Source organism: Streptococcus sp. E24BD (genome assembly GCF_041807825.1).
GTDB classification, from domain to species: Bacteria; Bacillota; Bacilli; order Lactobacillales; family Streptococcaceae; genus Streptococcus; species Streptococcus entericus.
Map to the genome: position 1 here is coordinate 1 of NZ_JBGTZB010000012.1, position 54,586 is coordinate 54,586.

At 42.5% G+C, this 54,586-nt stretch carries 45 protein-coding genes and 2 pseudogenes; 44 read left to right on the forward strand and 3 right to left on the reverse strand.

The features are described from left to right. A partial coding sequence (locus ACERC5_RS04245; RefSeq protein ID WP_373660216.1) for a helical hairpin domain-containing protein occupies nt 1–589 on the forward strand: 589 nt, incomplete at its 5' end. Between the two features lie 4 nt (nt 590–593). Here ACERC5_RS04245 and ACERC5_RS04250 read toward each other — a convergent pair. Then, nucleotides 594–1,364, reverse strand: coding sequence for a DeoR/GlpR family DNA-binding transcription regulator (locus tag ACERC5_RS04250; protein WP_373660217.1), 771 nt, complete (start codon nt 1,362–1,364; stop codon nt 594–596). Nucleotides 1,365–1,517: 153 nt separating this feature from the next. On the opposite strand from ACERC5_RS04250, the gene ACERC5_RS04255 reads away from it, so the two are divergent. The 11 genes from ACERC5_RS04255 (at nt 1,518) to ACERC5_RS04305 (ending at nt 16,670) form a co-directional block, all read left to right on the forward strand. Continuing rightward, nucleotides 1,518–2,945: a rhamnulokinase family protein gene (locus ACERC5_RS04255; RefSeq protein WP_373660218.1), complete on the forward strand. Its 1,428-nt coding sequence runs from the start codon at nt 1,518–1,520 to the stop codon at nt 2,943–2,945. Then, on the forward strand, nt 2,929–4,716 hold the full coding sequence (locus ACERC5_RS04260; RefSeq protein ID WP_373660219.1) for an L-fucose isomerase: 1,788 nt from the start codon (nt 2,929–2,931) through the stop codon (nt 4,714–4,716). The genes ACERC5_RS04255 and ACERC5_RS04260 overlap by 17 nt, the downstream gene beginning before the upstream one ends. Before the next feature lie 13 nt (nt 4,717–4,729). After that, the gene (locus tag ACERC5_RS04265; RefSeq protein WP_373660220.1) at nt 4,730–5,374 is read left to right on the forward strand and encodes an L-fuculose-phosphate aldolase; all 645 of its coding nucleotides are present in this window, start codon (nt 4,730–4,732) and stop codon (nt 5,372–5,374) included. A 34-nt stretch (nt 5,375–5,408) separates the two neighbouring features. Further along, a complete protein-coding gene (locus tag ACERC5_RS04270; protein WP_373660221.1) occupies nt 5,409–6,701 on the forward strand; it encodes an ABC transporter substrate-binding protein in 1,293 nt (430 codons plus the stop codon). Nucleotides 6,702–6,769: 68 nt separating this feature from the next. Further along, nucleotides 6,770–7,690 carry a carbohydrate ABC transporter permease gene (locus ACERC5_RS04275; RefSeq protein WP_373660222.1) on the forward strand — a complete coding sequence of 307 codons (921 nt, stop codon included), beginning with the start codon at nt 6,770–6,772 and terminating at the stop codon, nt 7,688–7,690. A 3-nt stretch (nt 7,691–7,693) separates the two neighbouring features. After that, nucleotides 7,694–8,533 carry a carbohydrate ABC transporter permease gene (locus ACERC5_RS04280; RefSeq protein ID WP_373660223.1) on the forward strand — a complete coding sequence of 280 codons (840 nt, stop codon included), beginning with the start codon at nt 7,694–7,696 and terminating at the stop codon, nt 8,531–8,533. Further along, nucleotides 8,533–9,864 (forward strand): alpha-L-fucosidase, encoded by a 1,332-nt coding sequence (locus ACERC5_RS04285; protein WP_373660224.1) that lies wholly within the window; start codon nt 8,533–8,535, stop codon nt 9,862–9,864. Before ACERC5_RS04280 ends, ACERC5_RS04285 begins: the two co-directional genes overlap by 1 nt. After that, entirely contained in the window at nt 9,854–11,716 is a 1,863-nt protein-coding gene (locus tag ACERC5_RS04290; RefSeq protein ID WP_373660225.1) for an alpha-N-acetylgalactosaminidase, read from the forward strand. The genes ACERC5_RS04285 and ACERC5_RS04290 overlap by 11 nt, the downstream gene beginning before the upstream one ends. Before the next feature lie 27 nt (nt 11,717–11,743). Then, a complete protein-coding gene (locus tag ACERC5_RS04295; RefSeq protein ID WP_373660226.1) occupies nt 11,744–12,874 on the forward strand; it encodes an ABC transporter ATP-binding protein in 1,131 nt (376 codons plus the stop codon). 232 nt (nt 12,875–13,106) lie between these two features. Beyond that, nucleotides 13,107–16,019, forward strand: coding sequence for a glycoside hydrolase family 98 domain-containing protein (locus ACERC5_RS04300; RefSeq protein ID WP_373660227.1), 2,913 nt, complete (start codon nt 13,107–13,109; stop codon nt 16,017–16,019). Between the two features lie 246 nt (nt 16,020–16,265). Further along, nucleotides 16,266–16,670 carry a sigma-70 family RNA polymerase sigma factor gene (locus ACERC5_RS04305; RefSeq protein ID WP_373660228.1) on the forward strand — a complete coding sequence of 135 codons (405 nt, stop codon included), beginning with the start codon at nt 16,266–16,268 and terminating at the stop codon, nt 16,668–16,670. A gap of 159 nt (nt 16,671–16,829) precedes the next feature. Here ACERC5_RS04305 and ACERC5_RS04310 read toward each other — a convergent pair. After that, nucleotides 16,830–17,108 (reverse strand): annotated as a pseudogene (locus tag ACERC5_RS04310) (IS3 family transposase); the annotation flags it as partial. A 23-nt stretch (nt 17,109–17,131) separates the two neighbouring features. Here ACERC5_RS04310 and ACERC5_RS04315 point away from each other — a divergent pair. The 32 genes and pseudogenes from ACERC5_RS04315 to ACERC5_RS04470 all read left to right on the forward strand — a co-directional run bounded on the left by ACERC5_RS04315 (nt 17,132) and on the right by ACERC5_RS04470 (nt 53,006). Further along, nucleotides 17,132–17,728: a hypothetical protein gene (locus ACERC5_RS04315; RefSeq protein WP_373660229.1), complete on the forward strand. Its 597-nt coding sequence runs from the start codon at nt 17,132–17,134 to the stop codon at nt 17,726–17,728. Further along, nucleotides 17,721–18,698 (forward strand): recombinase family protein, encoded by a 978-nt coding sequence (locus ACERC5_RS04320; protein ID WP_373660230.1) that lies wholly within the window; start codon nt 17,721–17,723, stop codon nt 18,696–18,698. Before ACERC5_RS04315 ends, ACERC5_RS04320 begins: the two co-directional genes overlap by 8 nt. Nucleotides 18,699–18,774: 76 nt before the next feature. Beyond that, the gene (locus ACERC5_RS04325) at nt 18,775–18,966 is read left to right on the forward strand and encodes a hypothetical protein (protein WP_373660231.1); all 192 of its coding nucleotides are present in this window, start codon (nt 18,775–18,777) and stop codon (nt 18,964–18,966) included. Between the two features lie 116 nt (nt 18,967–19,082). Further along, nucleotides 19,083–19,418 carry an 8-oxo-dGTP diphosphatase gene (locus ACERC5_RS04330; protein WP_373660249.1) on the forward strand — a complete coding sequence of 112 codons (336 nt, stop codon included), beginning with the start codon at nt 19,083–19,085 and terminating at the stop codon, nt 19,416–19,418. A 14-nt stretch (nt 19,419–19,432) separates the two neighbouring features. Then, complete coding sequence (locus ACERC5_RS04335; protein WP_373660232.1) at nt 19,433–20,608, forward strand: MalY/PatB family protein; 1,176 nt, start codon at nt 19,433–19,435, stop codon at nt 20,606–20,608. Then, complete coding sequence (locus ACERC5_RS04340; protein WP_373660233.1) at nt 20,608–21,669, forward strand: M24 family metallopeptidase; 1,062 nt, start codon at nt 20,608–20,610, stop codon at nt 21,667–21,669. The genes ACERC5_RS04335 and ACERC5_RS04340 overlap by 1 nt, the downstream gene beginning before the upstream one ends. 16 nt (nt 21,670–21,685) lie before the next feature. Beyond that, nucleotides 21,686–22,141 (forward strand): cytidine/deoxycytidylate deaminase family protein, encoded by a 456-nt coding sequence (locus tag ACERC5_RS04345; RefSeq protein ID WP_373658339.1) that lies wholly within the window; start codon nt 21,686–21,688, stop codon nt 22,139–22,141. Beyond that, on the forward strand, nt 22,142–22,666 hold the full coding sequence (locus ACERC5_RS04350) for a hypothetical protein (protein ID WP_373658340.1): 525 nt from the start codon (nt 22,142–22,144) through the stop codon (nt 22,664–22,666). 59 nt (nt 22,667–22,725) lie between these two features. Continuing rightward, a complete protein-coding gene (gene efp, locus ACERC5_RS04355) occupies nt 22,726–23,286 on the forward strand; it encodes an elongation factor P (RefSeq protein ID WP_018368912.1) in 561 nt (186 codons plus the stop codon). 54 nt (nt 23,287–23,340) lie between these two features. After that, entirely contained in the window at nt 23,341–23,730 is a 390-nt protein-coding gene (locus ACERC5_RS04360) for an Asp23/Gls24 family envelope stress response protein (protein ID WP_373658341.1), read from the forward strand. Continuing rightward, nucleotides 23,723–24,151: a transcription antitermination factor NusB gene (nusB, locus tag ACERC5_RS04365; RefSeq protein WP_373658342.1), complete on the forward strand. Its 429-nt coding sequence runs from the start codon at nt 23,723–23,725 to the stop codon at nt 24,149–24,151. Before ACERC5_RS04360 ends, nusB begins: the two co-directional genes overlap by 8 nt. A gap of 177 nt (nt 24,152–24,328) precedes the next feature. Further along, nucleotides 24,329–25,504: a pyridoxal phosphate-dependent aminotransferase gene (locus ACERC5_RS04370; RefSeq protein WP_373658343.1), complete on the forward strand. Its 1,176-nt coding sequence runs from the start codon at nt 24,329–24,331 to the stop codon at nt 25,502–25,504. Next, nucleotides 25,494–26,261, forward strand: coding sequence for a DNA repair protein RecO (gene recO, locus ACERC5_RS04375; protein ID WP_373658344.1), 768 nt, complete (start codon nt 25,494–25,496; stop codon nt 26,259–26,261). The genes ACERC5_RS04370 and recO overlap by 11 nt, the downstream gene beginning before the upstream one ends. Before the next feature lie 52 nt (nt 26,262–26,313). Then, entirely contained in the window at nt 26,314–27,318 is a 1,005-nt protein-coding gene (plsX, locus tag ACERC5_RS04380) for a phosphate acyltransferase PlsX (RefSeq protein ID WP_373660234.1), read from the forward strand. Between the two features lie 171 nt (nt 27,319–27,489). Then, the gene (gene purC / locus ACERC5_RS04385) at nt 27,490–28,209 is read left to right on the forward strand and encodes a phosphoribosylaminoimidazolesuccinocarboxamide synthase (RefSeq protein ID WP_373660235.1); all 720 of its coding nucleotides are present in this window, start codon (nt 27,490–27,492) and stop codon (nt 28,207–28,209) included. Beyond that, on the forward strand, nt 28,210–31,929 hold the full coding sequence (locus ACERC5_RS04390) for a phosphoribosylformylglycinamidine synthase (RefSeq protein ID WP_373660236.1): 3,720 nt from the start codon (nt 28,210–28,212) through the stop codon (nt 31,927–31,929). Between the two features lie 40 nt (nt 31,930–31,969). Continuing rightward, nucleotides 31,970–33,424 carry an amidophosphoribosyltransferase gene (purF, locus tag ACERC5_RS04395; protein ID WP_373660237.1) on the forward strand — a complete coding sequence of 485 codons (1,455 nt, stop codon included), beginning with the start codon at nt 31,970–31,972 and terminating at the stop codon, nt 33,422–33,424. Nucleotides 33,425–33,428: 4 nt separating this feature from the next. Then, nucleotides 33,429–33,914 (forward strand): hypothetical protein, encoded by a 486-nt coding sequence (locus ACERC5_RS04400; RefSeq protein WP_373660238.1) that lies wholly within the window; start codon nt 33,429–33,431, stop codon nt 33,912–33,914. A 35-nt stretch (nt 33,915–33,949) separates the two neighbouring features. Beyond that, the gene (gene purM / locus ACERC5_RS04405) at nt 33,950–34,975 is read left to right on the forward strand and encodes a phosphoribosylformylglycinamidine cyclo-ligase (protein ID WP_373660239.1); all 1,026 of its coding nucleotides are present in this window, start codon (nt 33,950–33,952) and stop codon (nt 34,973–34,975) included. After that, nucleotides 34,972–35,514, forward strand: a complete 543-nt coding sequence (gene purN / locus ACERC5_RS04410; RefSeq protein WP_373660240.1) for a phosphoribosylglycinamide formyltransferase — start codon at nt 34,972–34,974, stop codon at nt 35,512–35,514. Before purM ends, purN begins: the two co-directional genes overlap by 4 nt. A 117-nt stretch (nt 35,515–35,631) precedes the next feature. Then, nucleotides 35,632–36,051, forward strand: a complete 420-nt coding sequence (locus tag ACERC5_RS04415; RefSeq protein WP_373660241.1) for a hypothetical protein — start codon at nt 35,632–35,634, stop codon at nt 36,049–36,051. Between the two features lie 23 nt (nt 36,052–36,074). Continuing rightward, nucleotides 36,075–37,619: a bifunctional phosphoribosylaminoimidazolecarboxamide formyltransferase/IMP cyclohydrolase gene (gene purH, locus ACERC5_RS04420; protein ID WP_373660242.1), complete on the forward strand. Its 1,545-nt coding sequence runs from the start codon at nt 36,075–36,077 to the stop codon at nt 37,617–37,619. Nucleotides 37,620–37,689: 70 nt separating this feature from the next. Continuing rightward, a complete protein-coding gene (gene purD, locus ACERC5_RS04425; RefSeq protein WP_373660243.1) occupies nt 37,690–38,958 on the forward strand; it encodes a phosphoribosylamine--glycine ligase in 1,269 nt (422 codons plus the stop codon). 182 nt (nt 38,959–39,140) lie between these two features. Then, nucleotides 39,141–39,629, forward strand: a complete 489-nt coding sequence (gene purE, locus ACERC5_RS04430; RefSeq protein WP_373658355.1) for a 5-(carboxyamino)imidazole ribonucleotide mutase — start codon at nt 39,141–39,143, stop codon at nt 39,627–39,629. Continuing rightward, nucleotides 39,616–40,701, forward strand: coding sequence for a 5-(carboxyamino)imidazole ribonucleotide synthase (gene purK / locus ACERC5_RS04435; protein ID WP_373660244.1), 1,086 nt, complete (start codon nt 39,616–39,618; stop codon nt 40,699–40,701). Before purE ends, purK begins: the two co-directional genes overlap by 14 nt. Next, nucleotides 40,686–41,300, forward strand: a complete 615-nt coding sequence (locus tag ACERC5_RS04440) for a hypothetical protein (RefSeq protein ID WP_373658357.1) — start codon at nt 40,686–40,688, stop codon at nt 41,298–41,300. Before purK ends, ACERC5_RS04440 begins: the two co-directional genes overlap by 16 nt. A 14-nt stretch (nt 41,301–41,314) precedes the next feature. Beyond that, the gene (purB, locus tag ACERC5_RS04445; RefSeq protein ID WP_373660246.1) at nt 41,315–42,607 is read left to right on the forward strand and encodes an adenylosuccinate lyase; all 1,293 of its coding nucleotides are present in this window, start codon (nt 41,315–41,317) and stop codon (nt 42,605–42,607) included. A gap of 388 nt (nt 42,608–42,995) precedes the next feature. After that, a complete protein-coding gene (gene ccpA, locus ACERC5_RS04450; RefSeq protein ID WP_373658359.1) occupies nt 42,996–43,997 on the forward strand; it encodes a catabolite control protein A in 1,002 nt (333 codons plus the stop codon). Nucleotides 43,998–44,280: 283 nt separating this feature from the next. Then, nucleotides 44,281–49,353: pseudogene (locus ACERC5_RS04455) on the forward strand (endo-alpha-N-acetylgalactosaminidase family protein); the annotation flags it as partial. Nucleotides 49,354–51,124: 1,771 nt separating this feature from the next. Further along, entirely contained in the window at nt 51,125–51,301 is a 177-nt protein-coding gene (gene rpmF / locus ACERC5_RS04460) for a 50S ribosomal protein L32 (protein WP_018368706.1), read from the forward strand. 14 nt (nt 51,302–51,315) lie between these two features. Continuing rightward, the gene (gene rpmG, locus ACERC5_RS04465; protein ID WP_002262412.1) at nt 51,316–51,465 is read left to right on the forward strand and encodes a 50S ribosomal protein L33; all 150 of its coding nucleotides are present in this window, start codon (nt 51,316–51,318) and stop codon (nt 51,463–51,465) included. 152 nt (nt 51,466–51,617) lie between these two features. Beyond that, nucleotides 51,618–53,006, forward strand: a complete 1,389-nt coding sequence (locus ACERC5_RS04470; RefSeq protein WP_373660247.1) for a hypothetical protein — start codon at nt 51,618–51,620, stop codon at nt 53,004–53,006. Between the two features lie 27 nt (nt 53,007–53,033). Here the strand turns inward: ACERC5_RS04470 and ACERC5_RS04475 are convergent, their stop codons facing one another. Then, complete coding sequence (locus tag ACERC5_RS04475) at nt 53,034–54,488, reverse strand: tyrosine-type recombinase/integrase (protein ID WP_373660248.1); 1,455 nt, start codon at nt 54,486–54,488, stop codon at nt 53,034–53,036. Between the last annotated feature and the right edge of the window lie 98 nt (nt 54,489–54,586).

Here is a 54,586-nt window from a genome sequence, read left to right on the forward strand (position 1 = left end):
GCTGGTCTCTGATTTTGGCATGAGCAATTACCTGGACTTTCCCAGCTATGAGGAATTGGTGGAGATGTATCAGGCTAACTTGACCAACAATGATCGGCTCTATGATTCAAGAAACGACCGTCAGCTAACTCACGACAGCAAGCATATACCTAAACGCAGACGACCAACCACGACCAGCCTCAAAGAGAAAATAGCAGGGCTTAATCTTCTTATCGAGCTAGATATCACCAACCAATCTTACCAGGAAGTCAAAGATGAGTTAATCAATGAGATAGTCCAGCTGGATTTGACCATCACGGAGTTGCAGGACAAGGTCGCCAATCTTAACAAGATAGCAGAAGTTCTTCTTAATCTCAATAACTCCGACCCAGAAAATAGACGACTGGCTAGATACGACTATGCAAAGATGAATTTGACGTCAGCGATAAGAATAGAAAACGTTCAGCTGGAACTCTATGATTGCACCAAACAATTAGATGATTATATTTCAATTTATGAATATTCTATCCGTAATTTGGAAGAATTTCATAAACTTTTATTTGATTACAGTTCAGGAGTAGATAGTCTACATAGTATTGAATTAGATTAGATGGTTATTCTTTACCTAGCCACTCAATCCCTTCTCTGTTCGCGGCATCTAACAGTTGATGATCAGGCAATTTATCGGAGATGATTGTTTTGTATTGTCCTAAATTATTGATTTTGAAGAAACCAGATTGATAAAATTTAGAATGGTCAATCAAAAGAATAGTTTCCTTGGCTCTATCAATAATGCTTTTCTTAGCAAGGGCTTGACTAAAGGATACTTCATAAACAAACTCCTCATCAATTCCTCTAGCCGAACAGAAAGCTAAATCAATTCTAAAGTGATCGAGAATAGAATTTTCTATATTGTGATTAACAACAGAAGCAGAATGGTGTTTGACTTCTCCACCAGTAATGAAAATCTTCATTGTTGGGTTTGCAACAGTTGATAAAGCGTGAGCTGTGTTTAGACCGTTGGTAAATACAATCAGATTATCAATCTCTTTCAGATAGGCACAGAGTTCAAATACAGTTGTACTGGAATCAAGATATATACACATACCAGGTCCAATAAAATCTTTAGCCAAAGAAGCTATAACTTTCTTTTCTTGTCTATGCTCTGTTTCACGCATACTGTGAGAAAGCTCAACAGTATTAAAGCTGTTCAGAACAACTTCTCCGTGTCGCCGTTTTAGGAATCCTTGCTCTTCTAGTAAAAGAAGATCTCTTCTTAATGTGGACGTACTTGAGTAAGTTAATTGTTCTAGTTCTTTAACCGCGATTCTCCTTCTTTTCTGCAAGATAGAAGTAATTTCATTTAATCGTGTATCTCTAGACATGATATTCCTCCTCTTCTATCGTATCATTTTTTGAACAATTATGAATTAAAAAAACATGATTTTTGAATATTTGCCAATATTTTGTTCAAGTATTGAAAAAATAATTCAGAGCATATATAATCGAATTATGAAAACGGTTTATCGGAGGTTCTTATGAAGTCAGTTTTAGCCATAGATTTAGGTGCTACTTCTGGTAGAGCTATTCTATACTACATTTTAGATGATAAACTTCAGTCTGAGGAAATTAGTCGTTTTGAAAATCGGCCAATCAAAGAAAGAGGTTTTCTATGCTGGGATGTAGAATTACTGTTTTCATATATACTGGAAGCGATTCGACTAGCAAATCAGAAATCTGACTTGCAGTCAGTCGGCATTGATACATGGGGTGTTGATTTCGCCTTAATAGATGGCAAAGGGCAATTGATTTCTTCTCCAGTTCACTACAGAGATAGTCGAACGAAAGGAGTGTTAGAGGAAGTTGCACAATGTTCATCCCTTTCTGAACTGTATTATAAAACAGGTAACCAATTGATGGAAATCAACACCCTGTTTCAATTGCTGAGAACAAAGTCTAAAAGCCCGGATACATACTTTAAAGCTGAGACTTTGCTGATGATTCCAGATTTTCTTAATTACCGACTAACCGGAAAAAAGATTGTAGAGAGAAGTATTGCTTCTACCATGCAAATGGTTAATCCTTTTACCAAGATATGGAATCAAGAAATTTTAGAAATGTTTGAAATTCCTAAGCGTCTGCTTCCAGATATAGTTGATGAAGGAACCATTCTTGGAACTGTACTTGAAAAATATCATGTTGGTACTCCTAAAGTCATTACAGTTTGTGAGCATGATACAGCGAGTGCAATTGTTGCTATTCCAGCAGATGATGAACGAACACTATTCATTTCATCAGGAACATGGTCACTGATAGGGACAGAATTGCCCTTCCCGATAATTAACGAACATTCACTCAGTCATAATTTTACAAATGAAGCAGGGCATAGTGATACGACGACTTTCCTTAAGAACTGTACGGGTCTTTGGATAGTGGAGGAACTGAGAAGGAATTTTGAACTTTTAGACAAGCATTATAGTTTCGATGATATTACCGATATGGTTATGAGGGTAAGAGATACAGTTGCAATTATTGATACAGATAGTCCTGAATTTGCAGAACCTGGTCATATGATTGAGAAAATACAATCTTATGCTGAGAGAACTTCTCAATCAGTTCCTATCACAGTAGGAGAATTGTTCAAGGTTGCTTATACCAGCTTATCACACAAGTATAAGGAAGTGATTGACCAACTAGAGGTGATGTTGGGATATCAATTTGATCATATCCACCTTATTGGAGGAGGTTCAAAATCAAGATACTTCTCTCAACTAATAGCAGATGTCACTCAAAAAGTAGTAATAACAGGACTGAGTGAAGCAACCTCAATAGGAAATGCTCTGGTACAATTTGTAGCTTTAGGAGAGCTTGATTCTATCAAAGAAGCAAGAAATCTTGTAAAGAATTCTATTCAATTCGAACATTATTATCCAAATAAGGAGGCGGATGATGGCTCATTATCCTAAAATTGGTATTCGTCCAACCATTGATGGACGACAAGGTGGTGTACGTGAATCCTTAGAAGAAAAGACCATGCAAATGGCCTTGGCTGCAAAGGAACTCATTGAATCAAATCTCCGCTATGCCGATGGAACACCTGTTCAATGTGTAGTAGCAAGTCGAACAATAGGTGGACAAGGGGATGCGGGTGTTGTATACGATGAATTTTCAACGCAAAATGTGGTTGGAACCTTATCTGTAACACCTAGCTGGTGCTATGGTACTGAAACAATGGATATGGATCCAAAAACCATTAAAGCTATTTGGGGCTTTAATGGAACTGAGAGACCAGGTGCTGTTTATTTAGCGGCAGCAATGAGTGGTTATGCTCAAAAAGGTTATCCTGCCTTTAAAATCTACGGTCACGATGTTCAGGACCTTGATGATAATAGCATTCCAGCAGATGTGGCAGAAAAAATCTTACTTTTTGCCAAGGGAGTTGTTGCAGCAGGTCAAATGAAGGGCAAATCCTATGTGAATATCGGTGCCTCTTCGATGGGGATTGCAGGTTCACAGGTAACAACCTCTTTCTTTGAAGATTATCTGGGAATGATGGTTGAATTTGTTGATATGACTGAAATTCTTCGTCGTATCCAATTAGAAATCTACGATAAAGCAGAATATGAGAAAGTACTTGCTTGGATTAAAGAATACTGTAAAGAAGGTATTGATATTAACGAAGGCAAGGAATTCCCTGAAGTGATTACCAAGTCAAAAGTTATTCCAGCTGATAAAGATTGGGAGTTTATCGCTAAACAAACCTTGATTATCAGAGATATTTTGTTTGGTAATCCAGCTTTAGCAGATATTGGCTGGGAAGAAGAAGCACGTGGTCGCAATGCTATTTCGGGTGGTTTCCAAGGACAACGTCAATGGACAGATTGGTTGCCAAATGGTGACTTTGCAGAAGCGATTCTTGCTTCAACATTTGACTGGAATGGTCCAAGACCTGTAACAGCCTTTGCGACAGAAAATGATACTTTAAATGCTGCGGCTATGTTATTTGGAACGTTATTAACCAATAAAGCACCAATATTCTCTGATGTAAGGACTTATTGGAGCCCAGAAGCAGTTAAGAGAGTGACAGGCAAAGAACTCGAAGGTCGTGCTAAGGACGGTATTCTGCACTTGATTAACTCAGGAGCTTCAGCTTTAGATGGTAGTGCAGCTTCTCGTGATGAGAATGGTCAACCGACCATGAAGGAATTTTGGAATATGACACCAGAAGATGTAGAGGCCTGTTTGCAAGCGACAGACTGGTGTCGAGCCAATTACGAGTATTTCCGTGGTGGAGGTTACTCTTCTCACTTTAAGACAGAAGGTGAGTTACCAATCACCTTGATTCGAGTAAATCTAGTGAAAGGTGTCGGACCAAGTCTACAAATTGCAGAAGGTTATACTTGTCCGTTAGATGATGAGGTTCATCGTATCCTTGATGAGCGAACAGATAAGACATGGCCAACAACTTGGTTTGCTCCTAATCTTGGAGAGCCAGGATTTGAAACAGTATATGATGTGATGAACCATTGGGGTTCAAACCACGGAGCCTTTGTGCATGGGCATATTGGTGACCAGGTTATTACACTAGCAAGTATACTTCGTATTCCTGTAGCGTTACATAACGTTTCAAAAGAAAGGATTTTCCGCCCAAGTATCTTTGATGGTGTTGGCACAAAAGATTTAGAGGCGGCAGATTTCAAAATGTGTGAAGTTTTAGGCCCATTATATAGTAAATAAAGAGGTAATGAATATGTTGATGGAAAATGAACGAAAGGAAATTATTAAGTACGGTAAAAAATTAGTAACAGAAGGATTAACAAAAGGGACAGGTGGTAATCTCAGTGTCTTTGATAGAGATAAAAAGCTTATGGCGATTACACCATCGGGTATTGATTTTTTTGAAATCAAAGAAGAAGATATTGTCATTTTAGACTTTGATGGAAATGTGGTTGAAGGAGATAGACTACCGTCTAGTGAGTGGTTTATGCACCTCATTCAGTATCAAAAACGAGACGATATTGATGCTGTTATTCATGCTCATACCACTTATGGAACAGTTTTAGCCTGTTTACGTGAACCCCTGCCAGCAAGCCATTACATGATTGCGGTGGCAGGTAAAGACGTTAGAGTTGCAGATTATGCCACTTACGGTACGAAAGAATTGGCTGAAAATGCTGCTAAAGCAATGGAAAATCGCAGAGCGGTATTTCTTGCTAATCATGGGATTTTAGCAGGAGCTCAAGATTTGTTGAATGCTTTCAACATTATCGAGGAAATTGAATATTGTTCTAAAGTTTATTGTGTCGCAAAAAGTTTTGGGGAGCCAGTAATCCTACCAGATGAAGAGATGGAATTGATGGCTGAAAAATTCAAAACTTATGGTCAACGAAAATAAAAAACTAAAAAAATCCAAATTGGAGGAGAAAATCATGAAAAAACGTCTTTTGACTTCAGCATTTATCTGCTTGACAGCTTCAGCTTTCTTGGCAGCTTGTGGTAATGGCTCATCTGATAATAAGTCAGCTAGTGGTGGTGATGATAAGGTTTTAGAATTTTATCATGGCTATCATCATAGTGAAGAAGAGTGGCCAGCAGCTCAAGTAATGCGTGATCTGTATGAATCTTTTTCCAAAGAGCATGCTACTGGAGATGTTGAGTTCAAAGCTATTCCTGTAACAGGTGCATTAACAGACACAATGAGCAACAAGGTGGCAAGTGGTGAATTCCCAGATATGATTGACTTGGCTGGTAATGATGTTTCGCTTGCAGCAATTGAACAAAGTCTTGTTCTTGATTTGAAACCATATATTGATGAAAATGGTCTACAAAAGAATGTTGGTTTGAACTATACTCAAAACGATGTTAATGGAAAAATTTATACTGTTCATGATCAGCTTTTGACACTTGGCTTATGGTATAACGCTGATGTCTTTAGCAAGGCAGGAGCTAAGACCCCAGACAAGTGGGAGAAATGGAGTGACTTTACAGAGGCTATGGCTCTTGTTCGTAAACAAGAAGGTGTTTATGGATTTGGTGCGGGAGAACCTGCAATTCGTCTCTTTAACACTGTTTTGGGTTCATCAGAGGCAGGTCGTAAGCTTTTAGAAGGTCCGCTAACGGTAGAAGGTATCGAATCTAAAGAATTTGCTGAAGCCTTGAAACTGGTTATGACTGAAGTACAAGCTAATGGTTCTGCCAACGCTGGTGGTGACGCCAATGTTTATTCAACAGACTTTACAGAAAATAAATCAGGTGTATTCTTCAATGGTGTGTGGGCAGCTGGTGGTTTGAAAGACAATGCAGCCTTGAAACCAAGTCTCTATGCAGGAAATGTTGCAATCAGTTCTGCTGGTGGTGGTATTACCATTTCAAGCAAGCTTTCTGATGAAGAAGAAAAACTAGCTCTTGAATTTGTTAAGTACATGACTAGCGATGATGTTCAAAAAACAATCTTTGAAAAAGTTGGATCCAACCCTGCAAGCCAAGCTATTGATACGGCTGAAATTGCGTCTGGTTCATCTGATGCAACTGTTAAACTGCTCGGTGAAGCTACATCACAAGCGAATAATGCAAAAGTTATCGTACCAACGGTTGTATCTGCTTGGGGTGGAGATGTTCGTACAGCAATTATCAATGCATTGACTGAAAGTGCAGCTGACGGTGTCAATATTGACCAAAAAGTAAAAGATACTCAAGACATTTTGAAAGCCCTCATCGGGTAAGTAACAAAGGGCTAGGGAATACAAAGGATTTTCCCTAGCCCTTATTTATTAAGAAGGTAAGAACGATTATGACAAAACAAAATACGATGAAGACGAGGAAGACACAGCGACAACGGTTCATTTTCCTTTTCTTATTACCGACGTTAGCTTGTTTTTTCCTGTTTTATTTCTACTCAGTTGTGACAATTTTTGCAACTTCCTTTACCAAATGGGATTACACAAACCTAACAAATCCAGAGTTCTTAGGTTTTGACAACCTCTTTGCCAACTATAAATATATATTTATAGAGTATCCGTTTTTTAAAGAAGCTCTCCGTAACTCTATCGTATGGGCAATTATTGGTGTTGTTGTACAGGTACCTCTTGCTTTAACGGTAGCAATTGCTTTATCTAAAAAATTACCTGGATGGAAGGTATCACGCAATCTTTATATTATACCAAGCATTATTTCTAGTGCTGCAATGGGTTTGATTTTCCTTCAAATTTATAATCCGAACTATGGTGTTGTTAATCAAATTATTCGCTTGTTCAATCCTAATTTTACAGATGCAGTTTTGTTGACACCTGGATTAAATATTATTGCGATGACTTGTGCTTATATTTTCTTTGCTGGAACATCAACAATTATGATTCTAGGTCAAATTTTTGCTATTCCACAAGAAATTCAAGAAGCTGCAATACTGGATGGTATTTCAGGATGGAGAAGAGAGTGGTATATTACTATTCCAATGATTAAAGAAACTATTAAAACAGTATCTGTCATGGCTGCTACATCTGGTTTCTTACTATACAATGAAGTATTCTTCTTAACAAATGGTGCAGCAGGTACGAAAAGTATTAGTTTTATCATTCGTGAATTAGCAGTATCAAGTTCTAGGACACAATATGCTCGTGCTAACACGATTGGTGTCATTCAGATTTTAGGTGGTATGTTGATTATTCTTTGTATCAACCTGATTTATAGTGAGCGTAAATCTCGGAAAGGATAAGTTATGGATAGCAAGATTAATGGATTATCAAAAACAGGCAAGTTGATTATTTATATTTATATGGCTATTACCTGTGTTTTATCAGTTTTTCCGATATTATGGATATTCTTATCTTCGATGAAAGCTGATCCGATGAAAAATCCAGGAATTAGTCTCCCAACGGACTGGAGTTTTGAAGGTTACATTAAGGTTTTCACAGAATTACATGTACTAGATTACTTTTGGAATAGTTTCAAAGTAGTCTCTCTCTCTGTGCTAATTAGCATTATTATGATTTCCATGTCATCGTATGTTATTGCTCGTATGGAGTTTCGTGGTAAAAAGATTATTACTGCAATGCTTTATTCAACATTGTTTATCCCAGCAACAGCTATGACATTCCCTGTCTATCGTCTAGTTAATACTCTAGGAATTTATAATACTCCAGTAGCCTTGATTTTTGTCTATTCATGTAGTGGTATTGCAATGAGTTTCTTTATTATTAAAAACTATTTTGCAATTATTCCAAAGGAATTAGAAGAGGCGGCTGAAATTGATGGGGCTAGTTATGCTCAGACCTTTTGGAAAATCATGTTGCCGATTGCAAGACCTGGTATTTTAACTGCTGCAGTACTGGCATTCATTAATAACTGGAATGAATATTATTGGGCTTCAATGCTAATCATTAATAAAGATGAGTTAACAGTCCCTGCCTTACTTGGTCAGTTTACGACCAGTTTCAACACCAATTATAATGGATTGTTCTCAGCAATTGTTGTGATTATCTTACCGCCAATTTTACTTTTTGCATTTGCAAGTAAATACTTTATTGAAGCATTAGGAGGAGGGGCAGTTAAGGGATAATGGAAAATACACTAGAAATCATTAATCAACGGACAGAGTGGTTCCGAGAAGCACGTTTTGGTATGTTCATTCATTGGGGGCTTTATTCAATACCAGGACAAGGAGAATGGATTCGTAGCCACCAAAAATTATCAATTGAAGATTATCAGCCTTATTTTGAGACGTTCAATCCGACAAAATATAACCCAAGAGATTGGGCAAAGGCTGCAAAACGGGCAGGTATGAAGTATGTTGTACTCACTGCTAAACATCATGATGGCTTTTGTTTATTTGATTCAGCTTTTACAGATTATAAGTCAACGAATACACCAATTGGTCGAGACTTGGTAAAAGAGTTTGTAGAAGCAGTTCGGGAAGAGGGATTAAAGGTTGGTCTATATTTCAGTTTGATTGACTGGTATCATAAAGATTTCCCTAAATTTGGCGATCTTAATCACCCAATGAGGGATAATCCTGCTTTCAAAGATGAGGTGATTGATTTTGATAATTACCTTACTTTTATGCATAACCAGGTAGAAGAAATTGTCACAAAATATGGGAAGTTAGATATTTTATGGTTCGACTACTCTTATGAAGAAATGTTTGGTGAAAAATGGCGTGCTACCGAATTGATAAAAATGGTTCGGAAACATCAACCAGATGTTATTGTTGATAATCGTTTAGAAACTTCGGGAGAAGGATTCGGTAGTATTGTTACAGATCATATTAATCTGTATTCAGGAGATTTTGTAAGTCCAGAACAAATTGTACCTCATGAAGGGATACGTAATCACAAAGGTGAGTTTATTCCTTGGGAACTATGTCTAACAATGAACAATAACTGGGCCTATAATCCAACAGATAAGTTATACAAACCCTCTAAAGTTTTAATTAGAAAATTGGTTGAGTGTGTAAGTAAAAATGGCAATATGATTTTGAATGTTGGTCCAGATGCTTTAGGGGTCATAAATGAGGAAAGTATGAGTATTCTGGCTGACTTCTCTAGCTGGATGAATAAGAACAGTGAGTCCATCTATGGTAATGGTTATGCAGCATTACCTAAGCCAGAGTGGGGGTATTACACCCAAAAAGGGAATGTTATTTATGCCCATGTTTTAGAGCAGCCGATTGGTCCGCTTGCTTTAATTGGTTTATCTGAAGATAAGATTAAGCGGATGAGTTTTGTTCACGATGGAAGTGAAGTAAAAATTTCAAAAAGCTGGACAACTAACGCCTATGAAGGAATTTGTTTTGCTCAGTATGGAGAAGTTCCGCATTTTACCTACCCGTTACCGTGCACTGTTGACAGTGTTATTAAGATTGAATTGAAAGGAACTGACAATGAAGATTGAGAATCAGCAACTAGCACGTTACTTCAAATTAGTGGATGGTCAATTTTATACAACTCATGTCTTAAACAAGCATACCGAAATTCCTGTAGCTAATAAAAGTGAAGAAGAATTTCGTTTGGTTTCTTGCGATGGAACATATTACTCTTCTAAAGATTTTTCTGCACACGTTGTAGAAGAAACGGCCAATAGGTTATTAATTCACTTTAGCAATAAAGATATTAAGCTAAATATTCTTTATTCAGCTAGGGAGGATGTCATTTCTAAGCAGGTTACATTGTTCAAAACACTAAAAGAAATAAACTACATTGATGTGGAAGTCTTTGAATTTTCTGATTTAGAAGGTATTTATTATCCTAAGAAACAAGAAGATATTAAAGAGATGGCTGGCTTCCCTGGATACTATGTTGAACTTGGGCAACCAATTTATGCCAAAAGTTTCTTTTTAGGTATGGAGTTCCCAATGGGTGAGAACCGTATAGATGGGACTTCTTATTTTTCAAGATATTATATTGGACATCAGTTAGCACATGAAAAAGAGATTTGGCCATGTGTTATGGGAGCAGCAAAAAATCCTGATAAAATTTCGATTCAAAAAGCCTTCTTCCTTTATATTGAAGGTATCGCACAGCCAAGTTATTTCCGAAAGCAATACAATTCATGGTATGACCACATGACGGAAATTGATGAAAAGATTATTTTAGATAGCTTTTCTGAGATTTATCATGGCTTTGAAGACAATGGCGTGCATTTAGATGCTTATGTCGTAGATGATGGTTGGTGTGATTATCGGAGTGTTTGGGAGTTTAATGAAAAATTCCCAAGTGAGCTAAAAAATATAAAATCACTTGTCAATCGTTTGGGATCTAGCTTGGGACTTTGGATTGGACCAAGGGGCGGATATAATGGTACAGAGGTTACCATGAGTGACTGGTTGTTAGAGCATCCAGAATTGGGTAGTAAAAATAAATTGTCTAATGATGTGAACCTTGCAGATTTTAACTACCTTAATCGAATGAAATCCAAGATGTTGGAATATCAGAAAGCTTACGATATCAGTTATTGGAAAATTGATGGTTGGCTATTAAAACCTGATACTAAAGACTGTAGTGGTGACTTTGCCATGCATACAATGACACCTGTTTACGAATTCTTGATTCAACTCTTGACGGAGTTACGTGAGGAGCGTGGTGATAGAGATTGTTGGTTAAATTTAACCTCCTATGTGAATCCAAGTCCTTGGTTTTTACAATGGGTTAATAGTTTGTGGATTCAGATTTCTCAAGATGTTGGTTTCACAGAGAATGCGGGTAATGATATTAATAGGATGATCACTTATCGTGATATTCAGTACAAAGAATTTTTAGAAAAGCGTGATATTCAATTGCCACTTTGGTCTCTCTATAATCATGAACCAGTATATGCTTCAACTGCACATACTTGGTATATGGATCATCAAATGTATGCGACTGTTGAAGAATTTGAAGACTATCTAATGTTTATTGCCACACGAGGAAATGCTTTCTGGGAGTTTCATTATTCGTATAGTATGTTTGATGACGAGCGTTGGAAAGCTAATGCACGTGCTATAAAATGGATTGAAAGTAACTATTCTGTTTTGAAACATAGCAGACGAATAGGCGGAGACCCTGAGAAATTTGAAATCTATGGTTATCACTGTCAGCAGCCAGATACAGAAAAGGAAGTTGTATCATTAAGAAATCCATCCAGTGATGCACAGGTCATTGAATTAGATGCAAAACATTACCAAATAGTGAGAACATCAAAAGAGATTAGTGTTGAAGACAATCGGATTTATATGCCTCCGTATTCAATTATTTTGATGGAAAAATAGATTTTTATAATTAAAGGAATCTTAAACATGACAACGTTGAAATTAAATAGCTTATATAAGAAGTATCCTAATAGTGATTTCTACTCCGTAGAAGATTTTAACCTTGATATTAAGGATAAAGAGTTTATTGTCTTTGTAGGTCCTTCAGGATGTGGTAAGTCAACTACTCTACGTATGATTGCTGGTCTTGAGGATATTACTGAAGGTGAGTTCTATATTGATAATGAGCTTATGAATGATGTAGCTCCAAAAGACCGAGACATTGCAATGGTCTTCCAGAACTACGCTCTCTACCCCCATATGACGGTTTATGACAATATGGCATTTGGTCTCAAGTTGCGTAAGTATGACAAGGCGGACATTGACCGTCGAGTGCGTGAAGCAGCGGAAATCTTGGCTCTGACCGACTTCTTGCAACGTAAACCAGCTGATTTGTCAGGTGGTCAACGTCAACGGGTTGCTATGGGACGTGCTATCGTTCGTGATGCCAAAGTGTTCCTAATGGATGAGCCGCTTTCTAACTTGGATGCTAAACTTCGGGTATCCATGCGTGCGGAAATTGCAAAAATTCACCGCCGTATCGGGGCAACGACCATCTATGTTACTCATGATCAGACAGAGGCCATGACCTTGGCTGATCGCATCGTTATCATGTCAGCGACTAAGAATGCTGCTGGTACGGGAACTATTGGCCGGATTGAACAAGTTGGTACACCACAAGAGCTCTACAACGAACCAGCTAACAAGTTTGTTGCAGGCTTTATCGGTAGCCCAGCTATGAACTTTATCGAGGTGATACTCGACGGTGACCGTTTGACAGATGGCAGAGGGTTCGACATTGCCATTCCACAAGGCAAGCGTAAGTTGCTAGATGAACTGGGTTATCAAGGTAAGAAATTGACCTTTGGTATTCGTCCAGAAGATATTTCGTCCGACTTAATTAGTCAGGAAAGTTACTCAGAAGCTAAGATTAGAGCAGAAGTGGTTATTTCCGAACTTCTCGGTAGCGATTCTATTCTTTATTGTAAACTAGGCGAGCAGGAGTTCTCAGCTCGAGTGTCAGCGACAGATTATTTAGCACCAGGTTCAACCGTTGATTTAGCAATAAATGTATCTAAAGGTCATTTCTTTGATATTGAAACGGGTAAGAGGATTTAATATTTTTAATTTAGTTACACAATCTTAAACTATTTCCACATATACTCAGATAGACTTATTTTAGAAATTTTGTTGTCCAAAATTTAGTAAGATAACCATTGGATAGTTTATTGGAGTGTGATGTTGAATGGAAGGAGGGGGACAATATGGATAGCTCATAGAATTATAGTTAGGGATGTTGTTTTTCATCATTTGATGATATGTGTGTAATTTAATAGGAATTGGTGAAACAATGAGATTAAATAATATGAAATATAGATTGCTGTCAATTTCAGCTCTATTAACACTGGCTCTCTCCTCTTCAATAGTGGAAGCTGCTGACATCAATTTATCGGATATTGAATGGCAAACAGCTACTCATGGTGACGCTTATCAACATAAACAAGTTCAAAAGAATAAACCGTTTACACCAGGAAACTCTAGTCAAAATAAAAAGATTTCTCTGAAAATGGTTGATGGAACTACTAGAGAGTTTGATAAAGGGTTAGGAACGATAGCTTCCAATCCATCATCTATTATTTATGACATTTCTACCTTAGATGTATCCAAGTTTACTACTTTTGTAGGAATCGATCGTTCAGCAACTCCGCTTGATGAGCGGTATTCTAAGGTTGATAAGATTGAGGTATTGGTGGATGATACTGTAATCTACAGTTCTGTAACTGATTATCCAAATGGTATTGCCTATGATACTCCTGCTATTTGGTTGGACTTACCTGTAGCAGAGGGAGCTAAGAAACTAGAGCTTCGTAGCTATTCAGGTTCTGTTACTTGGGGTGATGAGGTTGTATTTGGTAGTCCGACTTTACAAACAAGGGAAGCCAACTCAGAACCTAAGCCTATAACTGAATTACCTGTACGAGAGAACATGGTTTATCTATCTGATTTAGAATGGAAAGTAGCTAGTCATGGAGATGCTACAAGTTCAAAAACTGTTCAGAAGAACAAGCCATTCTCTTTAGGAAATAATGGTAGTTCTCAAAAAATCTCTCTAAAATTGGCTGATGGTAACATTAAAGAATTCGATAAAGGTTTAGGAACAATTGCTGCTTCTCCATCTTCTATTGAATATAATATTCAAGGAGCTGGAGTTTCACGATTCACAACCTTTGTAGGTCTTGATAGAAGTGCAGGTCACGCTGATAGTAGATATGCGTTTGTTGAAAAATTTGAAGTAGAAGTTGATGGAAAGGTCATCTATACAACATTAGAGCAATATCCGGAAGGATTTGGTTATGATACACCAGCTATACCAGTTGATATTGAAATTCCAGAGAATGCCAAAACAATTAAACTGAAAGGTTATTCAGGTTCTGTTACTTGGGGTGATGAGCTAGTATATGCAGGTGCATATTTTGTTGCTAGCGGTTCATTTAAAAATCCAAATGATTTTGAACTTGCTCCAAAAAGACGTGAAATTTCCAATCAGCACCCTCTTTTGATGATGCCACTTTATGCCAATGGTGGTGAATTTGAAAAAGGAAACTATGCTTTCTGGGGTGAAGATACTCTGGTTGGAAAATGGGAAAATATTGACCCTGAATTAAAACCTTATACTGTTATTCAAATTCACCCAGACGATTTACCTCATCGTGATGGTTCTGCCGCTCAATTCTATGAGCATATCTTAGAAGAAGCCCAGAACTATGTAAATCCAGCAACTGGTCAAAATGAACCTATCCCAGTCGTATTAACTGTGTTTACGGCAGGGAATACTTCATATTATACAGCAGCTCATTGGTTGACAATGGACTGGATTGATGAAATGTATGAGAAATATTCTTGTTTACAAGGTATTTTCTCAACAGAAAACTATTGGATTTGGACTGGAAATGTTGAGAGCAATGCAGCAGAGTATCTGAAGCTGTCTGCTAAACATGGTGGATATTTCATCTGGTCAGAGCAGAACAATGGTGGTTCTATTGAACGTGCTTTAGGAGCTCATGGTAAAGATGTGTTCAAAAATGCTGTAGAAAAATATTGGCAGAACTTTATCTTTATGCATAAGAATACTCCTGCTGCTGAAGGAAATGATGCTCCTACAACAAGTTATATGAATGGTTTGTGGTTATCAGATTATGCTTATCAATGGGGCGGACTGATGGATACTTGGAAATGGTATGAAACAGGAAAATGGAAACTGTTTGACGCTTCTAATATTGGAAAATCCCAAGGCAACAGGCAATGGTTGACTCAGCCAGAGGCCATGCTTGGAGCTGAAGCTATGAATATTTACTTGAATGGTGGCTCTGTATATAACTTTGAACATCCTGCCTACACTTATGGTGTGAAAAATCAGGAGAGTCCTCTGTTTAATACAGTAATTAAAAACTTCTTCAAATATATCATTGCTAATCCAGCACCATCAAAAGAAGAAGTGCTGGCCAATACGAAGGTTATCCTACGCGGTAATTATTCAGCGAATCATGAGGGACATTTCTTTGTAGGTGTAAATACAGCTACTCATCAAAGCCCTCTATACACTACTGGACGATATGGTGTTATTCCTACTGTTCCAGCAAGTATTACAGTGGATAAATTAAAATCCAAACTACCAGAACATATTCAAATTGTTGATTTAAAATCAAATGAAATGTCAACAACAGCTAAAAGAAAGGCTTTCTTAGATTCTCTTTATCCTGAAGAATATAATGGAACTATCTTTGCTGATGAGATCGACAATAGAGTATTTGTTTATAACTATGAGTACAATTCTGATCGTGACCAAAAAGGCTCGTTTGATTTGAATGGAAAACAATTTGATATGACTCTGAAGCCTCATTCATATTCAATTGTTACAGATAGTGGCAATGGTTTAAACGTAATTCTTAATAACTATCGAATTAACAAAGATAGCTTGTGGAAAGATGCTAAGAACGCTTCTGAGGCAAGAAGATTACCACAATTGAGCAAACCTGCAGCCATAAACTGGGTATATGAGACTTATATTAACAATACTCCTGTTTCACCTCAGAGAGAAAGTGTTATTGTAGTTAAAAATCTGAATGCCGCTCCAACGATTGAGATGATTTCAACAACTGATTCAGCTTCAGTAGTTCCGACTGTGGAATATAATTCTGCTAAAAAGATTGCTACGATTAAGGTAGTGAATAACGGAAATATTGTATTTAATGTTAATTACTAAACAATAAACTATGTTTATTGGGAGTGTAGAATTACTTTCTACACTCTTTTATATTTTTACAGATAGTGTAAAAACTGAAATAGATTAAAAATTTACCTCTGCTTCTGAAAAATACTAGCTATAATTTCACTCTTATAATGACGAGTTAGGTAACTCGTCATTGAGGAAATAATGAGATATGTTTATGGTATGGATAAGAAGCCCTCCATTTATGACTTTTACAAATAAGCATGAATGGAGGAATAGATGAGATATTACATTTATACAAGAGGTGAAAAAATCCCTGTTACCGAAGAAGTTTACAAAGGTTATTGGAGATTGGTTAATCGTGAAAAGTATCTTTTAAGAAAAGAAAGAGCAAATGGTGTTTTACCATTCTCATCATTTGAATTCGAAGATTTGCCGCTAGAAAATGTGCTGTCTGATTCTAGCGTAGATGTTGAAAAATTAGTCGAAACTAAACTCTTACTTGAGCAATTAAATACAGCTTTGCTAACTTTATCCAATAGAGAGTTTGAGATAATTGTTGCACTTTATTTCAAGGAACATACTATAAAAGAAGTTGCTTTACAACAAGAAATGTCTCCATCAGGTGTATTTCAATTAAGAAATAAAATTTTCAACCATCTCAAAAAATTACTAGAGAAATAGTGAAATAAGGGACTAAAAAATTCACTCTTATTAGTGAGAGGAGATTTTAGTCTCTTTTTGCCCTTTGACAACTGAATAGACCAAGGTGGGACGTTAATCATTTGTGAAGCAAGATGAAAAGGCACCCCTTTTCTGTACACTTTTTATAAAGTGTTTTTGTTAAGCGATAACTCGCTTAACCATAGGTGTTTGGTAATCGAGACTACCGTGAATGCGATGATGGTTCCACCAGTGGACATAGTCCTTGGTTTTAAGGGTTAGTTCTTCTAGTGACTGGCAGTTCTCCTGGTTGATAAACTCCAGTTTGAAAGAGCGGTAGGTGCTCTCATCGACGGCATTATCATAGGGACAGCCNTGATTATCGAACTCCTTGCCCCGATCCGAGTGGAAGAGGTTGACCTTGGTCAGGGCGTAAGGAATGCTTTGGATGGCTTGTTTATGCTAAGGGAAAAGCAACTCAAATGCCAAGATATTGCAAGCATTTCTCAACTTTCAACTCAGAGTATGATTACTATTACTTTATGGACTACCTCTATGGTTCAGAACCATCGGAAAGACAGACTGTCTATATCAGTGAACAAGCCTTAGATAAGATTGTGTTGAGCGTAGTTCAGACAGAGATGAATCGGCTTGGTACGATGAAATACTTGTTGCCAAGATTAGAAACAAAGAGGGAGGAATGCCTTAAAGTCTATCAAAAACAAATCAAAAACCATCAAAGGGCTTTGACTAACTTGCAAGCTGAGCAAAGCGAACTTTACCAGAACTATCGCCTTGAAGCTCAGGAGCGAGAGACCTATCTTTCTCAAAAGGCTACTATTACCTCAAAGATTGAAACCCTCTCACAAGAGATAGCTCATTATGAGGCTTTGATGAGGCAAATTGAGGAGAAATATAGCCAGCAAGTGAACTGGGTTAAACATCTAGCTAAAGGTCAAAAGCAAACAGTTTTAACGGCAGAACTGCTTAATGAAGTGATAGAACGGATAGATGTTGAAGTGGACAAGTCTGTGACAGTAACTTTTACCTGTCAGATTGGAGGTGATGAACGTGACTAAAATTGCTCTGTATCTCCGTTTGTCAGTAGATGAGGCTGAAACAGATGAAAGTAACTCAATCACGAATCAACGGTACTTGTTAAACCATTACCTTGACCAAACACCTGAGTTTAAGAATTGGGAGCGCTTGGAATTTGTGGACGATGGTTTTTCAGGAACAAGCCTGAATCGTCCGTCTTTTCAACGGTTAATGGCTGCTGTGAAGGTGGGAACTATCCGACATATCATTGTTAAAGACTTGTCTCGATTTATGCGTGATTATCTGGAGTTAGGGAACTATTTGGAAAACATCTTTCCTTTTCTTGGGATTCGCTTCATCGCTCTCAATGACCACTATGACAGTTTGACGTCTGAACAGAATGGACTAGATATTGATGTGCCTTTTCGGAATTTACTCAATGATTTCTATGCCAAAGATGTCTCGGAAAAGGTCAAGAGTGCGATGAACAGCATGAAACGCTCGGGCAAAAACATGAGCTGGTTGCCCCCATTTGGTTATCTCAAGGATCCAGAGGACCGTTTCAAGATTATTATTGACGAGACAGTTGCACCAATTGTTCGACGGATTTTCGCCTTGTACCTTGATGGTAATAGTTACCAAACAATTGCTCGACTCCTGAATGAAGAACAAGTCATTACTCCAGCAGAACGAAAGATGCAAATCAGTCAGGCACGTTACGCAAAGTCACTCCGTTTAACAACTGAGCAAAAACGAAATGTTTGGAGTAGCACTACCGTTGGTCAAATTTTAAAGAATGAAGCCTATAAGGGAACTTATCTGTTTAATACTCGGACGTATGTAAGGGGGAAGCATGTTTTCAGACCAAAATCAGAGTGGGAGCGGATTGAGAACAATCACGAAGCGATTATTTCATCAGAACTATTTGAACAAGTTGTCCAATTAAAAGGATCAAAAGCCACTAAAAGAAAACAGCATCAGATACCTAAAACCTCATCAAAAGGTATCTAAGACCGTTGTTCTTCGTGAAATTGAACGATTGAAGACAGAAAAACTTGCCTGCTTTCAGGACTATAAGGATAGCTTGTTGACCAGAGAAGATTATATGGCCAAGAAAAAGGAAGTGGATAAATCTGTTCAGGCTTTGGAAGAACAGATGAAAGAAGCGAACTGTGTTCAGTTACCAACTGACAAGAGGTTAAGCAAAGAAATTGTAGTTGCACACGTTGACAAAGTTGTGGTTGATTGTCTTGGCTTTTTTACAGTCATCTACAAATAGCTGAGGAGGAGACTTGTATCCTAGCAAGTCTCTTTCTTGATGGAATAGTTTGTGGTATAATGAGTGTGTAATCTAGCAAATAAATAGTGTCAGTTACTTGACATAAGAGGGGAAAAATCGAGCCTAATGAGCCTTTTGTTTCGTCCGCTATCCGTGAAGTCTTTGAAGAAACGGGATTGACGGTTTCGGATTTGCAACTTTGTGGGATCAAGCAGTTTACCCATAGCGAGGAGTTGTATCGCTATATTGTCTTTCTTTACAGGACCAGTACCTTTTCAGGCGACTTGTGCTCGTCTGATGAGGGAGAGGTTTTCTGGATGGAACGATCAAAGCTTGTGGCGGCTGATTTAGCGGCTGGTTTTGCAGAGATGCTGCCGATTTTTGAAGACGAGAAGCTGTCTGAACTTTACTTTTACCACGATCAGGATGATTGGCACTACCGCCACCTTTAAAGGAGAAAGATGCGATGACACGATATAATTTCACCAGCTTACCAGACCGTCTCGCCACCAATGCGATTAAGTGGCAAAAGACGCGTGAGGACAAGGACTTATTGCCGTTGTGGATTGCTGACATGGACTTTCAGGTTTTTCCTGAGATGACTGCAGCCCTGACCCAGTTTGCCAAGCGCTCGGTCTTTGGTTACGATGCGCCAGCTGATAGCCTCTTTGAAGCGATTATAGACTGGGAGCAAAACCAGCATGGGGTTGAGGTGGCACGCGAGGACATCGTTCTCATTGAGGGGGCTGTACCAGCCATTTCAACGGTGGTTCAAGCCTTTACGGAGGAAGGAGACGCTGTCCTGATCAACACTCCTGTTTACCCCCCTTTTGCTCGCTCGGTCAAGCTCAATAAACGCACACTTGTGACTAACTCGCTGGTCGTTGAGGACGGTCGTTTTGCCATTGATTTCGATCAGCTGGAGCGTGACATTGTCGACAATAGCGTGAAGCTCTATATTTTCTGTAATCCTCATAACCCTGGTGGGCGAGTTTGGGACATGGCAGAGCTGAAACGTTTGGGGGAGATTTGCCGTCAGCATGGGGTCATCATGGTGTCTGATGAAATTCATCAAGACCTGACCCTTTGGGGCAAGAGACATCAGTCTTTTTATACAGTGGACCGCAGTTTTGCTGAGTTTGCTATTATTTTGGCTTCAGCAACTAAGACCTTTAATATCGCAGGAACAAAGAATAGTTTTGTCCTGGTTAAGAATCCTGACTTGAGGAAAGCATTTACTGACCGTCAGCTGGCCAACAACCAACATGAGATTTCAAACCTCGGTTTTGTGGCTACGGAGGTGGCGTTGAGGGAAGGGCTACCGTGGTTGACAGAGCTAAAAGTGGTGTTGGAAGACAATATCAGCGACCTGCTCGGCTATTTTGCCAAAGAACTCCCAGACCTTAGGGTTATGAGACCAGAGGCGACTTACCTGCTTTGGCTGGATTTTTCTGCTTATGGGCTCAAGCACAGTGAGGTTGCGAGACGTTTGGAGGAAGAGGCCAATGTGCAACTCAATGACGGGCTGACCTTTGGTCGCGAGGGCAAGTGCTGTTTCCGTCTCAATGCCGCTGCACCTAAAGCTCTTATTATGGAAGCTGCTGCGCGGATCGCAGGAGCATTTAACAATGAAAGGACATGATGAACATGACACGTTTAGAACGGTTTTTAGAGAAATTGAGGGCTGAAGAGCTTGATGGCTTTTTGGTGACGGGTGAGAAAAATATTTATTACCTGACAGGATTTTGGGGCTCAGCTGGGACGGTTTTTATCAGCCAGCAACGCCGTATTTTTGTCACTGATAGCCGCTATATCCTCATCGCTAAGCAGGTGATTGCTGACTTTGAAGTGGTGGATAGCCGCGATGCGCTGGGTGAGATTGCTCGGCTCATTGCCGATGAGCAACTGGCTACTATCGGTTTTGACAATCAGGTATCTTATGCTTATTATCAGGCACTGGCTAACCGCTTTGAGGGTTACGAGCTCAAGCCTGTTTATGGGTTTGTGGAAGAGCTGCGCCAGATTAAAGACGCTTCTGAGCTTGCCATCATTCGTCAGGCCTGCCAGATTTCTGACCAAGCTTTCTTGGATGCGCTGGACTTTATCAAACCTGGCAAGACCGAGCGTGAGGTAGCTAACTTCCTCGACTTTCGCATGCGTGAGCTAGGGACAACTGGCGTGTCCTTTGAGACCATCGTTGCTTCAGGATACCGCTCTGCCATGCCTCATGGGGTCGCTAGCGACAAGGTTATCACTCAGCATGAGAGCCTGACGCTGGATTTTGGTTGTGTTTTTGAACATTATGTGAGTGACATGACGCGGACCATTCACATCGGGCAGACGACTGACGAGGAGCGTGCCATTTATGAGGTTGCCCTGCAGGCTAATGCTGCGCTGATTGAGCGAGCACAGGCTGGGCTCAGTTTCGCAGACTATGACGGGGTGCCGAGAGGCATCATTGCTGACGCTGGCTATGGGGAGCGTTTTACCCACGGTATCGGTCATGGCATGGGACTGGATGTGCACGAGGAGCCGTTTTTTGGACGTGGTGCTGGTCACTTGCAGGCTGGTATGGTGGTAACTGACGAACCTGGGATTTACCTCGATGGGCGCTACGGTGTCCGTATCGAAGATGACCTCTATATCACCGAAACAGGCTGCGAAGTCCTAACCAAGGCGCCTAAGGAATTGATTGTGCTGTAAGCATAGGAGAAAAGAGATGAGCAATCGCCTATCCTGGGAAGATTATTTCATGGCAAATGCCGAACTGATTTCCAAGCGGTCAACCTGTGACCGTGCCTTTGTTGGTGCAGTTCTGGTCAAGGATAACCGCATCATTGCCACGGGCTACAACGGCGGGGTATCAGCAACTGACAATTGCGATGATACAGGGCATTATATGGAAGATGGGCACTGTATTCGCACTGTCCATGCGGAGATGAATGCGCTCATTCAGTGCGCCAAGGAGGGGATTTCGACCAATGGGACGGAGCTTTACGTGACCCATTTCCCTTGTATCAACTGCACCAAGGCTCTCTTGCAAGCAGGCATCAGTAAAATTACCTACAAAACAGCTTATCGGCCTCATCCCTTTGCCATTGCCCTCATGGACAAGAAAGGCGTTACCTGTGTCCAACACGATGTACCGACTTTGACCTTGGGGGAGGAGAGCTAAGTGAAAGCATTGATTTTGAGTTTTAGTCCAGCTGTTTTTCCTAGCCTTTTAACGGGTCAAAAACAGTTTGAGTATCGGAAACGCCTGCCAAAAGGGGACTTGCGTGCCTATCTTTATCTATCTAGCCCAGTAAAAGCCATTGTTGGCTACTTAGATTTGGAGGAACGGTTGGAAATTTCTGACTTGCTGGCTAGTGATCTTGCTGAGCCTATTAAAGCTCGGTTGTTTCGGTTTACAGAGACCTATGCTTCTCCCATTAAGAGTTTGGGCTTATTTGATGAACCTGTACCCTTGGAGACCATTCGGGAACTGGGTGGGCAACCACCCCAGAGTTTTGTTTATGCTCAGACCTATTCCTTGCTGACAGAGGCATTATGTGGACAATCAGCCAGTGTCTATCCTATCAACCCAAACCAAGCATTGGATGGCTTAGGCTGGTTCAGTCAGGAGATACTCAATCAGCATCCGAGGGTCATCCCTCTGCCTGCTTCCTTGCTCTGCCATTTCCCAAAAGAAAAGATTTGAGTAAATAGCCCATTTGTGGTAAAATGAAGTGATAGTATGAATTTTAGAGGTGAATACACATGATTGAAGCAAGTAAATTACGTGCGGGCATGACCTTTGTTGCCGCTGATGGCAAGTTGATTAGAGTGTTAGAAGCTAGCCACCATAAGCCAGGTAAAGGCAACACCATTATGCGGATGAAATTGCGCGATGTGCGTTCAGGGTCAACGTTTGATACGACTTACCGTCCAGATGAAAAGTTTGAGCAAGCCATCATCGAGTCTGTGCCAGCCCAGTACCTCTACCAGATGGATGGAACAGCTTTCTTCATGAACCTAGAGACTTATGACCAGTACGAAATCCCAGTGGCCAATGTCGAAGAAGAGCTTAAATACATCCTTGAAAATGCTGAAGTGAAAATCCAATTCTTTGGAACAGAAGTGATTGGTGTTACTGTTCCAACAACGGTTGAATTGACGGTTGTTGACACACAGCCATCTATCAAAGGCGCAACCGTGACAGGTTCAGGTAAACCAGCGACTCTTGAGACAGGTCTGGTGGTTAACGTCCCAGACTTTATCGAAATCGGTCAGAAATTGATCATTAACACAGCTGAGGGTACTTATATTTCTCGTGCCTAGGGCAATGAGTAGAGCATAGCTTGGCAGTATTGCCAAGACAGAAAGGACGAAAAGATGACACAAGTAGCAGTTGGTGATATTGTTATCGCTCCTCGTGTATTGGAGGTCATTACAGGTATTGCAACAACCAAAGTTGAGGGGGTTCACTCACTCCACAACAAAAAAGTGGCGGATACCTTTAGTAAAACTAGCCTTGGTCGCGGTGTCTATATCGATGGTTTAGAAGATGGTAGCTTGGCAGTTGATCTTTATGTTTATCTCGAGTATGGGGTCAATGTTCCAGCCGTTTCGATTGCTATCCAAAAAGCTGTAAAGGCTACGATTCATGACATGGCAGAGTTGGATGTTTCTGCCGTTAACGTACATGTCGTGGGGATTGTGGCGGATAAGACACCTAAACCAGATCTCAAATCCCTCTTTGACGAGGATTTTCTGGATGACTAAGGCAATAACAGACAGCAGACGTGACTTACGGGAGCGCGCCTTTCAGGCGCTTCTCAGTTTAGAATTTGGTGGAGATGTGGTGACGGCTAGCCAGTTCGCCTATACGCATGATAAGGATTTTGCAGAAGATGATGTGGTGAACGTGCCAGTCTTTTTGCTCAGTTTGGTTCAAGGTGTGACTACCCATAGGATCGAACTAGATGCACAAATTGAAACCAAGCTCAAGACAAAGTGGAGCTTGGAGCGTTTAACTTTAGTTGATAAAACGCTTCTTCGCTTGGGGTTATACGAGATGATTTATTTTGATGAAACCCCCGATCGCGTCGCTCTTAACGAGATTATCGAGATTGCCAAGACCTATTCTGATACGACTTCAAGCAAATTTGTCAATGGGCTGTTGAGACAGTTTATCACTGAATAAGGTAACAAGAGTTGGGCTTCCCAGCTCTTTTGGTATAATGGAACAACACATCACTGAAACCTTGCAAGGGAGTTCTAACAGCTTTGTAGCTGTTCCCCTCCTGTGACTGATAGGAGATGTTCTGTTGTTATCAATCGGAGAATAGTTGATCTGTTCTTCGGCTAACAAGGAGGTTTTATGTCACTGTCCAATCGTTTTAATAAAAATTTAGACCGGATTGAGGTTTCTCTCATTCGGCAATTTGACCAATCTATTTCGAGCATTCCTGGGATTGTTCGTCTAACCTTGGGGGAACCGGACTTTACCACGCCCGACCATATCAAGGAAGCAGCCAAGGCTGCCATCGATGCTAATAAGAGCCATTACACAGGTATGGCAGGCTTGTTAGAGCTACGTCAGGCAGCGGCTGACTTTGTGCGTGACAAGTACCAGCTCAGCTATGCCCCTGACAAGGAAGTTCTCGTGACCATCGGGGCAACAGAGGCTTTGTCAGCGACCTTGACAGCCATCTTAGAGGCGGGAGATACCGTGCTTTTGCCAGCACCTGCTTACCCTGGCTATGAACCAATTGTCAACCTCATGGGCGCGGATGTTGTTGAGATTGATACCAGGGCCAACGGCTTTGTCCTGACGCCTGACATGCTGGAGGCGGCTATCCTTGAGCAGGGGGATAAGCTCAAGGCGGTTATCCTTAATTACCCAACGAATCCGACAGGGGTAACGTATTCGCGAGAAGAGATTAAGGCTCTGGCGGATGTGTTGCGCAAGTACGAGATTTTTGTCATCAGTGACGAGGTCTATTCAGAGCTGACCTATACTGATGAGCCCCATGTATCTATCGGAGAATACCTCCGCGACCAAACTGTGGTTATAAATGGCTTGTCTAAATCCCATGCCATGACTGGCTGGCGACTGGGCTTGATTTTTGCGCCTGAAGCGATTGCCAAGCAGCTGATTAAGAGCCACCAGTACTTGGTGACAGCTGCCAACACGGCAACCCAGTACGCAGCTATTGCGGCTCTGACGGTAGGCAAAGACGATGCTCTGCCGATGAAGGCGGAGTACATCAAGCGTCGTGATTACATTATCGAGCAGATGACCGCTATGAATTTTGAGATTATCCGTCCAAATGGCGCCTTTTATATCTTCGCTAAAATTCCCGTCAAAGAAGGACAAGATTCTTTCACGTTTTTGCAAGAGTTTGCCCAGCAAAAGGCTGTTGCCTTGATTCCGGGTGTGGCTTTTGGTCAGTACGGTGAAGGCTACCTGCGGATTTCCTATGCGGCTTCTATGGAGACTATTCAGGTAGCTATGGAGCGGCTCAAAGAATTTATGGTCCAGTATGGAGCTTAGGGAGAGCAGGGGGCTAATCCTCTACAATCGTAACTATCGTGAAGATGACAAATTGGTCAAGATATTTACCGAGCAGCTGGGCAAACGGATGTTCTTCGTCCGTCATGCGAGCCAGTCGAAACTTGCCTCGGTTATTCAGCCGTTGACTGTGGCAGATTTTATCCTAAAAATCAATGAAACAGGGCTCTCCTATATCGAGGACTATCGTTCGGTTCAGACCTTTAAGCGGATTAACGATGATATTTTTCTACTGGCTCACGCGACTTATATCGTGGCGCTGGCAGATGCGGCAATTGTGGACAATGTCTATGATAGTCAGCTTTTTGCCTTTACTTGCAAGACCTTAGAGCTGATGGAAGAGGGGATGGATCATGAGGTGCTGACCAATATCTTTGAAATCCAGCTTTTAGATCGACTGGGTGTTCAGCTCAACTTCAACGAGTGTATCTTCTGTCACCGAGTGGGTCAGGCCTTTGATTTTTCCTTCAAGTATTCAGGTCTTGTTTGCCCTGCTCATTACCATGAGGATGACCGGCGTAGCCATCTCGATCCCAATGTGCCTTATCTGCTCAATCGGTTTCAGGCCATTTCCTTTGACGACTTACAAAAAATCTCCCTAAGTCCTGAGATGAAAGCTAAACTGCGGCTGTTTATCGATCAACTCTATGAGGATTATGTCGGCATCAAGCTCAAGAGTAAAACATTTATCGATGATCTTCAGAAGTGGGGAGATGTGATGAAAAACCGAAACGGCTGATTTTTCAGCTGTTTTTTGCTATAATTGAGAAAAACGTGAAAGGAAATGACTGATGACAAAACACATCATTGCAATTGATGCCATGGGAGGGGACCATGCTCCTCAAGCTGTGGTAGAGGGAGTTAATCGTGCTCTGGCAGAGTTCTCCGACCTATCTGTCGTGCTATATGGTAAGGAGGATGCCATCAAGCAGTACCTTACAGCGACAGAGCGCGTGAGCATTGTCCACACGGATGAAAAAATCGACTCAAGCGATGAGCCGACGATAGCTCTTCGTCAGAAAAAGCAGGCTTCTGTGGTTTTAGCGGCTAAGAGTGTCAAGGCTGGGGAAGCTCATGCTGTCATCTCAGCAGGGAATACAGGCGCCTTGCTTGCTACTGGACAGCTGATTGTCAAGCGCATCAAGGGCATTGCCCGTCCAGGTCTCATGTCCACCCTGCCAACCATGGATGGCAAAGGCTTTGACATGATGGACTTGGGAGCAACCGCAGAAAGTAAACCTGAGCACCTGCACCAGTATGCGGTTCTAGGAACGTTCTACGCCCAAAAGGTGCGTGGCATCGCACGACCTCGTGTCGGTCTGCTCAATAACGGAACGGAATCGACCAAGGGAGACCCCTTGCGCTTAGTGGCCTATGACCTGTTGAGCAAGGACCCTGCCATTCATTTTATCGGAAATATTGAAGCTAGAGACCTGCTCGAGGGTGTCTGTGATGTGGTCATTTCTGACGGCTTTACGGGCAATGCAGTGCTGAAAGCCATCGAAGGAACAGGCAAAGCCGTTGTTAGTCAGGTCAAATCGGCGGTAAAAACAGGTGGCTTGCTGGCTAAAATCGGCGGTCTTCTCCTCAAATCAAGCCTGACACAGGCTTTAGGTGCCATGGACTATAAAAAAGCTGGCGGCGCCGTCCTCTTGGGTCTGAAAGCCCCAGTTGTCAAGGCTCACGGCTCATCTGATGCCACCGCGATCTACTACACAATCAAACAGACCAGAGACATGCTGGAGAGTGGAGTTGTTGAAGCCTCTGTTCAAATGTTTTCAGAGGAGACTAATTGAAAGTTCTGATGGTATTCTCAGATCCTCACGGTAGTAGCCGTGGGGATGTTTTTTTGATAAAAGTTCGGTTTTTGGATTTAAAAAAATTATTCTCATAAAAAAATTATAAAATTCCTTGAAAAAACAAATATTTTTTGTTAACATGAATAAAAATGTTAGCGAGGTTTGGAGATGCCGACTCAACTTTTATACCAAGGGAAAGCCAAAGATATTTATGGTACAGATGATCCTGACCAAATTATCTCTGTCTACAAGGATCAAGCCACCATGCTTAATGGGGCGAGAAAAGAAGAGATAACAGGTAAAGGACGGCTTAATAATCTTATTTCTAGTCTGATTTTTGAACGTTTAAATCGAGCAGGTGTAGCGACTCATTTTATTAAACGCTTATCAGAAACCGAACAATTAAACAAGAAAGTGTCAATTATTCCTTTGGAAGTTGTGTTACGAAATCGTACCGCAGGGTCGCTTTCCAAACTATTTGGATTGAAAGAAGGGCTGGTTTTAGAGACACCGATTATCGAGTTTTACTACAAAAACGATGATTTGGATGATCCCTTTATCAATGATGAGCATGTGACCTTTTTGGGCTTAGCGACCAGTGATGAGGTGGCTTATCTCAAGTCGGAGACCCGTCGCATCAATGAATTGTTGAAGGACTGGTTTGCTGAGATTGGGCTGACCTTGGTGGATTTTAAGCTGGAATTTGGCAAGGATAAGGATGGCAAGATCCTCTTGGCAGATGAGTTTTCGCCAGATAACTGCAGGCTCTGGGATGCGAAAGGGAATCATCTGGACAAGGATGTCTTCCGGAGAAATTTGGGGTCTTTGACGGAAGTGTATGCCAGGGTATTGGAAAGATTGCAGGCAGTAGCTGAAAAGGAGGGATAGATGGACAAGCGGATTTTTGTGGAGAAAAAGAGTGCTTTCGGAGTTAAGGCGACCAGCTTACTAGGGACCTTGCAACGGCAATTGGGGCTTGAGACTCTAACGAGCTTGAGATTGTTACAGGTTTATGATGTCTTTGGTTTGGCTGATGAACTGATGACATTAGCAGAGCAACAGATTTTTTCAGAACCTGTGACAGATAAGCTCTTAACTAGTGATGACCTCCATTTATCAGCTTATCGCAGTGTGGCAATCGAAGCTTTACCAGGGCAATTTGACCAACGGGCGGCGTCTGCTCAGGAAGCCTTGCAGCTTCTGGGAGCGGATCAACAGGTGAGGGTCAAATCTGCTCAACTCTACCTCTTTAACCCGGATCTATCAGATGCTGATTTGGCATCGGTGACCAGCTATCTGCTCAATCCGATTGACTCACGAATCAAGAATTTGACGGTAGGTTTGATAACCGAAGAGGAGGCTGTTGTTCAGGATCGGATTCCCTATCTGACTTTTTTTGAGACAGCGAGAGAGGCAGATTTTGCAAATTATAAGGCAGAGGCTGGGCTTGCCATGGAAGTGGCGGATTTGCTCTTTATTCAAGACTATTTCAAGTCCATCGGTCGGGTACCGACAGAGACAGAGCTCAAGGTGCTGGATACCTACTGGTCTGATCACTGTCGTCATACCACCTTTGAAACGGAGTTAGTGGGTATTGATTTTTCCGCGTCAGCTTTTTCTAAAAATCTCCAAGAGACCTATGACAAGTATCTGGCGATGAGGGCGGAACTAGGGCGTGAGGATAAGCCTATCACCCTGATGGACATGGCGACGATTTTTGGGCGCTATGAAAGAGCCAATGGGCGCTTGGATGACCTTGAGGTTTCGGACGAAATCAATGCTTGCTCGGTAGAAATTGACGTTGAGATTAACGGTATCAAAGAACCGTGGCTTCTCATGTTTAAGAATGAGACCCATAACCACCCAACAGAAATCGAGCCTTTTGGTGGAGCTGCGACCTGTATCGGTGGTGCGATTCGAGACCCCTTATCAGGTCGTTCCTATGTCTATCAAGCGATGCGGCTTTCGGGCGCTGGAGACATTACAGCACCTCTTTCAGCCACTCGAGCAGGCAAGTTGCCCCAGCAGGTCATCTCAAAAACCGCTGCACAAGGCTATTCCTCTTATGGTAACCAAATTGGTCTTGCAACAACTTATGTCAAGGAATATTTCCACCCAGGCTTTGTTGCCAAACGGATGGAGCTGGGTGCGGTCGTCGGTGCTGCTCCTAAGGAAAATGTGGTGCGTGAGAAACCAGAAGCAGGTGATGTCGTGATTCTTCTTGGTGGCAAGACTGGTCGTGATGGCATCGGCGGAGCAACAGGGTCGTCTAAGGTACAGACCGTGGCATCTATTGAGGCGGCTGGTGCGGAAGTCCAAAAAGGGAATGCCATCGAAGAACGCAAAATCCAGCGCCTTTTCCGCAATGAGAATGTTACCCGTCTGATTAAGAAGTCCAATGATTTTGGTGCTGGTGGGGTCTGTGTCGCTATCGGTGAGTTGGCAGATGGGGTGAGCATTGACCTCGATAAGGTGCCGCTCAAGTATGCGGGCCTAAATGGCACTGAAATTGCCATCTCAGAAAGTCAGGAGCGGATGGCAGTAGTGGTTCGTCCGACTGATGCGGATACCTTTATTTCAGCCTGTGCGATGGAGAATATCCATGCGGTTGCTGTTGCGACCGTGACAGAAAAACCACATCTAGTCATGACTTGGAATGGTCAAACCATTGTGGATATTGAGCGACGTTTTTTGGATACTAACGGGGTGCATGCTCAGGTCAGCACCAAAGTTGTTGATTGTCAGGTCGAGCAACCTTACCAGAGAACGACAGATTTAGCTAGTCTTGAGCAGGATTTGCAGGCAGTCTTGTCTGACCTCAACCATGCTAGTCAAAAAGGTTTGCAGACCTTGTTTGACAGTTCGGTCGGACGTTCAACGGTCTTGCATCCACTTGGTGGACATCACCAGCTGACTCCAGCTGAAAGCTCAGTGCAAAAACTCCCTGTTCAAAAGGGAGTGACGACGACAGCATCTGTCATGGCTGCTGGTTACAATCCTTATTTGGCGTCATGGTCTCCTTATCATGGTGCGGTTTACGCGATTATCGAAGCGACTGCTCGTTTGGCAGCGACTGGTGCTAATTGGAGTAAAGCTCGCTTCTCTTATCAGGAATATTTTGAGCGGATGGATCGGATCCCTGAACGATTTGGGCACCCTGTAGCAGCTCTGCTGGGGGCGATTGAGGCTCAGAGCCAGCTAGGTTTGCCAGCTATTGGAGGCAAAGATTCTATGTCTGGCACCTTTGAAGACCTGACAGTACCGCCAACTTTGGTAGCTTTTGGGGTGACAACAGCGGATAGTCGCCGTGTCTATTCGCCAGAGTTTAAGGAGGCAGGTCAGTACATTTACTATCTGCCAGGAGTGAGCTTGTCTGCCGAGGTCGACTTTGAGCAGGTTCGGCGTCATCTGACAACCTTGTCTGCTTTGCAAGAGCAATATCAACTCACTGCGATTTCCGCGGTTAAGTATGGTGGTTTGCTGGAGAGCTTAGCCCTCATGATGTTTGGTAATGGCATCGGTGCACAGGTCGACTTGACAGATTTGTCAACCAGCTTGACAGGTCAACTGGGTGGCTTCGTCTTCACTTCTGCGACAGAAATTGCTGGTTTGGAGCCAATCGGTCAGACGCTTGCTGATTTTACCCTCATGGTCAATGGCAGAGCAGTATCTGGTGACAAGCTCTTGGCAGCCTATGAAGGGACTTTAGAAGATGTCTATCCAACAAGATTTACCCAGTCCGATGTGCTGGAAGATGTCCCAACAGTTGCTCTGCCATTTGTCAAAAGAGCGGAAAAACAAGTGGAGAAACCACTGGTTTACATCCCAGTTTTCCCAGGAACCAACTCGGAATACGACTCGGCTAAGGCCTTTGAGCAGGCAGGATCTGAGGTACGGCTAGTGCCTTTTGTGACCTTGGATGATCAGGCAGTTGCCCAGTCGGTTGACACCATGGTGGGTAATCTTGACAAGGCCCATATCCTATTTTTCGCAGGGGGGTTCTCGGCAGCGGATGAGCCAGACGGTTCTGCCAAGTTTATTGTGGCTATATTGCGACAAGAACGTGTACGAGCTGCCATTGACCGCTTTATTGAGCGAGGAGGGATCATCATCGGTATCTGCAACGGTTTCCAAGCCCTTGTCAAATCAGGTCTCTTGCCTTACGGCAATTTTGAGGACTTGAGCGAGACCAGTCCAACGTTGTTCTACAATGATGCTAACCAGCATGTGGCCAAGATGGTGCGGACACGCATTGCCAATACCAATTCGCCGTGGTTGGCAGGTGTATCTGTTGGAGATGTTCATACGATACCTGTTTCTCATGGGGAGGGCAAATTTGTCGTCACCGCTGAAGAATTTGAACGATTGAGAGATAAGGGACAGATTTTTAGTCAGTATGTTGATGATAAGGGCAATTCTAGCATGGATAGTCGCTATAATCCCAACGGATCTTATTATGCTATCGAGGGTATTACCAGCGAAAACGGGCAGATTATCGGTAAGATGGCGCATTCTGAGAGGACAGAAGATGGTCTTTTCCAGAACGTGCCAGGCAAAAAGGACCAGAAACTGTTTGAGAGTGCTGTGAAGTATTTTACAGGAAAGTAGCAAACAACAGTGAGCTTGCATGAAATAAAAAGGAAAAATCATGGTTTACGAAGTCAAATCTCTCAATGAAGAATGTGGTGTCTTTGGCATTTGGGGACATCCTCAAGCGGCTCAAGTGACTTATTACGGCCTCCATAGCCTCCAACACCGTGGTCAAGAAGGGGCAGGTATTCTGGCTAATGACAGGGGAAAATTCAAACGCCATCACGGTCTAGGTCTCTTGGCAGAGGTCTTTAAGCAGCAGGAGAATCTGGACAAACTGATCGGTCAAGCCGCGATTGGTCACTTGCGCTATGCGACGTCTGGTGCTAGCTCTATCAATAATATCCAACCCTTTCATTTCCGATTTTCAGATATGAAAGCCGGTCTGGCTCACAATGGCAATCTGACCAATGCTGTTTCTCTGAGAAAAGAGTTGGAACATTATGGTGCGATTTTTGCCAGTACATCAGATACGGAGATTCTCATGCACCTGATTCGCCGTAGCCAGCAACAAAACCTGATGGACAAAATCAAGGAAGCCCTTAATACAGTCAAGGGTGGCTTTGCTTACTTGCTCCTCTTAGAAGACAAACTGCTGGCTGCTCTTGATCCCAATGGTTTTCGCCCCCTGTCTGTCGGTCAGATGACGAACGGGGCTTGGGTGGTGTCTTCGGAAACCTGTGCTTTTGAGGTCGTCGGTGCCAAGTGGGTACGAGACATGCAGCCTGGGGAAATCGTGGTGTTTGATGATGAGGGGATGCACATTGATACCTACACGACAGAGCGTCAGCTGGCGATTTGCTCTATGGAGTATGTCTACTTTGCTCGCCCTGATAGTGTGATTCACGGGGTCAATGTCCACACGGCTCGCAAAAACATGGGGCGTCAGCTGGCGAGGGAATTCTCCCATCAAGCGGATATTGTAGTTGGTGTGCCGAACTCATCTCTCAGCGCAGCCATGGGCTTTGCTGAAGAATCAGGTATGCCAAACGAAATGGGACTCATCAAAAACCAGTACGTCCAGCGAACTTTTATCCAGCCAACTCAGGAGCTACGAGAGCAGGGTGTGCGGATGAAGCTGTCTGCTGTGTCTAGCGTGGTCAAGGGCAAGAGAGTGGTCATGGTGGACGACTCTATTGTGCGAGGGACGACCAGTCGAAGGATTGTGAGCCTGCTCAAGGAAGCAGGAGCGGCCGAGGTGCATGTGGCAATCGCTAGTCCAGAGCTCAAGTATCCTTGTTTTTATGGCATTGACATTCAAAGTCGTAGGGAGCTCATTTCTGCTAATCACACAGTTGAGGAAGTCTGTGAAATTATCGGTGCGGATACCTTGACTTATCTGTCTCTGGACGGGCTGATAGCCTCTATTGGGATTGACACCCAAGCTCCCAATGGCGGGCTCTGTGTCGCTTACTTTGATGGGGACTATCCGACACCGCTCTACGATTACGATGAAGAGTACAAGCGTAGCTTAGCTGAAAAAACTAGTTTTTATATTGAGAATGTGACATGAGTTTATGAAATTGATTAAGAAAAAAGAAGTTGAGCAGTTTAGAATTTTTATCTTAGAATTAAATACATTTCATGAAGATCGCTTTAAAATGGACTATTCATCTGCAATATCTCCTGAACTTGCTGGCATTCTTGGCGGAGTTGGTACAGGTGCACTAGGAGTTGCATCTATCTTTTCTTGGCTTTCAGGTATGTCAGGAGCTCAGATGATGTCCGCATTAGCAAGTTTTGGTTTTGGAGGTGCTGTCGGCGGTATAGTGAGTTTAGTTGCTGCTGTAGCAACACCAGTTGTATTAGTTTCAGGTGGATTTTATACTGTCGCAAATCAACGAAAATTGAAGAAAGAGTTAATTCAATTGTCAAGAGTTGCGAATAAGATGAAAATAGAATTGGCATCTGATGATAGACCCAAAGTTAAAGAGTTGTTAAAAACCATTGATTTAATGATGGTTGATTTTATTAACCATTACGGCATATTAAAAACAAGTTGATAATTGTGCTATTTTCCCAAAAGAAAGGAAATCCTATGTCTAACAAAAATGCCTACGCCCAGTCAGGTGTGGATGTAGAAGCTGGCTACGAGGTCGTTGAGCGGATTAAGAAGCATGTGGCGCGTACGGAACGAGCGGGTGTCATGGGAGCCCTCGGTGGCTTTGGTGGTATGTTTGATCTCAGCCAGCTGGACGTCAAAGAACCGGTGCTTGTGTCTGGTACGGATGGGGTTGGCACCAAACTTATGCTCGCCATCCAGTACGACAAGCACGATACTATCGGTCAGGACTGTGTCGCCATGTGTGTTAACGACATCATCGCAGCAGGTGCTGAGCCGCTTTACTTTCTTGATTACATCGCGACTGGAAAGAATGTGCCTGAAAAGCTAGAGCAAGTTGTGGCTGGTGTGGCTGAAGGTTGTGTGCAGGCAGGTTGTGCCCTCATTGGTGGCGAGACCGCTGAAATGCCTGGCATGTATGGTGAGGACGATTACGACTTGGCTGGCTTTGCTGTGGGGATTGCTGAGAAGTCACAAATCCTTGACGGTTCAAAAGTTCAGGCAGGTGATGTCCTCTTGGGACTGGCTTCAAGCGGTGTCCATTCCAATGGCTATTCACTAGTGCGCAAGGTCTTTGCGGACTATACAGGTGAAGAAGTCCTGCCAGAATTGGAAGGCAAAACACTCAAGGATGTTCTCCTTGAGCCAACTCGTATCTATGTCAAGGAGGTGTTTCCTCTTATCAAAGCAGGACTAGTCAACGGCATTGCCCACATCACAGGAGGCGGCTTTATCGAAAATGTGCCTCGCATGTTTGCTGACAACTTGGCAGCAGAGATTGATGAGGTTGCTATCCCAGTTCTACCGATTTTCAAGGCGCTTGAAAAATATGGGGACATCAAACACGAGGAAATGTTTGAAATCTTTAATATGGGGATTGGCCTGGTTTTGGCAGTTTCCCCAGAAAAGGTTGCGACAGTCAGAGAACTGGTTGACGAAGAGGTCTATGACATCGGCAGGATTATCGAAAAAACGGATAAGAGCGTGGTGATTGCCTCATGACCAAGAAGATTGCCGTGTTTGCCTCTGGCAACGGCTCCAACTTTCAGGTCATTGCTGAGGAGTTTCCAGTTGCGTTCCTATTCTCAGATAAACGGGGAGCCTATGTGTTGGAACGTGCTCAAAATTTGGGTGTGACCAGCTATACCTTTGAACTCACAGAATTTGAAAACAAGGTTGCTTACGAAGAAGCTATTGTGGATCTGTTGGACCAGCACCAGATTGATTTGGTTGTTCTGGCTGGCTATATGAAAATTGTTGGCGAGACCTTGCTTTCTACCTATGAAGGTCGCATCATCAATATTCACCCAGCTTACTTGCCAGAATTTCCTGGTGCTCACGGCATTGAGGACGCTTGGCATGCTGGTGTTGTTCAATCTGGCGTAACCGTCCACTGGGTGGATAGTGGCGTTGACACAGGTCAAATCATCAAGCAAGTCCGCATCCAACGCTTGCCAGAAGACACTTTAGAAACATTTGAAGCACGGATACACGAGGCGGAGTATGCTTTGTATCCGGAGGTGGTTAAAGAGTTGGTTTAATATTTTATTAATTTTTAGAATAGAGGTGATTTATGGCAAATAATCTTGTGACTGATGAAGAAGTAAAAAAAGCTCTCAAATATAGATAGTTTTAGAAATTTATCTAAGGATAAAGTAATGGAATTTGTATCTTTGATACCTAGTATGGATAAAGAACTTGCTATAAAAATAGTAGAGCAATTTCCTGATTATGCCGCATATTCTCAAGGTATTGTAGCACAGCTATATAAGCTGTGTAATAATGTGATGGACAAAAATGATAAAACTTTATCAGGAACAATTACTGCTTATCAGAAAATATTAGATGAATTATCTATTCTCCTTCAAAAAGAGTTCATCTCCATTGATGAAAGAAAATATATTACGGAGAAAATGATTGATATAGCCGATAAAATTGCAGCTAAGGACACTGAAAATAAGGAATTTCTAGAAAAAATGATTCAATATGGTGGTTATTTTGCCTTTGGTGCATTGGTGCTTGGAGCAACTATACTCGGCGTTAATATAAAAGGGAAGGATATCCCGAAGTTAAAGTAATTTTTAAAATTTAAGGAGACCCCATGACTAAACGTGCTTTAATTAGCGTATCAGACAAAGCAGGCATTATCGAGTTTGCCCAAGCATTGACAGCCCAAGGTTGGGAGATTATCTCAACTGGCGGGACGAAAACAGCCCTTGATAATGCAGGGGTAGCAACTATTGCCATCGACGATGTGACAGGCTTCCCTGAAATGATGGACGGTCGTGTCAAAACTCTCCATCCAAAAATCCACGGTGGGCTCCTCGCTCGTCGTGATTTGGACAGCCATTTGGAGGCAGCCAACCAGCATGAGATTGGTCTGATTGACCTTGTTGTAGTTAACCTCTATCCCTTCAAGGGGACCATTCTGCGCCCAGACGTGACCTATGATTTGGCGGTGGAAAATATTGATATCGGTGGCCCATCCATGCTTCGCTCCGCAGCTAAAAATCACGCCAGCGTGACGGTTGTTGTGGATCCAGCAGACTATACGGTAGTGTTGGATGAGCTCAAGGCTGATGGCAAGACAACCTATGCGACCCGTCAACGTTTGGCAGCCAAGGTTTACCGTCACACAGCAGCCTACGATGCCTTGATTGCGGACTATTTCACAGCACAAGTTGGCGAAACCAAACCTGAAAAGCTAACCATCACTTATGACCTCAAACAGCCAATGCGCTACGGGGAAAATCCTCAACAGGCTGCAGATTTTTACCAGTCAGCGATTCCGACAGAGTATTCTATCGCGTCAGCCAAGCAACTCAACGGTAAGGAGCTTTCCTTCAATAATATCCGCGATGCCGATGCGGCTATCCGCATTATCCGTGATTTCAAGAATCAGCCGACTGTGGTTGCTCTCAAGCACATGAACCCTTGCGGTATCGGTCAAGCAGATGATATTGAGACAGCTTGGGATTACTGTTATGAGGCAGACCCAGTTTCTATCTTTGGTGGGATTGTTGTTCTCAACCGCGAAGTTGATGCGAAGACAGCGGAGAAGATGCATCCGATTTTCTTAGAAATCATCATCGCTCCTAGCTATTCGGCAGAAGCGCTAGCCATTTTCCAGAAAAAAGCCAATCTGCGCGTGCTGGAACTGCCTTTTGATGCCCAAGATGCCAGCGAAGCCGAGCCTGAATACACAGGCGTGGTCGGCGGTATGCTGGTGCAAAACCAAGATGTCATCAAGGAAAATCCAGCTGATTGGCAGGTGGTGACCGAGCGTCAACCGAGCGAGCAGGAGCGTGTGGCTCTAGCCTTTGCTTGGAAGGCCATCAAGTATGTCAAGTCCAATGGGATTATCATCACCAACGACCACATGACTCTGGGTGTCGGACCTGGTCAGACCAATCGTGTGGCGTCAGTTCGCATTGCCATTGAGCAGGCTAAAGACCGTCTTGACAGTGCAGTCCTTGCTTCAGATGCCTTCTTCCCATTTGCGGACAATATCGAAGAAATTGCCGCCGCAGGCATCAAGGCCATCATCCAACCAGGTGGCTCCGTTCGTGACCAAGACTCGATTGACGCCGCCAATAAACATGGCATCGCAATGGTGTTTACGGGTATTAGACATTTTAGGCATTAAGAGAGGCACACAGCATTTGCTTGTGTGTTTTCGAACAACTTGACTATTTTTTAAAAAATGAGGAGAAATGATGAAGCTGTTGGTTATCGGTTCTGGCGGACGTGAGCATGCGATTGCTAAGAAACTTTTAGAATCGCCACAGGTGGACATGGTCTATGTTGCGCCAGGTAATGATGGCATGACCCTAGATGGGTTACAACTGATCAATCTCGGAATTTCCGAACATTATGCCCTGATTGATTTTGCCAAGAAAAATAACATCGCTTGGACCTTTGTCGGGCCTGATGATGCACTGGCGGCGGGTATTGTGGATGATTTTGAATCAGCAGGTCTCAAAGCTTTTGGGGCATCGCGTCTAGCAGCAGAGCTGGAGTGGTCCAAGGACTTTGCTAAGTCTATCATGACCAAGTACGGCATCCCAACAGCCGCCTATAGTACCTTTGCCGACTTTGAGGAGGCCAAGGCTTATATCGAAAAACAGGGCGCCCCTATCGTGGTTAAGGCAGATGGACTGGCACTGGGCAAGGGAGTGGTCGTGGCAGAGACGATTGAGCAGGCGGTCGAGGCGGCGCGTGAGATGCTTTTGGACAATAAATTTGGTGACTCCGGTGCACGTGTGGTCATTGAAGAATTCCTAGATGGCGAGGAGTTTTCCCTCTTTGCCTTTGTCAACGGCGAGGAGTTCTCCCTCATGCCAACTGCTCAAGATCATAAGCGGGCTCACGATGGAGATACAGGACCCAACACAGGTGGCATGGGGGCTTATGCACCGGTTACCCACCTGCCTCAGTCCGTCATTGAACAGTCGGTGGAGACCATCATCAAGCCCCTTCTAGCAGGTATGATGGCAGAAGGACGTCCCTATCTTGGCGTTCTTTACTGTGGTCTGATTTTGACTACCGATGGACCTAAGGTCATCGAATTCAACGCCCGCTTTGGGGATCCCGAGACCCAGATTATCCTGCCCCGGCTGACCTCGGATTTTGCCCAAAACATCAGCGACATCTTGGACAAGAAAGAGCCAACCGTCACTTGGCGTGAGGGTGGCGTAACCCTTGGCGTTGTCGTCGCTTCTAATGGCTACCCGCTTGACTATGAAAAAGGTGTTCCACTACCAGAAAAGACGAATGGCGACATTATCACCTACTATGCAGGCGCTAAGTTTGATGACAATAGCAGGGCTCTACTATCCAACGGCGGACGCGTCTATATGCTAGTCAGCACAGCTGATACCGTCCCAGCAGCGCAGGAAAAAATCTATGCTGAGCTGGCAAACCAAAACACTGAGGGGCTCTTTTATCGAACAGACATCGGAAGTAAAGCATTAAATAAGCGATAGTACTTAGCGACCACAGGTCGCTCTAAGCGGTACTTTTCGCTGTGGTAATAAGATGAACAATCAAGTGATTGTTCATCTCGGAAGTTTTGAGACCTCAGGCTCAAAACTTAGGCATGGAACCAAAGGTTCGCTGCCGTCCGCACCACCTCAGAAAAGTACCAAAAGAAAAAAGGAACATTAATATGAAACCAATCATTTCCATTATCATGGGTTCCAGCTCCGACTGGGCGACTATGCAAAAAACTGCTGAAATCCTCGATCAATTCAATGTCCCCTACGAGAAAAAAGTCGTCTCTGCCCACCGTACCCCAGACCTTATGTTTAAGCACGCAGAGGAAGCACGCGGTCGTGGTATCAAAGTCATCATTGCAGGTGCTGGGGGGGCAGCTCACTTACCTGGCATGGTCGCCGCCAAGACAACTCTGCCTGTTATCGGTGTGCCTGTTAAGTCTCGTGCCCTCAGTGGTCTCGATTCCCTCTATTCCATGGTTCAGATGCCCGCAGGTGTGCCTGTGGCAACCATGGCAATAGGAGAAGCGGGAGGAACCAATGCGGCTTTGACTGCTCTCCGTATCCTCTCCATTGAAGACAGCGGTATCGCAGACCAACTAGCCAGCTTTGCTATTGAACAAAGGAATCTCGCGGAGGCCATGAGCGATGAACTCAACTAAAACTATCGGGATTATCGGAGGCGGTCAACTGGGTCAGATGATGGCTATTTCCGCTATCTATATGGGACACAAGGTCATTACGCTAGACCCAGCGGCGGATTGCCCAGCTTCGCGCGTGAGTGAGGTGATTGTGGCACCTTACAGCGATGTAGAGGCTCTTCGCCAACTGGCAGAGCGCTGTGATGTCTTGACCTATGAGTTTGAAAATGTTGATGCGGATGCGTTAGACGCCGTGATAACAGACGGTCAATTGCCGCAAGGGACAGACCTTCTGCGTATTTCTCAAAATCGCATTTTTGAAAAAGATTTCTTGGCCAATAAGACCGGCGTGACCGTGGCACCTTACAAGGTTGTGACCTCTAGCCTTGATTTGGAAAATCTTGACTTCTCAAAAACCTATGTCCTCAAAACTGCCACGGGTGGCTATGATGGACACGGTCAGGTCGTCATTCGCTCTCGCGCCGACCTTGAAGCAGCCAACAAGCTGGCTAACTCTGCCGAGTGCGTCCTGGAGGAGTTCGTCAATTTTGACTTGGAAATCTCGGTCATCGTATCTGGCAATGGCAGAGATGTCACCGTCTTTCCTGTTCAGGAAAATATCCACCGCGACAATATCCTGTCAAAAACCATCGTCCCAGCCCGTATTTCAGACGACTTGAGCGCTGAAGCGCAGGCTATGGCGGTGAAAATAGCAGAGCAGCTCAACTTGTTCGGCACCCTCTGTGTGGAAATGTTTGTGGCAGGCGACGAGATTCTAGTCAATGAAATCGCCCCACGCCCCCACAACTCAGGGCATTATTCTATAGAAGCCTGTGATTTTTCACAGTTTGACACCCATATCTTGGGCGTACTCGGTCAACCTTTGCCAACTATCAGACTCCATGCCCCAGCCGTCATGCTCAATGTCCTCGGCCAACACATAGAACAAGCTAGAAGCTATGTTGCAGAAAACCCTAGCGCCCACCTCCACCTCTATGGTAAAATAGAAGCAAAGCACAACCGCAAAATGGGACATGTGGTGGTGCTAAGGGAAGATGTGGATAGTGTGGGAGAGTTTTGGAATATAAATTGAAAAATAATAAATTTTATGAACTGGTAAAATCATCATTTAGAAGTGTTAGTAATCGGATTCAAAATTTTATAGGAAAAAATCTAAGAGAAGAGATTCGTACTAAAAGTTTAGAGGATATCAAGATTGATATATGCCTGATTGAAGATATTGATGATATTTTGAATTATATAGTGGGGTACTATAATACGTACTATTCAATTTATAATTTAAACAGACTGATGAATGTTGCCATTCTGTGTAGAAAGCAAGATCCGCATTCTGAATATTCGTTCAAGATTATGATACAACTGTATCTGTACTTAATGATAAGGCATAAAGAGGGACTTAATAAAAATGTTATCATTTCGGATGAATTAGAAATTTTCTTTTTATTTCTAAATGTTATTCAAAATAACATATCTAATAATCAAGTAGGACAATCTGTAAAACGGGGGAGAAATGATGCTTTACAAAGTTACCTAAACTATAATTTCATTCCTCCTAATGGTTTGAATATTGAAATTAATCTTATGGGAAGATTTGAAGATTGGGTAATTCCTTTTGATAAAATGAAAAATGAATATGTTTTAAATCAAATTGGAATCTATAAAATGAAATAAAGGAGCCAAACAAAATGCTAACACGTTATTCTCGCCCTGAGATGGCGAACATTTGGAGTGAAGAGAACAAGTACCGTGCTTGGCTGGAGGTGGAAATCCTCGCTAGCGAAGCATGGGCTGAGTTGGGTGAGATTCCCAAGGAAGATGTGTCGAAGATTCGTGCCAATGCGAGCTTTGATATCGACCGTATTTTAGAAATCGAAGAGGAGACTCGTCACGATGTGGTGGCCTTCACCCGTGCGGTGTCAGAGAGCTTGGGCGAGGAGCGCAAGTGGGTGCACTATGGGCTGACCTCGACGGATGTAGTTGATACGGCTTACGGTTACCTCTACAAGCAGGCCAACGACATTATCCGTCGGAACCTTGAAACCTTTACCAATATCGTGGCTGAGAAGGCGCGTGAGCACAAGATGACCATCATGATGGGGCGTACCCACGGGGTGCATGCGGAGCCAACGACCTTCGGTCTCAAACTCGCAACTTGGTACAGCGAAATGAAGCGGAACCAAGAACGTTTCGAGCGCGCAGCAGCTGGTGTTGAAGCTGGAAAAATCTCTGGTGCTGTTGGAAACTTTGCTAACATTCCTCCTTTCGTCGAAGAATATGTTTGTGGCAAATTAGGCATCCGCCCGCAAGAAATTTCAACGCAGGTGTTACCTCGTGACCTCCATGCCGAATACTTTGCAGTGCTGGCTGGCATCGCGACATCGATTGAACGCATGGCAACGGAGATCCGTGGTCTGCAAAAATCGGAGCAACGTGAAGTCGAAGAGTTCTTTGCCAAGGGTCAAAAAGGTAGCTCTGCTATGCCTCACAAACGCAACCCCATCGGTTCAGAAAACATGACAGGGCTTGCGCGTGTCATTCGTGGGCACATGGTCACGGCTTATGAGAACGTGGCGCTCTGGCACGAGCGCGATATCTCGCACTCATCAGCGGAGCGGATTATCACGCCAGACACGACCATTCTTATCAACTACATGCTCAACCGTTTTGGCAATATCGTCAAGAATTTGACGGTCTTCCCAGAAAACATGATTCGCAACATGAACTCTACTTTTGGCTTGATTTATAGCCAACGTGTCATGTTGAAACTCATTGAAAAGGGCATGACGCGTGAGGAGGCTTACGACTTGGTACAGCCAAAAACAGCCTACTCATGGGATAACCAAGTGGACTTCAAACCGCTCTTGGAAGCTGACGAGAAAGTCACCGAAAAACTCACCCAAGACGAGATTGACGAACTCTTTAACCCAGCCTACTACACCAAGCGGGTCGATGACATTTTTGAGCGATTGGGATTGTAGGGGGAACTTTATTTATTCGTTACATCACTAGAAACAGGCACCTGATTATCAATCGGTGTCTGTTTCTTGGTGCAGTCGTAAAAGCAACGGTTTTATGAGAATAGTTCCCATTGTTTTACTGGTGTAGCAGTCGTTTGCTTCTCGCTTAGAGTTAAGTTGATGGCTATTGGTCAGTCTTTTTAGACAGTTATCGTTACCTAAGTAAGAAAGGCTGGGCTTGATGTTAAAGTTTTAGTGATATGAAAAGGGCAGATATTTCATTGCCACATCGCAGAAAAAGGATTAAGCAATAGCTTTTTTCAAAAAAATTATATTTATGCTTGAAAGTGTTTCCATAAAGTGGTAGAATAAGAGTGAAAACGACATTTTCAGAAAGAGAGGAAAATTTATGCCTACAGATGATACCATTACCATCTATGACGTGGCGCGAGAAGCGGGAGTATCCATGGCGACTGTTAGCCGTGTGGTTAACGGCAATAAAAATGTCAAAGAAAACACCCGTCAACGAGTGCTCAGTGTTATTGAGCGTCTGGACTATCGTCCAAATGCCGTTGCCCGTGGATTAGCCAGCAAAAAAACGACAACAGTCGGGGTTGTTGTCCCAAATATTGCCAATAGTTACTTTGCGACTTTGGCAAAAGGGATTGATGACATCGCTGCCATGTACAAATACAACATCGTGCTGACCTCAAGCGACGAAGACCAAGATAAGGAAATTGACGTGGTCAACACCTTGTTTGCTAAACAAGTTGATGGGATTATTTTTATGGGTCACCATTTAACGGATAAGATTCGTTCAGAGTTCTCACGTTCACGGACGCCTATTGTATTGGCAGGGACAGTTGATTTGGAGCATCAGTTACCAAGTGTCAATATCGACTATAGGGAAGCGGTGATGGATGTGTTGGATATGCTGGCGGCAAATCATGATAAGATTGCCTTTGTGTCAGGTCCTCTGATTGATGATATTAATGGCAAAGTGCGTTTGACTGGCTATAAGGAGGGTCTTAAAAAGAATAAGCTAACCTTTAACGAGGGTCTAGTATTTGAAGCCAAATACCGCTACGAAGATGGCTTTGCACTGGCACAGCGCTTGATTAACTCAGGGGCAACTGCAGCTTATGTTGCCGAGGATGAATTGGCTGCAGGTCTGTTGAATGGTCTTTTCGCAGCTGGTAAACATGTTCCTGAAGATTTTGAAATTATCACAAGTAATGATTCAACAGTTGTTAATTACACTCGTCCTAACTTGACGTCAATTAGCCAGCCGATTTATGATTTGGGTGCTGTTGCCATGCGTATGTTGACCAAAATCATGAACAAGGAAGAACTGGAAGAAAAAGAGATTGTGCTTAATCACGGCATCAAAAAACGTCAGTCGACCAAATAACATCAAAAAAATTAGTAAGTGCTGGAGCTTGGCTCTGGCATTTTTTGTTTAGAACAACGATTTTCATAACAGCTTATAGGGCTGACATAGTTGGTAGCAAGACCAGTCGTTCCTTCGTCTCTAGCGATGGGAGATGTAGGGTGGATTGCAAAGAGAGGAGAAACGTGTCCGTTGATGTTGCCTCCTTTTCTAAAAAACGCTTGCATTTTATATAGAAATAGTTTATTATATATATGTATAGAAAACGATTACACCAAGGTGTAACTTTTGGGAGGAGGAAAAAATGGGAAAAGACCTATTTTCGAAAAAAAGTCATTTCAGTATCCGTAAACTGAGCGTGGGTGTTTGCTCGGTGATCATCGGACTGAGTTTTTTGGCTGGGCAGACCGTTGAAGCTGCTGAAACAAGTGGAGCTGTCGATTCAACAGCGGACACTGGTTTGGCAGTAGCAGAACCGGACAAAGAAACTGATGAGGGGACGGTTCAGCCGACAGCAAACAATCTGTCTGACCTTTCTGAGGCAGAAAGTCTGAAGCCAGTCGGTGAGGAAACTAGTGCCGTGACGCCTACTGTCACCGAGACGGAAGGCAGTCAACCGGTTGCCAGCTCTGCTATTGCCCCAGAAATATCAAATAGTCCAGCAGTAGGAACAGCGCGTGCAGCTGCTCAAAAAACCATTGAATGGACACCTGCATCAACTGTGCCAGGTACTGTTACGGTCAAGGAAGCAGAGGGAGTTCGTTACAATACTTTGACCCCATCTGCTCAAAATGATAATGGTAATAATGCAGCTCTGTTTGTCAAAGAAGGTTTAGCAGTCAGCGAGGAAGGTAACGCCACTGTCAATTTGACGTTTGTTGAGCAGTCTGAACCTGGTGCAGGGCGCTTTGGCGTTTTCCTCAATCACCAAGATAATAGCAACCACATCTTTGTCGGTTATGACAATGCTGGCGGCTGGTTCTGGGAATACAAGGCGTCTGGTCAACGTGGTGCTTGGTTAACTACTCGTAGTATGGCATCACCAACTAAAGGTAGCACCAATGAATTGATAATCAGTTTGAAACATGATGGTCAGCTCAATGCGACAGTCAACGGCAATAAGGCTTTTGATACTTTGACCATTCCGACGGAGGTCATGACAGCACTGCGCAACAACAAGCGTATTGCCCTCAAGGCAGGTCGTTTCAACGATCAAGTGACTACAGTTGATGTCAAGACAGATAATCAAGAAGGTGTTCAAACCAATACCCAACCAAACCCTACTGTTACTGGCACTCAAGTAGATGACAGCCAGTACACTTATGACACGATTCATTCAGCAGAAATGGCTGTTAAAATTGATACAGCCTTCCCACGGGTGCGGGAATATACGCTTGGTACAGATACACTACCAGGTCAAGTCATCGCTAACAACAAAGTTAAAATCAATGGCATTGAACTTGACCCAACGGTTAATTTCCAAAAAATTGACGATACCACTGTCCTTTATACCCTCACGGCACGTTCAGACGCTAACAGTATCAATGCTACTATCAAACTTCAATTGAAGGTAGTTGGTAATGAACTCCACTACGATGTGACTGAGATTACCAATCACAACAACGTGGTAGCAGGTCAAGAAATTGATGATGTTAAAAAGCTGATTAGCACCATTGAACTTCCAGGTAGTCATCTAATTTCCGTGTCTAGTGCCGATAGCGATGCCAAGTTTAATGGCGCTCGCATGTCAACCAATACTCATCGTAACGGTGACGAAGAGGTGGCAGTAACGAGAAGCATGGGAGACATGGCTACTCGTGGCTATATGTATGGTTTTGTATCTAACAATAAACTGGCAGCAGGTGTCTGGAGCAACTCTCAGCATAATTATGGCGGAGGCGCCAACGATTTTACCCGATTAACAGTTAATAAATTCTCAGCCAATGGCGAAAACTTTATCGGTATTCAAAGTTCACCATTTATTTATCAACGGGCTTTCCAAAACAAGGTTTATGACCAACGGACTTTCGTTCTGCCGAGTGCTAAGGTCGTTATCACGAGAGATAAAAATGATGACGGACGCGTGGACTGGCAGGACGGTGCTATTGCTTACCGTGACATCATGAATAATCCGAAAGGGGCTGAAAGTGTGCCTGACTTGGTGGCATACCGTATCGCTATGAACTTCGGTTCACAGGCTCAAAACCCATTCTTGATGACCTTGGATGGTATCAAAAAAATCACCCTCCATACGGATGGCTTGGGGCAATCTATCCTGCTCAAAGGTTACGGTAGTGAAGGGCATGACTCAGGTCACCTGAATTATGCTGATGTGGGTCGTCGTATCGGTGGTGTCGAGGATTTCAAAACCTTGATTGAGAAAGCTCGTCCATACGGGGCTAAACTGGGTATCCATGTCAATGCTTCTGAGACCTACCCTGAGTCTAAATATTTCATTCCAGAGCGCCTGCGCAAAAACGCTGATGGCTCGTATAACTACGGCTGGAACTGGATTGACCAAGGGATTAACATCAACTCTGAGTACGACATGGCTCATGGCCGTTTCGATCGCTTCAAGGACTTGCGTGATGCCTTGGGTGACGGTCTGGACTTTATCTATGTCGATGTTTGGGGCAATGGCCAAGCAGGAAACGATTCTGCTTGGGCAACTCACATGCTGTCCAGAGAGATTAACGAGAATGGTTGGCGAGCAGCCTACGAGTGGGGCTACGCTGGTGAATATGACTCCACCTTTCAACACTGGGCATCTGATTTGACCTACGGTGGCTACAGCTTGAAAGGGATTAATAGTAACATCGTTCGCTTTATTCGAAACCATCAAAAAGATTCGTGGGTCGGAAACTATCCAAGCTATGGTGGTGCTGCCATCAACCCACTTCTGGGTGGCTATGACATGAAGGACTTTGAAGGCTGGCAAGGTCGTAGCGACTATCTGGGCTATATGACCAATCTCTTCAAGAATAATATTCCAACGAAATTTATCCAGCACTTCAAGGTGACCAACTGGACAAATGGCACGCCAGTAACGATGTCTGATAATGGTGAACAGTATCGTTGGATACCTGAGATGGAGATTAAGCTCAAAGATGACAACAACCGTCAGCTGGTGATTGCTCGTAAGTCCAATGATGTCAACGCCGCAGGCTACCGTGAGCGGACCATGACCTTAGATGGTCGTGTCATCTATGATGGCTCAGCTTACTTGATGCCGTGGGATTGGGATGCTAATGGTCGTGCTTTAGCTGACTCAGATAAGAAATTCTACTACTTCAACACTCAAGCAGGGGCAACGTCATGGGAGCTACCAGCTGATTGGCAATCTGGCGACCTCTACCTTTACAAACTGACTGATACAGGTAAGGTTGACGAGCAACGTTTGACTGTGCAAAATGGGCGTGTAACCATTGATGTGCCAGCCAACACAGCTTATGTCCTTTACCGCAGTCCGCAGACCAACAAGGACGTTAAGTGGAGCGAGGGCATGCACATTGTTGATCAAGGGTTCAACAGTGGCAGTCTGTCTCCGTGGACAGTGAGCGATAGCAGCAAAGCGCAAATCGAGCGGTCTCAAGGGGACAACCCAATGCTGGCTTTGTCATCAAGCACCAGCGATGTTACTGTTTCTCAACGCTTGACTAATCTTAAACCAAATACAGCCTATGCGGTCTATGTCGGCGTTGATAACCGTAGCACCTCAGATGCGATTCTGACGGTCAATACAGGCGACAAAGTGATCAGCAATCAGACCAATCAGTCCATTGCTCTGAACTATGTTAAAGCCTATGCTCACAACACTCTGGAGCGAAATGCGACCGTTGACAATAAGAGTTACTTCCAAAACCTTTATGTTTTCTTCACCACAGGTGATGATGTGTCAAACGTCACACTCACTTTGACTCGTAAGGGTGAAAATGAAGCCAGCGAAGGTAAGGTTTACTTTGATGAGGTGCGTGTCTTTGAAAACAATTCAAGCATGTACGGTAGTGAACATGATTTCAGCAAGACCAAGGTCTTCTTCCAAGACTTTGAGCATGTGCCACAAGGAATTTTCCCATTTGTTATCGGTGGTATTGAAGGTGTTGAGGACAACCGTACCCACCTCTCTGAAAAGAATGAACCTTATACTCAACGTGGCTGGAATGGCAAGAAAATTTCTGATGTGATTGATGGCAACTGGTCTCTGAAGACCAATGGTCTTGTTGGACGTGGTCGTCTGGTTTACCAAACTATTCCACAGAACTTTGCCTTTGAAGCAGGTAAGACCTATCGTGTCAGCTTTGACTACGAAGCAGGTTCTGATGATGCCTATGCCTTTGCTATCGGTGAGGGTGAGTACCGTAGTCCAGACCAGCTGACCCTTCACCCATTGAAAAATACTTGGGAAAACAGCGATCGTGCTGGTCGAGCCAGCTATGTGATTAACGGTAGCGATTCAGGTCAGAGTTGGATTGGTATCTTCTCAACAGCTCGAGGTGGCGATACCAAGGGTGAATCTGGTGGTAATGCCAACTTCCGTGGTTACAATGACTTCATTCTGGATAATCTACGTATTGAGGAAATCGAAGTGACCGCTGATTTAATCTTGGATGAGGCTATCAAACGTCATTTGCCAGTAACAGATGAGACTTATACCAAAGAAACCTTGGTGCCTTATAAGGATGCTGTTGTCAGCTTGATGGCTGCTTTGGGTCAAGGGCTGAGCGTTGAAGAAGCACAAAGCTTAATTGCCCAAGCAGCTCGCGCCCAAGCAGGTCTGGTCAGTCACAAAGTGGCGGTATCAACACAGGCTATTGAGTCTGCGGTGGCTAGCGAGCAACCAGGTCAAAATGAGAACCTCTGGAAGGCATTTGATGGCAACCCAGGTACCATCTGGCACTCAGCTTGGAACGGTAGTGGCTTTGGTCAGCCCGCAACGGTGACACTGAAAGAGCCGATTGCAGTGACTCATTTGGATTATGTGCCACGTCCTGGTGGGGCTAACGGTCGTGTCAAAGCAGGTAATCTCGTTATTGTGGATAGCTCTGGTGAACGTCACAACTTTGCTATTGCCGATTGGACAAATGATAGTCGAACCAAACGAGTAGACTTTGGTCGTGAAATTTTGACCAAGCAGATTATCTTTACAGCTACCGAAACCTACGGAAACCGTGAGAGCGAAAATAATAAGTTTGTCTCCGCTGCAGAATTTAAGCTTGGCTTGGTTGTCCCAAGGAATCAACCAGACGATTTGACCCCTTGGACAACTGCCTTGGCTGTAGCCAAGGAAAGACTTGGAGAAGATGATGAGCAGATTGCAGGTCTTGAGAAAACATTTGCTACTCTGACCGCTCAGAACTTGTTGACACAAAACCAAATCAACCACCTCGCAACTGTCCTCGACCAACTTCAAAAAGTTGAAAAACCTGATACAGACACGGATGAGGGAACATCTCCAGCCGACGGAGAAGAACAAGGAAATTCAGATGTTGATAATCAGTCAGGAACTGAAAATACTGGTCAGGATTCAGGGAATACCACCGACCAAGATCATTCAGATTCTGATAGTCAGTCAGGCGATGAGAGTCAAGATTCAGGCACACCGGGTGATTCAGCTGATACCAATACAACCCCAGATGGTACCCAAGATAATGGTGGTGACCAAGTTGGCTCAGATTCAGATGACCAGTCCGATGATGAGAGTTTCGACCAAAATGGCAACGTAGGTACCGACGAAGACGGCAACACCGGCGCTGACCAAGGTGGTAACACCGATACCAACGAAGGCGGAAACACCGGTGCCGATGCAGGTGTCAACACAGACAACAATGAAAGCGATGCAGATACCAACGCTGATACCAATGAAAGTGGCAACACTGATACTAACGCAGGCGGTAACACCGGTGCCGATGCAGGTGTCAACACAACCAAACCTGACACCACACAACCACCGCGTCAAATTACTGACGTCAACCCTCAAACTGACTCAGGTATCATCGCAGAGGTTCAATCAGCGGATGCCAAGGTGGCAGGCTTGAGAGTGGTCTTCCACAAAGAAACCAACAACCCTGAAACACCAGCCATCCTCAAAGGCACCGACTACGACCTCTTTGACATCGAGCTGGTTGACACAGATGGAAACATCGTCAAGCCAACTGCTCCAGTTGACGTCTACCTGCCAATTGATGACGGCAAAGACGTCGCTCAAGTGGTTTACTTGCCAAATAGTGACCAGAGCCATGCTCTGCCATTCACAACAATAACTCGTGATGGCAAGCGCTATGCCAAGTTCACTGCAGAGCACTTCAGTGAGTATGGTATTGTTTATGAGCCACAATCAACACCGGTTCCGCCAACGTCAGATTCAACACCAAATCCTGTTCCGACCCCAGGAACCCCTGGTCAAGGTGCCGACACCTCAAATCCTGGTAACCCAGGCATTAACCAAGGTAACACACCAAATACTGGCAATACACCAGATAAACCTGTGGACAAGGCTAAGTTGGCGACTGATTTGCTTAAAGCAATTGATGCATCCAACTTGACTGACGAGCAAAAAGGCGATTTGGCTGTCAAGGTGGCCTTCGCAGAAACTGAAGCTGAACTCGAAGCCATCAAGGCAGAAGTTGCTAAGCTTGTTAAATCGACAAGCCGTTCAGCTACAGCTCCTGCAGCTTCAGCACTAGCCTCAGCGACAGTAGGTAAGAAGGGACTCCCTGCAACAGGCGATGTTCACACAGCTCTAGCTGCTGTCGGCTCAACAGCCCTCTTATCAGCCCTAGGCTTAGCCGGACTGAGAAGACGAGCTAGATAAGCTAATAAAAACTAGATTGGTCATGAACCAGTCTAGTTTTTTGGTTGTTAGGACGGATGGTGATGCAACTGTTCAGCAGACTTTTCAAATTGGTATAGAAAACTCATCAAAATAGGAGATACAGAACATTCTTATCGCACGTTGTTGTGAAAAATTTTAATTTGCACAAAGATATAGAGATGACTTCAAAAAAATAGCAAAGTATTTTATGCGAAAAGGAGAGTTATTAGCTTTATCGTTTTAAAAAAGTGTCAAGTAACTTTACTTTACAAAAAAACTATGGTAGAATAATAAAGTTGATGAAAATCAAATTAAACTTATCGGAGGATAAAAAGACATGGCAGTACCTGCACGTCGCACATCAAAAGCGAAAAAAAATAAACGTCGTACCCACTACAAATTGACCGCTAAAACGGTAAAATTTGACGAAATTACTGGTGATTACTCACGTTCACACCGTGTATCTTTGAAAGGATACTACAAAGGACGTAAAATCGCTAAAGCTGGTGAATAAGAGGGAGGATACAAATGCGCGTTAATATCACACTTGAACACAAAGAATCTGGTGAGCGTTTGTACTTGACGTCTAAAAACAAGCGTAACACCCCAGACCGTCTTCAGTTGAAAAAATACTCACCAAAATTGCGTAAGCACGTGATTTTTACTGAAGTAAAATAAGACAACCTACAAAAAGCCTATGAAATCAACGTTTCAAAGGCTTTTTTCTTTTGATTTTAGCAAGATAACTGAATTTTAACTGATTAATATTTTCTAATACCGTAGATTATATTTTTGATATAATTAATACATGTCATGAAAGGAAGTACGAGATGGCGAAACCTACCAAAATTAATTGGAATGAAAAAATTCCTGAGATTTCTAAGAAAATTGAAGAAATAAAAATCACTTCTTTTTACATGTTAAGTACAGACTTATATAAAATAGATAACAACAAATTAATAAAAATTATAACTCAAAAGTTTGAAAATCATCCTGCAACCATAGCGATATTAATCGGTACAAAAGATAATGAACTTTATGAAAAAAAACATGAATTATGGAAACTTCCAGATGAGTTACTACATTTAGAAAATAAAGTAATAGAAAAAACAAATTATTATTTTGATTTGTATTTTTCAAAACTAGAAAAAAATAAGCAAAATTATCTACAAAATTCTGAATCAAATCAGTTTATTAAATTTATTTTCACTCCTTTAATAGAAGTGGATGAAAATGAAGAATTATACTTTTTCTTTATAACTCTCACTATCTTCCAAAATGGTTCAATTGTTATTGAATTATTCGAAGATTTAAGATCATCTTTCTATCTTCCAGACTTTTTTCACCCATATACTAAGATGAAAACGAAGATTTTTCCAGATTTTAATCAAAAGTCGACAACATATTCTACTAACCCCAATCAACAAATTGATGATATGCTACGATATATAAAAAAGGAATTGTCTTCCATAAATGGTGGTATACACTTAAGTGAACGTTTCTTCTTTTTACACTTTATAATGAATATGGATGAAATGAATAAATTGGAATTTTTTAAAACTGATAAGCTACATACTTGGATGATTAATGCCCCTTATAGTTTAAAATCCCTATCTTCTTCGACTAGATCAAAATACTATACCACTAATTTTTATGATTTTGATACTATAAGATACATAAATAAAGGGGCGAATTATATAATCTGGAATACTGAAAGCACAAGTAAATTCGAATCAAATTTTCTTAGTCAAGCTAGTTTCTTTTTAGCATCAGCTACTCCTTTATTTCAATTAATTACTCTAGACGAAACAATTATGGATGGCATTGAAAAATTTCAACTTTCAAATAATAAGCAATTAATAAAATTCAACGAATGGACACACAACTTTAAAAGATCATTTCTTTATATTTATAGACTTAACCATTTTGCTATTACTGACTTATTTAATCACTTACAAACTACTTCTTATTTTAAACATAATGAGTATATGGAAAAAATCAAACAAGAAGAATTCAATTTACTCAAAGAGCGAAATCAGTATAATGATTTTTTTAGAAACAGAATTATGGAAGTCATCCTTTTTATGATAGGTTCTGTATCTATACTTCAAATTGTTGATATTTTTACTGATAGTCTGAAAATTATATGGATAAGTTTAACTGTACTTATAATTATACTTATCTTAGTTTTTATTGTACTATTTAGAAAAAGAAAATAATATCAAAAAATATTCATCTCACAATTATCATGTAATAGTATCAGACAACTCTTTCATTGCTATTTCAATTTTATGTTTTCCTTTTTGCATTACATGAAGATAGATTTTCTCTATCTCCTTACTATCCTCCGAATGTCCTACAAATTCTCTGATAACATTCAAACTAACTTTTTTATCAGCCATAACTGAAACAAAACTATGTCTGAACATATGAGGCACTATATGAATAGGTCTCCCAAAATCTACTAAATCATCAATATCTGCATAAGGTTTTCCACTCTTCTTGTTATATTTTGCAGACTGACTAGAGCCACCACGCAGAAACATTGAGATTTCTGACTGGTACAAAGGACTGCCCTGCTGATTCTTTCCCTTGACATAAATTCTGGTAAAGATATATCCCATATCCCTATAAGTAGGGTTAAAGCGTGCTTGAAATCTATTTCTCTCAATATACTTCAATAAAATCTCTTCCACTTTAGGAGACATTGGAATAGTTCTAACGCTCTCTTTGGTCTTTAGAATAGCCCTATATCGTTCCTTCTCATTGGTCAACCTTTGTTCAGCCATTTCTTTATCAGTCTTATTATGACTTGCTCGTTGCCAATGTACTTTGATAAGTTTATTCTTGAAATCTAATATATCTTCATTCAATCCAAGGGCTTCGCTTGGTCTTATTCCTGTCAAATAGATTATTCTTAAAACATCAGCCACTAGTTCATTATTGTGTCTCTTTGTCCACTTTTCAATAATATCAAATACTTGATTAGCCTCATCAACTTCAAGATATTTTTCAGCTATATCTTCCCTAAGTTTCGCCTGCTCCTCTGCACTTGTAAGGGTCTTACGTTTGACCTTCTTGTTTAAAATAGGGTGTTGAGAAATTGTCAATTCTCCATGCTCTACCGCCCAATCAAATATCATCTTAAGATAAATGTGAATATTTTTTGAAATTCCTTCCGTAGCATTATCAATAATACTTTGCATTTTTTCTTGCTCCATACAAAACTGCTTAAAACTCATGTTTTCATTGAAATTAGGAAAAATATGCTGATTATATACACTAACTCTGCTATTCAAAGTATTCTTTGCAGGTTTAACCCTATTGACCCACCACTTAAAGGCTAAACCGTATAATTCTTTATTTTCATCATACGGTCTAGCTATGTCTTTTAGAAGTACAGTCTTACTAGGTTCGATTTCTTTCGGTTTCTCTCCAGTCAACTCTAATACAGTTTCATCAATCATTGCATTCAATAACTTTGAAACTTTCGTAATCAGCTGACTATTCTTTATATCAGAGATAACTAGCTTATCTTGACCCTTGCTATCTTTTCTTGTCGGTGTTGCCTTAGTAGAATACCACCCTTTATTTTCCCCTCCTGTAAGATACTTATAGCGACTTTTTGTTATCAAGGGGTGAGTATACCTCATTGCAAATTTAACAAGTACATTATGAAAAGGCACCCCTTTTCTGTACACTTTTTATAAAGTGTTTTTGTTAAGCGATAACTCGCTTAACCATAGGTGTTTGGTAATCGAGACTACCGTGAATGCGATGATGGTTCCACCAGTGGACA

What these genes read in the sequence shown, in the direction of transcription:
- ACERC5_RS04250 (WP_373660217.1), bottom strand. Translation starts at nt 1,364, where the DNA reads ATGTCTAGAGATACACGATTAAATGAAATTACTTCTATCTTGCAGAAA.
- ACERC5_RS04255 (WP_373660218.1), top strand. Translation starts at nt 1,518, where the DNA reads ATGAAGTCAGTTTTAGCCATAGATTTAGGTGCTACTTCTGGTAGAGCT.
- ACERC5_RS04260 (WP_373660219.1), top strand. Translation starts at nt 2,929, where the DNA reads ATGGCTCATTATCCTAAAATTGGTATTCGTCCAACCATTGATGGACGA.
- ACERC5_RS04265 (WP_373660220.1), top strand. Translation starts at nt 4,730, where the DNA reads ATGTTGATGGAAAATGAACGAAAGGAAATTATTAAGTACGGTAAAAAA.
- ACERC5_RS04270 (WP_373660221.1), top strand. Translation starts at nt 5,409, where the DNA reads ATGAAAAAACGTCTTTTGACTTCAGCATTTATCTGCTTGACAGCTTCA.
- ACERC5_RS04275 (WP_373660222.1), top strand. Translation starts at nt 6,770, where the DNA reads ATGACAAAACAAAATACGATGAAGACGAGGAAGACACAGCGACAACGG.
- ACERC5_RS04280 (WP_373660223.1), top strand. Translation starts at nt 7,694, where the DNA reads ATGGATAGCAAGATTAATGGATTATCAAAAACAGGCAAGTTGATTATT.
- ACERC5_RS04285 (WP_373660224.1), top strand. Translation starts at nt 8,533, where the DNA reads ATGGAAAATACACTAGAAATCATTAATCAACGGACAGAGTGGTTCCGA.
- ACERC5_RS04290 (WP_373660225.1), top strand. Translation starts at nt 9,854, where the DNA reads ATGAAGATTGAGAATCAGCAACTAGCACGTTACTTCAAATTAGTGGAT.
- ACERC5_RS04295 (WP_373660226.1), top strand. Translation starts at nt 11,744, where the DNA reads ATGACAACGTTGAAATTAAATAGCTTATATAAGAAGTATCCTAATAGT.
- ACERC5_RS04300 (WP_373660227.1), top strand. Translation starts at nt 13,107, where the DNA reads ATGAGATTAAATAATATGAAATATAGATTGCTGTCAATTTCAGCTCTA.
- ACERC5_RS04305 (WP_373660228.1), top strand. Translation starts at nt 16,266, where the DNA reads ATGAGATATTACATTTATACAAGAGGTGAAAAAATCCCTGTTACCGAA.
- ACERC5_RS04315 (WP_373660229.1), top strand. Translation starts at nt 17,132, where the DNA reads ATGCCAAGATATTGCAAGCATTTCTCAACTTTCAACTCAGAGTATGAT.
- ACERC5_RS04335 (WP_373660232.1), top strand. Translation starts at nt 19,433, where the DNA reads ATGACACGATATAATTTCACCAGCTTACCAGACCGTCTCGCCACCAAT.
- ACERC5_RS04340 (WP_373660233.1), top strand. Translation starts at nt 20,608, where the DNA reads ATGAACATGACACGTTTAGAACGGTTTTTAGAGAAATTGAGGGCTGAA.
- ACERC5_RS04345 (WP_373658339.1), top strand. Translation starts at nt 21,686, where the DNA reads ATGAGCAATCGCCTATCCTGGGAAGATTATTTCATGGCAAATGCCGAA.
- efp (WP_018368912.1), top strand. Translation starts at nt 22,726, where the DNA reads ATGATTGAAGCAAGTAAATTACGTGCGGGCATGACCTTTGTTGCCGCT.
- ACERC5_RS04360 (WP_373658341.1), top strand. Translation starts at nt 23,341, where the DNA reads ATGACACAAGTAGCAGTTGGTGATATTGTTATCGCTCCTCGTGTATTG.
- nusB (WP_373658342.1), top strand. Translation starts at nt 23,723, where the DNA reads ATGACTAAGGCAATAACAGACAGCAGACGTGACTTACGGGAGCGCGCC.
- ACERC5_RS04370 (WP_373658343.1), top strand. Translation starts at nt 24,329, where the DNA reads ATGTCACTGTCCAATCGTTTTAATAAAAATTTAGACCGGATTGAGGTT.
- recO (WP_373658344.1), top strand. Translation starts at nt 25,494, where the DNA reads ATGGAGCTTAGGGAGAGCAGGGGGCTAATCCTCTACAATCGTAACTAT.
- plsX (WP_373660234.1), top strand. Translation starts at nt 26,314, where the DNA reads ATGACAAAACACATCATTGCAATTGATGCCATGGGAGGGGACCATGCT.
- purC (WP_373660235.1), top strand. Translation starts at nt 27,490, where the DNA reads ATGCCGACTCAACTTTTATACCAAGGGAAAGCCAAAGATATTTATGGT.
- ACERC5_RS04390 (WP_373660236.1), top strand. Translation starts at nt 28,210, where the DNA reads ATGGACAAGCGGATTTTTGTGGAGAAAAAGAGTGCTTTCGGAGTTAAG.
- purF (WP_373660237.1), top strand. Translation starts at nt 31,970, where the DNA reads ATGGTTTACGAAGTCAAATCTCTCAATGAAGAATGTGGTGTCTTTGGC.
- ACERC5_RS04400 (WP_373660238.1), top strand. Translation starts at nt 33,429, where the DNA reads ATGAAATTGATTAAGAAAAAAGAAGTTGAGCAGTTTAGAATTTTTATC.
- purM (WP_373660239.1), top strand. Translation starts at nt 33,950, where the DNA reads ATGTCTAACAAAAATGCCTACGCCCAGTCAGGTGTGGATGTAGAAGCT.
- purN (WP_373660240.1), top strand. Translation starts at nt 34,972, where the DNA reads ATGACCAAGAAGATTGCCGTGTTTGCCTCTGGCAACGGCTCCAACTTT.
- ACERC5_RS04415 (WP_373660241.1), top strand. Translation starts at nt 35,632, where the DNA reads ATGGAATTTGTATCTTTGATACCTAGTATGGATAAAGAACTTGCTATA.
- purH (WP_373660242.1), top strand. Translation starts at nt 36,075, where the DNA reads ATGACTAAACGTGCTTTAATTAGCGTATCAGACAAAGCAGGCATTATC.
- purD (WP_373660243.1), top strand. Translation starts at nt 37,690, where the DNA reads ATGAAGCTGTTGGTTATCGGTTCTGGCGGACGTGAGCATGCGATTGCT.
- purE (WP_373658355.1), top strand. Translation starts at nt 39,141, where the DNA reads ATGAAACCAATCATTTCCATTATCATGGGTTCCAGCTCCGACTGGGCG.
- purK (WP_373660244.1), top strand. Translation starts at nt 39,616, where the DNA reads ATGAACTCAACTAAAACTATCGGGATTATCGGAGGCGGTCAACTGGGT.
- purB (WP_373660246.1), top strand. Translation starts at nt 41,315, where the DNA reads ATGCTAACACGTTATTCTCGCCCTGAGATGGCGAACATTTGGAGTGAA.
- ccpA (WP_373658359.1), top strand. Translation starts at nt 42,996, where the DNA reads ATGCCTACAGATGATACCATTACCATCTATGACGTGGCGCGAGAAGCG.
- rpmF (WP_018368706.1), top strand. Translation starts at nt 51,125, where the DNA reads ATGGCAGTACCTGCACGTCGCACATCAAAAGCGAAAAAAAATAAACGT.
- rpmG (WP_002262412.1), top strand. Translation starts at nt 51,316, where the DNA reads ATGCGCGTTAATATCACACTTGAACACAAAGAATCTGGTGAGCGTTTG.
- ACERC5_RS04470 (WP_373660247.1), top strand. Translation starts at nt 51,618, where the DNA reads ATGGCGAAACCTACCAAAATTAATTGGAATGAAAAAATTCCTGAGATT.